Origin of the sequence: Ruegeria sp. HKCCA5763 (genome assembly GCF_013034545.1) — a bacterium.
Taxonomy (GTDB): Bacteria; Pseudomonadota; Alphaproteobacteria; order Rhodobacterales; family Rhodobacteraceae; genus Ruegeria.
This window is the reverse complement of the sequence record NZ_WQGF01000002.1, coordinates 280,399-338,069: the sequence shown is the minus strand read 5'-3', so window position 1 is coordinate 338,069 and position 57,671 is coordinate 280,399. Positions and strand designations below refer to the sequence as shown.

General features: G+C 57.1%; 53 protein-coding genes (2 of these 53 only partly in view). 25 read left to right on the top strand and 28 right to left on the bottom strand.

What is annotated here, in order from left to right:
- Positions 1-224: the 5' portion of a TraR/DksA C4-type zinc finger protein gene (locus GOV89_RS06060; protein WP_171237773.1), read on the bottom strand. It extends 115 nt beyond the left edge of the window; the window shows 224 of its 339 coding nt (coding positions 1-224); the start codon lies at positions 222-224; its stop codon lies off the left edge, out of view.
- An 84-nt stretch (positions 225-308) separates the two neighbouring features.
- On the opposite strand from GOV89_RS06060, the gene cysE reads away from it, so the two are divergent.
- The gene (gene cysE / locus GOV89_RS06055) at positions 309-1,118 is read left to right on the top strand and encodes a serine O-acetyltransferase (protein ID WP_171179647.1); all 810 of its coding nucleotides are present in this window, start codon (positions 309-311) and stop codon (positions 1,116-1,118) included.
- A 7-nt stretch (positions 1,119-1,125) separates the two neighbouring features.
- On the opposite strand, the gene GOV89_RS06050 is transcribed toward cysE, so the two are convergent.
- The 7 genes from GOV89_RS06050 to pgk form a co-directional block, all read right to left on the bottom strand.
- Positions 1,126-1,368, bottom strand: coding sequence for a hypothetical protein (locus GOV89_RS06050; RefSeq protein WP_171237772.1), 243 nt, complete (start codon positions 1,366-1,368; stop codon positions 1,126-1,128).
- 154 nt (positions 1,369-1,522) lie between these two features.
- Positions 1,523-2,833, bottom strand: a complete 1,311-nt coding sequence (locus GOV89_RS06045; RefSeq protein ID WP_171237771.1) for a pyruvate dehydrogenase complex dihydrolipoamide acetyltransferase — start codon at positions 2,831-2,833, stop codon at positions 1,523-1,525.
- Positions 2,834-2,847: 14 nt separating this feature from the next.
- Entirely contained in the window at positions 2,848-3,333 is a 486-nt protein-coding gene (locus GOV89_RS06040; protein WP_171234497.1) for a hypothetical protein, read from the bottom strand.
- Between the two features lie 3 nt (positions 3,334-3,336).
- The gene (locus GOV89_RS06035) at positions 3,337-4,701 is read right to left on the bottom strand and encodes a pyruvate dehydrogenase complex E1 component subunit beta (RefSeq protein ID WP_171237770.1); all 1,365 of its coding nucleotides are present in this window, start codon (positions 4,699-4,701) and stop codon (positions 3,337-3,339) included.
- 15 nt (positions 4,702-4,716) lie between these two features.
- The gene (gene pdhA, locus GOV89_RS06030) at positions 4,717-5,706 is read right to left on the bottom strand and encodes a pyruvate dehydrogenase (acetyl-transferring) E1 component subunit alpha (protein WP_171179657.1); all 990 of its coding nucleotides are present in this window, start codon (positions 5,704-5,706) and stop codon (positions 4,717-4,719) included.
- A 176-nt stretch (positions 5,707-5,882) separates the two neighbouring features.
- A complete protein-coding gene (locus GOV89_RS06025; protein ID WP_171237769.1) occupies positions 5,883-6,182 on the bottom strand; it encodes a septum formation initiator family protein in 300 nt (99 codons plus the stop codon).
- A 150-nt stretch (positions 6,183-6,332) separates the two neighbouring features.
- Entirely contained in the window at positions 6,333-7,523 is a 1,191-nt protein-coding gene (gene pgk, locus GOV89_RS06020) for a phosphoglycerate kinase (protein ID WP_171237768.1), read from the bottom strand.
- Positions 7,524-7,656: 133 nt separating this feature from the next.
- Here pgk and GOV89_RS06015 point away from each other — a divergent pair, with 133 nt between their 5' ends.
- Together GOV89_RS06015 and GOV89_RS06010 are read left to right on the top strand one after the other, a co-directional pair.
- On the top strand, positions 7,657-8,163 hold the full coding sequence (locus tag GOV89_RS06015; RefSeq protein ID WP_171179664.1) for a peptidylprolyl isomerase: 507 nt from the start codon (positions 7,657-7,659) through the stop codon (positions 8,161-8,163).
- Complete coding sequence (locus GOV89_RS06010) at positions 8,156-8,713, top strand: peptidylprolyl isomerase (RefSeq protein ID WP_171179666.1); 558 nt, start codon at positions 8,156-8,158, stop codon at positions 8,711-8,713. The genes GOV89_RS06015 and GOV89_RS06010 overlap by 8 nt, the downstream gene beginning before the upstream one ends.
- Before the next feature lie 65 nt (positions 8,714-8,778).
- Here the strand turns inward: GOV89_RS06010 and aqpZ are convergent, their stop codons facing one another.
- The 6 genes from aqpZ to GOV89_RS05980 form a co-directional block, all read right to left on the bottom strand.
- Positions 8,779-9,468: an aquaporin Z gene (gene aqpZ, locus GOV89_RS06005; protein ID WP_171237767.1), complete on the bottom strand. Its 690-nt coding sequence runs from the start codon at positions 9,466-9,468 to the stop codon at positions 8,779-8,781.
- A 111-nt stretch (positions 9,469-9,579) separates the two neighbouring features.
- On the bottom strand, positions 9,580-10,389 hold the full coding sequence (locus tag GOV89_RS06000) for a zinc-dependent peptidase (RefSeq protein ID WP_171237766.1): 810 nt from the start codon (positions 10,387-10,389) through the stop codon (positions 9,580-9,582).
- Positions 10,390-10,510: 121 nt separating this feature from the next.
- Entirely contained in the window at positions 10,511-11,011 is a 501-nt protein-coding gene (locus tag GOV89_RS05995) for a polymer-forming cytoskeletal protein (protein ID WP_171179672.1), read from the bottom strand.
- Positions 11,001-12,332 carry a DUF5930 domain-containing protein gene (locus GOV89_RS05990; protein WP_171237765.1) on the bottom strand — a complete coding sequence of 444 codons (1,332 nt, stop codon included), beginning with the start codon at positions 12,330-12,332 and terminating at the stop codon, positions 11,001-11,003. Before GOV89_RS05990 ends, GOV89_RS05995 begins: the two co-directional genes overlap by 11 nt.
- A gap of 174 nt (positions 12,333-12,506) precedes the next feature.
- The gene (locus GOV89_RS05985; RefSeq protein WP_171180055.1) at positions 12,507-13,325 is read right to left on the bottom strand and encodes a ferritin-like domain-containing protein; all 819 of its coding nucleotides are present in this window, start codon (positions 13,323-13,325) and stop codon (positions 12,507-12,509) included.
- 90 nt (positions 13,326-13,415) lie between these two features.
- On the bottom strand, positions 13,416-13,877 hold the full coding sequence (locus GOV89_RS05980; RefSeq protein WP_171237764.1) for a peroxiredoxin: 462 nt from the start codon (positions 13,875-13,877) through the stop codon (positions 13,416-13,418).
- 68 nt (positions 13,878-13,945) lie between these two features.
- Here GOV89_RS05980 and GOV89_RS05975 point away from each other — a divergent pair, with 68 nt between their 5' ends.
- The 4 genes from GOV89_RS05975 (at position 13,946) to GOV89_RS05960 (ending at position 20,474) form a co-directional block, all read left to right on the top strand.
- Positions 13,946-17,317, top strand: a complete 3,372-nt coding sequence (locus GOV89_RS05975; RefSeq protein WP_371809965.1) for a DUF3971 domain-containing protein — start codon at positions 13,946-13,948, stop codon at positions 17,315-17,317.
- Positions 17,318-17,359: 42 nt separating this feature from the next.
- Positions 17,360-18,406 (top strand): tRNA preQ1(34) S-adenosylmethionine ribosyltransferase-isomerase QueA, encoded by a 1,047-nt coding sequence (gene queA, locus GOV89_RS05970; RefSeq protein ID WP_171234486.1) that lies wholly within the window; start codon positions 17,360-17,362, stop codon positions 18,404-18,406.
- A gap of 111 nt (positions 18,407-18,517) precedes the next feature.
- Positions 18,518-19,789 (top strand): MFS transporter, encoded by a 1,272-nt coding sequence (locus GOV89_RS05965; RefSeq protein WP_171179682.1) that lies wholly within the window; start codon positions 18,518-18,520, stop codon positions 19,787-19,789.
- Positions 19,790-19,898: 109 nt separating this feature from the next.
- On the top strand, positions 19,899-20,474 hold the full coding sequence (locus GOV89_RS05960; protein ID WP_171237762.1) for a DUF924 family protein: 576 nt from the start codon (positions 19,899-19,901) through the stop codon (positions 20,472-20,474).
- 47 nt (positions 20,475-20,521) lie between these two features.
- On the opposite strand, the gene GOV89_RS05955 is transcribed toward GOV89_RS05960, so the two are convergent.
- Complete coding sequence (locus GOV89_RS05955; RefSeq protein ID WP_171179686.1) at positions 20,522-20,956, bottom strand: hypothetical protein; 435 nt, start codon at positions 20,954-20,956, stop codon at positions 20,522-20,524.
- A gap of 214 nt (positions 20,957-21,170) precedes the next feature.
- On the opposite strand from GOV89_RS05955, the gene lpdA reads away from it, so the two are divergent.
- Positions 21,171-22,565 carry a dihydrolipoyl dehydrogenase gene (gene lpdA / locus GOV89_RS05950; RefSeq protein WP_171179688.1) on the top strand — a complete coding sequence of 465 codons (1,395 nt, stop codon included), beginning with the start codon at positions 21,171-21,173 and terminating at the stop codon, positions 22,563-22,565.
- Between the two features lie 134 nt (positions 22,566-22,699).
- On the opposite strand, the gene GOV89_RS05945 is transcribed toward lpdA, so the two are convergent.
- Complete coding sequence (locus GOV89_RS05945; protein WP_171237761.1) at positions 22,700-24,085, bottom strand: dipeptidase; 1,386 nt, start codon at positions 24,083-24,085, stop codon at positions 22,700-22,702.
- A gap of 321 nt (positions 24,086-24,406) precedes the next feature.
- Here GOV89_RS05945 and hemA point away from each other — a divergent pair, with 321 nt between their 5' ends.
- From hemA to GOV89_RS05925, 4 genes are all read left to right on the top strand, one after another.
- Positions 24,407-25,630: a 5-aminolevulinate synthase gene (gene hemA, locus GOV89_RS05940; protein ID WP_171179692.1), complete on the top strand. Its 1,224-nt coding sequence runs from the start codon at positions 24,407-24,409 to the stop codon at positions 25,628-25,630.
- A gap of 129 nt (positions 25,631-25,759) precedes the next feature.
- On the top strand, positions 25,760-26,965 hold the full coding sequence (locus GOV89_RS05935) for a helix-turn-helix domain-containing protein (protein WP_171179694.1): 1,206 nt from the start codon (positions 25,760-25,762) through the stop codon (positions 26,963-26,965).
- Positions 26,966-27,036: 71 nt separating this feature from the next.
- On the top strand, positions 27,037-28,158 hold the full coding sequence (gene ispG, locus GOV89_RS05930) for a flavodoxin-dependent (E)-4-hydroxy-3-methylbut-2-enyl-diphosphate synthase (protein ID WP_171234480.1): 1,122 nt from the start codon (positions 27,037-27,039) through the stop codon (positions 28,156-28,158).
- Between the two features lie 62 nt (positions 28,159-28,220).
- The gene (locus GOV89_RS05925; RefSeq protein WP_171234479.1) at positions 28,221-28,637 is read left to right on the top strand and encodes a VOC family protein; all 417 of its coding nucleotides are present in this window, start codon (positions 28,221-28,223) and stop codon (positions 28,635-28,637) included.
- Between the two features lie 115 nt (positions 28,638-28,752).
- Here GOV89_RS05925 and GOV89_RS05920 read toward each other — a convergent pair whose 3' ends face one another.
- Together GOV89_RS05920 and GOV89_RS05915 are read right to left on the bottom strand one after the other, a co-directional pair.
- Positions 28,753-29,511 carry a DsbA family protein gene (locus GOV89_RS05920; protein WP_171179700.1) on the bottom strand — a complete coding sequence of 253 codons (759 nt, stop codon included), beginning with the start codon at positions 29,509-29,511 and terminating at the stop codon, positions 28,753-28,755.
- Positions 29,508-30,890 (bottom strand): M48 family metalloprotease, encoded by a 1,383-nt coding sequence (locus GOV89_RS05915; RefSeq protein ID WP_171237760.1) that lies wholly within the window; start codon positions 30,888-30,890, stop codon positions 29,508-29,510. The genes GOV89_RS05920 and GOV89_RS05915 overlap by 4 nt, the downstream gene beginning before the upstream one ends.
- On the opposite strand from GOV89_RS05915, the gene GOV89_RS05910 reads away from it, so the two are divergent.
- From GOV89_RS05910 to GOV89_RS05900, 3 genes are all read left to right on the top strand, one after another.
- Positions 30,889-32,052 (top strand): pyridoxal phosphate-dependent aminotransferase, encoded by a 1,164-nt coding sequence (locus GOV89_RS05910; RefSeq protein ID WP_171237759.1) that lies wholly within the window; start codon positions 30,889-30,891, stop codon positions 32,050-32,052. The two genes, GOV89_RS05915 and GOV89_RS05910, sit on opposite strands and share 2 nt — an antisense overlap.
- A 66-nt stretch (positions 32,053-32,118) precedes the next feature.
- Complete coding sequence (locus GOV89_RS05905; RefSeq protein ID WP_171237758.1) at positions 32,119-33,339, top strand: N-acetylmuramoyl-L-alanine amidase; 1,221 nt, start codon at positions 32,119-32,121, stop codon at positions 33,337-33,339.
- 94 nt (positions 33,340-33,433) lie between these two features.
- A complete protein-coding gene (locus tag GOV89_RS05900) occupies positions 33,434-35,923 on the top strand; it encodes a PBP1A family penicillin-binding protein (protein WP_171234475.1) in 2,490 nt (829 codons plus the stop codon).
- Here GOV89_RS05900 and GOV89_RS05895 read toward each other — a convergent pair.
- Positions 35,917-36,747 carry an aminoglycoside phosphotransferase family protein gene (locus GOV89_RS05895; protein WP_171237757.1) on the bottom strand — a complete coding sequence of 277 codons (831 nt, stop codon included), beginning with the start codon at positions 36,745-36,747 and terminating at the stop codon, positions 35,917-35,919. The genes GOV89_RS05900 and GOV89_RS05895 overlap by 7 nt on opposite strands.
- Positions 36,748-36,824: 77 nt before the next feature.
- Here GOV89_RS05895 and prfB point away from each other — a divergent pair, with 77 nt between their 5' ends.
- The 3 genes from prfB (at position 36,825) to GOV89_RS05880 (ending at position 40,438) form a co-directional block, all read left to right on the top strand.
- Complete coding sequence (gene prfB / locus GOV89_RS05890) at positions 36,825-37,952, top strand: peptide chain release factor 2 (protein WP_171090621.1); 1,128 nt, start codon at positions 36,825-36,827, stop codon at positions 37,950-37,952.
- Between the two features lie 262 nt (positions 37,953-38,214).
- Positions 38,215-39,615: an amidase gene (locus GOV89_RS05885; RefSeq protein ID WP_171237756.1), complete on the top strand. Its 1,401-nt coding sequence runs from the start codon at positions 38,215-38,217 to the stop codon at positions 39,613-39,615.
- 25 nt (positions 39,616-39,640) lie between these two features.
- A complete protein-coding gene (locus GOV89_RS05880; protein WP_171237755.1) occupies positions 39,641-40,438 on the top strand; it encodes a DUF2189 domain-containing protein in 798 nt (265 codons plus the stop codon).
- Here GOV89_RS05880 and GOV89_RS05875 read toward each other — a convergent pair.
- The 3 genes from GOV89_RS05875 to GOV89_RS05865 all read right to left on the bottom strand — a co-directional run bounded on the left by GOV89_RS05875 (position 40,435) and on the right by GOV89_RS05865 (position 43,852).
- Positions 40,435-41,154 carry a helix-turn-helix domain-containing protein gene (locus GOV89_RS05875; protein ID WP_171237754.1) on the bottom strand — a complete coding sequence of 240 codons (720 nt, stop codon included), beginning with the start codon at positions 41,152-41,154 and terminating at the stop codon, positions 40,435-40,437. The two genes, GOV89_RS05880 and GOV89_RS05875, sit on opposite strands and share 4 nt — an antisense overlap.
- 316 nt (positions 41,155-41,470) lie before the next feature.
- Complete coding sequence (ilvN, locus tag GOV89_RS05870; protein ID WP_171179724.1) at positions 41,471-42,031, bottom strand: acetolactate synthase small subunit; 561 nt, start codon at positions 42,029-42,031, stop codon at positions 41,471-41,473.
- 69 nt (positions 42,032-42,100) lie between these two features.
- Positions 42,101-43,852, bottom strand: coding sequence for an acetolactate synthase 3 large subunit (locus GOV89_RS05865; protein WP_171237753.1), 1,752 nt, complete (start codon positions 43,850-43,852; stop codon positions 42,101-42,103).
- Positions 43,853-44,274: 422 nt separating this feature from the next.
- Here GOV89_RS05865 and GOV89_RS05860 point away from each other — a divergent pair, with 422 nt between their 5' ends.
- Entirely contained in the window at positions 44,275-45,120 is an 846-nt protein-coding gene (locus GOV89_RS05860) for a hypothetical protein (protein WP_171234469.1), read from the top strand.
- 47 nt (positions 45,121-45,167) lie between these two features.
- Complete coding sequence (locus GOV89_RS05855; protein WP_171237752.1) at positions 45,168-45,551, top strand: VOC family protein; 384 nt, start codon at positions 45,168-45,170, stop codon at positions 45,549-45,551.
- A gap of 86 nt (positions 45,552-45,637) precedes the next feature.
- On the opposite strand, the gene GOV89_RS05850 is transcribed toward GOV89_RS05855, so the two are convergent.
- The gene (locus GOV89_RS05850; RefSeq protein ID WP_171179732.1) at positions 45,638-46,285 is read right to left on the bottom strand and encodes a response regulator transcription factor; all 648 of its coding nucleotides are present in this window, start codon (positions 46,283-46,285) and stop codon (positions 45,638-45,640) included.
- Positions 46,282-47,715 carry a cache domain-containing protein gene (locus GOV89_RS05845; protein ID WP_171237751.1) on the bottom strand — a complete coding sequence of 478 codons (1,434 nt, stop codon included), beginning with the start codon at positions 47,713-47,715 and terminating at the stop codon, positions 46,282-46,284. Before GOV89_RS05845 ends, GOV89_RS05850 begins: the two co-directional genes overlap by 4 nt.
- Before the next feature lie 246 nt (positions 47,716-47,961).
- Between GOV89_RS05845 and GOV89_RS05840 the strand changes: the two genes are divergently transcribed.
- The 3 genes from GOV89_RS05840 (at position 47,962) to GOV89_RS05830 (ending at position 52,463) form a co-directional block, all read left to right on the top strand.
- Positions 47,962-49,044 (top strand): TRAP transporter substrate-binding protein, encoded by a 1,083-nt coding sequence (locus GOV89_RS05840; protein ID WP_171179737.1) that lies wholly within the window; start codon positions 47,962-47,964, stop codon positions 49,042-49,044.
- A 120-nt stretch (positions 49,045-49,164) separates the two neighbouring features.
- Entirely contained in the window at positions 49,165-50,091 is a 927-nt protein-coding gene (locus GOV89_RS05835) for a TRAP transporter small permease subunit (protein ID WP_171179739.1), read from the top strand.
- A 17-nt stretch (positions 50,092-50,108) separates the two neighbouring features.
- Positions 50,109-52,463, top strand: a complete 2,355-nt coding sequence (locus tag GOV89_RS05830; protein WP_171237750.1) for a TRAP transporter large permease subunit — start codon at positions 50,109-50,111, stop codon at positions 52,461-52,463.
- Between the two features lie 130 nt (positions 52,464-52,593).
- On the opposite strand, the gene GOV89_RS05825 is transcribed toward GOV89_RS05830, so the two are convergent.
- From GOV89_RS05825 to GOV89_RS05810, 4 genes are all read right to left on the bottom strand, one after another.
- Positions 52,594-52,983: a VOC family protein gene (locus GOV89_RS05825; RefSeq protein WP_171237749.1), complete on the bottom strand. Its 390-nt coding sequence runs from the start codon at positions 52,981-52,983 to the stop codon at positions 52,594-52,596.
- A 7-nt stretch (positions 52,984-52,990) separates the two neighbouring features.
- Positions 52,991-53,815, bottom strand: a complete 825-nt coding sequence (locus tag GOV89_RS05820) for an arginyltransferase (RefSeq protein ID WP_171237748.1) — start codon at positions 53,813-53,815, stop codon at positions 52,991-52,993.
- 75 nt (positions 53,816-53,890) lie between these two features.
- A complete protein-coding gene (locus tag GOV89_RS05815; protein WP_171234463.1) occupies positions 53,891-54,322 on the bottom strand; it encodes an RDD family protein in 432 nt (143 codons plus the stop codon).
- A gap of 65 nt (positions 54,323-54,387) precedes the next feature.
- A complete protein-coding gene (locus GOV89_RS05810; RefSeq protein ID WP_171179748.1) occupies positions 54,388-54,810 on the bottom strand; it encodes a DUF2852 domain-containing protein in 423 nt (140 codons plus the stop codon).
- Positions 54,811-54,951: 141 nt separating this feature from the next.
- Between GOV89_RS05810 and GOV89_RS05805 the strand changes: the two genes are divergently transcribed.
- Together GOV89_RS05805 and GOV89_RS05800 are read left to right on the top strand one after the other, a co-directional pair.
- On the top strand, positions 54,952-55,341 hold the full coding sequence (locus GOV89_RS05805; protein WP_171237747.1) for a nuclear transport factor 2 family protein: 390 nt from the start codon (positions 54,952-54,954) through the stop codon (positions 55,339-55,341).
- Positions 55,342-55,390: 49 nt separating this feature from the next.
- A protein-coding gene (locus GOV89_RS05800) for a glutamine-synthetase adenylyltransferase (protein ID WP_171237746.1) crosses the window boundary here: on the top strand, positions 55,391-57,671 show its 5' portion. The gene runs 515 nt beyond the window's last position; the window shows 2,281 of its 2,796 coding nt (coding positions 1-2,281); the start codon lies at positions 55,391-55,393; the stop codon falls past the right edge of the window.

The following is a 57,671-nucleotide window of genomic DNA, read 5'->3' as shown; positions in this document are numbered from 1 at the left end:
ACCAAAGCGGCTTGAAGCCGGCTCTTTTCAATGTCGCGGTTGGCCTGCTGTGCTTTTGCCATCGCCTGGTTTTGCAAGGCGTCCATTCGGCTCAGCCGCCCAATAGCCTGCTGATCCAATTCGACCACCGTCTGCGCCTTTAGGGCTGACGCAGAAAGCTGCTCAAGCTCGGCCAGCCGCTCGCGAATTTTTGTTTCGAAATATGTGCTTTCGAACTCATTCATTTTTGTTGCGCAGCAGATCATGGGTTTGCGTTTGGTCTTTTTGCCACTAAATGGCATTCTAGGCGCAGCAAAGGATCAAAAGCCATGTTTGAAAAGCGCAGCCATGTGACGCCGGTCGATCCGGTGTGGAACCGCATCACATCCGAGGCCCATGCGGCCGTTGAACAAGAGCCACTTATGGGCGGCCTTGTGCACGCTTGTATCCTGCATCACCGCAGTCTTGAGCGCGCGCTTTCCTATAGGATTTCGGCCAAGCTGTGTTCTAACGAAATGTCGATGATGGTCCTGCGCGAGATTGTCGATGAGGCTTACGGTGATGATCCCAATGTGATCGAAGCGGCGCGGGCCGATTTAATGGCTGTTTACGAACGTGATCCAGCATGCCACCGCCTTTTGCAGCCAATCCTGTATTTCAAAGGCTACCAGGCCATGCAGGCTTATCGCGTCGCGCATTGGCTGTGGAACAAAGGTCGCTATGATCTGGCCTACTTCTTCCAGATGCGCTCGTCCGAGATTTTCGGAATCGACATTCACCCAGCCGCAAAAATCGGAAAGGGTATCATGATCGACCACGCGCATTCGATTGTGATTGGTGAGACTGCTGTTGTGGGTGACAATGTTTCAATGCTGCACTCTGTAACGCTGGGTGGGACCGGCAAGGAAGAGGAACAGCGTCACCCCAAGATCGGTAACGGTGTTCTTATTGGAGCCGGGGCAAAAGTGCTGGGCAACATCGAAGTGGGCCATTGCAGCCGCATCGCCGCCGGTTCGGTGGTATTGCAACCCGTGCCAGCGTGCAAAACTGTTGCAGGTATCCCGGCGAAGATCGTGGGCGAGGCGGGATGTGACCAACCCGCAATTTCGATGGATCATATGCTGGGCAAAGACCAGTAGGTAAAAATCACTTCAAGCGGTTGGTGCGTTTTTCCAACCGCTTGCGCTTGCGTTCCTCTCGTTTTTGCTGACGCAATTCTTTGCGCCGCTTTTGTTCAGCTTTCTGCTCGGCAATCGCCGCAGGATCGTTGGAATTGAATTTCGAGTGCTCACCCGGATAACTGTTCGGTTTCGCAATCGCCTCGTCTGATGCCGTTCCGGTCAGAAAGGTCAAAATTATCAGGCTTTGAACAAGGTTCTTGCGGGTCACAGCGCACTCTCCTTCTGTTTCTACCTTAGAGAAGAAGGTGGGATGGCAGGCTGCTTTAGGCAATTGATGCGCCGATCACGTGGGCTCAATTCGGCGCCAATAGATAGGATGCCCCCGCCCAGCAAGAGCTTGGGCGGGGGCATGTTTCTGCACCTCAGGCCAGCATGACCATCGGGTTTTCCAGATTGTCGACGATGGCCTTGAGAAGTTCCGCCCCCAACGCCCCGTCGATGACGCGATGATCCACAGACATTGTGACAGACATCACGGTTGCCACGGTCAATTCGCCATCATCTCCGACAACAGGCTTTTTCACACCGGTCCCTACAGCAAGAATTCCGGCATGCGGCGGGTTCACAATGGCGTCGAAGTTATCGATGCCGAACATGCCTAGGTTCGAGATGGCAAAGGTGCCGCCCTGGTATTCATGCGGGGCCAATTTGCGCTCACGGGCGCGGCCTGCAAGGTCTTTCATCTCGGTAGACAGGGCGGACAGCGACTTCATGTCAGCATCTTGCAGAACCGGGGTGAACAAGCCGCCTTCGATCGCAACAGCAACAGCCACGTCCGAAGGTTTCAATTGCAGCACCCGGTCGCCCGCCCAAACTGCGTTGCAGGCTGGAACCTGTTGCAGCGCGTTTGCGACGGCCTTGATGATGAAATCATTGACGCTCAGCTTCACGCCACGGCCTTCCAACTGCTTGTTCAGTTGGCTGCGGAACTTGAGCAGCGCATCCAGTTTGATGTCGCGACGCAGGTAGAAATGCGGGATGGTCTGCTTGGCTTCGCCCAAACGCGCGGCAATGGTCTTGCGCATACCGTCTAGCTGAATTTCTTCGTACTCGCGACCTTCGTACATGCGTGCGACCATATCTGCCGAGGGGCCGGCAGGTGCCGCAGCAGGAGCCGAAGCAGCCGCAGTTGGGGCCGGTGCCGCAGCAGTCGTAGCAGCGGTCGCCGTGGTGCTTTCAACATCTGCCTTGACGATGCGGCCATGCGGCCCCGAGCCGCTGATCTGCGAAAGATCCAGACCTTTTTGTGCCGCGATCCGACGGGCCAGAGGTGACGCAAAGATGCGACCGCCATCTGCCGTGACCGAAGCCGCTGGGGCAGGTGCAGGCGCCTCAGTTGTCGCTGCCGTAGAAGCCTCTGTGCCCGCAGCGACCGCTGGTGCAGCCACAGGCGCTGCGGCAGGCGTTGCAGCGATGTCATCCGCGCTTTCGCCGTCTTCCAGCAGAACCGCGATGGCGGTGTTTACCTTGACCCCTTCAGACCCCTCGGGGATCAGGATCTTGCCGATGGTGCCTTCGTCAACGGCTTCGAACTCCATCGTGGCCTTGTCGGTTTCGATCTCGGCCAGCAGGTCGCCGGACGAAACTGCGTCGCCCTCTTTGACGAGCCATTTTGCAAGCGTGCCTTCCTCCATAGTTGGGGATAGGGCGGGCATCAGAATTTCGGTGGGCATGTCTTCATGTCCTCTTACTTCGAAAATGAGTATATCAGCGTTGCGATGTCGATCAGGAGAATGGCCGCGCAGAAGGTGACGAACACCCCCACGACCACAGAGCGCGCCTTCGAGACGCGTGGATGGTTCTTTTCGAGCCACTCGGTGAACAGACCAAGCGCTGCGGCGTCGCTGTGTTCAATGGTTGCCAGATAGTCCATACCCAGTTGCAGGCGCTGTTGCTCGAGTACGATGTAAATGACCGAGGCATAAGACACGACACAGGCAACAGACAGCATGGCTCGGATCGGCCAAGCGCTGGTCAGGTTGCCCTCGACCGATAGCAGATCGAAAGAGATCTGGTCGAGGGCCTCAAGATTGAACGCAATACTGACAAAGGAAACCACCAGGAACGCCGCACATACATAAAGCAGGTTGCGGTTGTTATCCTTGCGCGCGGAGACGAGGCTTTCAAACAGCCAGTCCACGCCCGCAGGATTATGTACGTTCCCGGGGGTCATCGCCTATCGGTAGGTCACTTGTTTGACGGCGGCGATCACCTCATCGGTGGTGATCAGCGCTAGCTTTTCCAAGTTCGCGGCATAGGGCATTGGCACATCCTTGCCGGTGCAGTTGATGACCGGGGCGTCGAGATAGTCGAACGCTTCCTGCATCACCACCGAGCTGATGTAGCTGCCAACGGAACCCTGCGGCCAGCCTTCTTCCACGGTTACCAGACGGTTGGTTTTCATAACCGAGTTGATGATCGCGCCGGTATCCATCGGGCGGATGGTGCGCAGGTCGATCACTTCGGCGCTGATGCCTTCTTCGGCCAGCTTGTCGGCGGCTTCAAGCGCGTATTGCATGCCGATACCGAAGCTGACGATGGTCACGTCGGACCCTTCGCGCCAAATGCGCGCCTTGCCCAGCTGGATGGCCAGGTCATCCACTTGCGGTACTTCAAAAGAGCGCCCGTAGAGGATTTCGTTTTCCAGGAAAACTACGGGGTTGGGATCACGGATTGCCGACTTTAGAAGACCTTTGGCATCCGCGGCCGAATAGGGCATTACAACTTTCAGTCCAGGTACCTGCATGTACCAGGCAGCGTAATCCTGAGAATGCTGGGCAGCCACGCGCGCAGCAGCACCGTTGGGGCCACGGAATACGATTGGGCACCCCATCTGGCCGCCTGACATGTAAAGCGTCTTGGCGGCAGAGTTGATGATCTGGTCAATCGCCTGCATGGCGAAGTTGAAGGTCATGAACTCGACAATCGGTTTCAGACCACCGAACGCCGAACCAACAGCGATACCTGCAAACCCATGTTCGGTGATCGGGGTGTCGATCACGCGTTTGCTGCCGAACTCGTCCAGCAGACCTTGGCTGATCTTATACGCTCCCTGATATTCGGCGACTTCTTCACCCATCAGGTAGACGTCTTCGTCGCTGCGCATTTCCTCGGCCATCGCGTCGCGCAGTGCCTCGCGGACGGTTTCGGATTTCATTTGGGCATCCGCAGGCCAGTCAGGCGACAGATCGACCACCGGTGCGGCAGGTGCAGCAGCGGGGGCAGGGGCCGCTGCGGGGCTAGCCTCGGCTGCCGCTTCTGCTGCAGGAGCCGCTGCGGGCAGGGCAGAGGCGTCTTCGCCGTCTTCCACCAAAACTGCGATAGGGGTGTTCACCTTGACCCCTTCGGTCCCTTCAGCGATCAGGATTTTTCCAACGATCCCTTCATCGACCGCTTCGAATTCCATCGTCGCCTTGTCGGTTTCGATCTCGGCCATAATATCGCCCGAAGATACAGTGTCGCCTTCCTTAACCAGCCACTTGGCCAGCGTGCCCTCTTCCATTGTGGGCGAAAGGGCGGGCATGAGAATTTCGGTTGCCATGTCTTATTCGTCCTCTCAGGCGTAAATGTCGGTCCAGAGCTCTTCGACGGAAGGCTCGGGGCTTTCTTTCGAGAATTCGGCGGCTTGATTGACGATCTCTTTGATCTCTTTATCGATCGCCTTCAGATCATCCTCGGTTGCGTGTTTGCCGGTCAGCAGCAGCTCGCGCACATGTTCGATCGGATCGCTCTGCTCGCGGACCTTCTGAACCTCTTCGCGGGTGCGGTACTTGGCCGGATCAGACATCGAGTGGCCGCGATACCGGTAGGTTTTGACCTCAAGGATGTAAGGGCCTTTGCCCGCACGGCAGTGGGCAACAGCTTTTTCACCTGCGGCCTTAACCGCCAACACATCCATACCGTTGACGATCTCGCCGGGGATGCCAAACGCTTCGCCGCGCACGTAGATGTCCGGCGACGATGTCGAGCGCGCCTGCGCTGTACCCATGGCGTATTGGTTGTTTTCGATCACAAAGACCACAGGAAGATCCCAGAGAGCGGCCATGTTGAACGTCTCATAGACTTGCCCCTGGTTGGCCGCGCCATCACCGAAATAGGTGAATGTCACGCCACCGTTCTCTTTGTATTTGTCAGCAAAGGCCAGACCTGCACCCAGCGGAACTTGTGCGCCAACGATGCCGTGGCCGCCATAGAAATGCTTCTCTTTCGAGAACATGTGCATCGAGCCGCCCTTGCCTTTGGAAAGGCCGCCTTCGCGCCCGGTCAGTTCGGCCATAACGCCGCCCGGATCCATACCGCAGGCCAACATGTGGCCGTGATCGCGATACGAGGTGATGCGTTTGTCCCCTTCCTGAGCTGCCGCTTCGAGGCCGACAACAACGGCTTCCTGTCCGATATAAAGGTGGCAGAAGCCGCCAATCAGACCCATACCATAAAGCTGGCCTGCTTTTTCCTCGAATCGGCGGATCAAAAGCATCTCGCGGTAGTAGGTCTTGAGTTCTTCCGCAGAAACGTTTGGTTTCTTTGTGGTTTTTCGCGCAGCCATTGTGGCGATCTCCCCCTTTCGGACAGATAGTTTAGCGTTAAACTATCTCATAAAGCATTTGATGCTATCTGGCGAGGGTAAATGTGACGCAGCGTCGGATTGCGCTGAGCCACGCTTGTCGAAGCAGGGTAAAATTTTGGATGTGCCAGATTTTTCGACGAAAAATCCAAATCAGGTCAGCGAATGACAATCTCGTCTGCGCGGATCATACCCAGAACCGAACGTGCCTGTTGGTCCAGAAGATCTAGATCAAGGTAGGTATCGGACAGCCTTAGGGTCAGGTTTTCCATCTCGGTGATCTCGGCGTTCAGGTTCGCCAAGTCGCGCGACAGAGCGTCCCGTTCCGCTGCAATCTCGACCCGCCGAAACAGGCCATAGTCTCCTTGCACGGCAGCGAAGGTGAAGTAGACACCCAGCATGAAAGCCACCGAGAAGAAAGCAACTGCGCCCAAACCGGGCCGATGGGAACGGGACACTCTGTTTACCGCCGTATGAAAACTTGCCTCAATAACGGGTCCTTTTTGGACCTCTTTCAGCACTATGTCACAGGTGATTCGGCTTGTGAATCCCCTGACGCGGAAAAATCAGGGGATGAGTCAGAATGTCTCGGCACGCGCAGTAAAACCTTACTGCTCCAACGCTGCAACGCCAGGAAGGGTCTTACCTTCCATCCACTCCAAAAACGCGCCACCCGCGGTGGAAATGTATGAGAAATCATGCGCTGCACCCGATGCGTTCAGGGCTGCAACAGTGTCGCCGCCGCCTGCGACCGAAACCAATTGTCCCGAACGCGTCAAGGCGGCTGCCTTCAGAGCCGCTGCATTGGTGGCTGCATCGAAAGGTTCCAGCTCGAACGCGCCCAGCGGGCCGTTCCAGATCAGGGTTTGGCTTTTTGAAAAGATGTCTGTGATGACAGCAACACTTTCGGGGCCTGCGTCCAGGATCATGCCGTCTTCGGGGCATTGATCTGTGGGCAGCGTTTGATGTGGTGCATGGGCTTCAAACTTCTGTGCGACCACGATGTCCTTTGGCAGAACGATAGTGCAACCGGAGTTTTCGGCTTTGGCCAGAATCTCAGCTGCGGTCCTCTGCATGTCGCGCTCCGCCAATGATTTTCCGACGTTGATCCCTTGGGCAACCAGAAACGTGTTGGCCATTCCGCCACCGATAACCAGATAGTCCACCTTGTTGATAAGGTTGCCAAGCAGCTCCAGCTTGGTCGAAACTTTGGCGCCCCCGACAACTGCCGTTACAGGCCGTTTCGGAGCGCCCAAAGAGCCTTCCAGTGCCTCAAGTTCGGCCTGCATTAGACGGCCTGCACATGCAGGCAGAAGCCGCGCCAGTGCTTCGGTTGAACTGTGGGCCCGGTGTGCGGCCGAGAACGCGTCATTGCAATAGACATCACCAAGCTTGGCCATGCCTGCGGCCAGATCGGCGTCGTTCTTGGTCTCGGCAGCGTGAAAACGGGTGTTTTCCAGCAGCAATACCTGACCTGGTTGAAGCGCTTCGGTCGCCAACTCCGCCTCGGTTCCGACGCAATCAGCGGCAAACAAGACCGGCGCGCCGAACGCGCTTTCCAGTGTTGGCACCAACTGCTTGAGCGAAAGATTCTCGCGTCGCTCGCCGCCCGGACGTCCAAAATGCGCCAGCAAGATCGGCTTTCCGCCCGCAGCAAGGATGTGGCGCACTGTGGGCACGATCCGTTCAATACGCGTTGCGTCGGTGACAGTGCCGTCCACGACCGGTACGTTAATGTCCACACGCACCAAGACGCGTTTGCCACCCAAGTCCATATCGTCCAGTGTTTTCCAGCTCATCTTGCGATCCTCGTCATTGGCAACCGATTTAGGCGGTTCTTTTCCTGCATTTTACCCTCAGGTCAATGCGTCACTTGGCATTCACGCGCGTGCGGCATAGGTATTTGCGCAAGACAAACGACAGGAGGGCCACATGGCCGAGATCAAAGATCCCGAAAACACAATCATCATCGAGCTGAAGGGCGGCAATGTCGTCATCGAGCTGCTGCCGGATGTAGCACCGTTGCACAGCGCGCGGATGAAGGAACTGGCCCGTGGCGGAGAATATGACAACGTGGCCTTTCACCGTGTAATCGACGGCTTCATGGCGCAAACCGGTGACGTTCAGCACGGCGATATGGAAGACGGCTTCAACCTGCGCATGGCGGGCACCGGCGGGTCCTCGTTGCCGAACGTTCCGGCAGAATTTTCCAAACTGCCGCATGATCGGGGCACGCTGGGCGCGGCCCGGTCGCAAAATCCGGATTCGGCCAACTCGCAGTTCTTCATCAACTTCAAGGACAACCACTTCCTGAACGGTCAGTATACCGTCTATGGTCGCGTGATCGATGGCATGGAGCATGTGGATGCGATCGTTCGGGGCGAGCCGCCTGCGAACCCGGATCGCATGATCAGCGTCAAGGTGGCCGCCGATGCATAAGCTGGCTGCAGCCTTTGCACTTCTGGCCAGTCCCGCGTTGGCCAGCGGTTTGCAGATCGACGTCGAAGGGGAGGGAGCCAACGGCACCATCTCGATCGACCTGTTCGAGGATGTCGCACCCAAGCATGTGGAACAGATCACCGCCTTGGCCGCCGACGGTCAGTATGATGGCGTCGTGTTTCACCGCGTGATTGACGGCTTTATGGCGCAAACTGGCGATGTGGAATATGGTAACTCCGGCGCGGCCGGTTTCGACATGCGCAATGCAGGACGTGGCGGATCTGACCGTCCTGACCTGCCGGCTGAGTTTTCCGATGTCACCTTTGACCGGGGCGTGGTCGGCATGGCCCGTTCGAATGACCCGGATTCAGCCAATTCGCAGTTTTTCATCATGTTCGAACCCGGCCCGTTCCTAGACGGGCAGTACACTGTAGTCGGTCAGGTGACTGACGGCATGGATGTGGTGGACGCAATCAAGCGCGGTGCCGGTCAAAACGGTGCGATCATTGGCGCACCGGACGTGATGAAGAAAGTCACAGTCATCGAATGAACGAAAAAGCCCGACGCGCGTTACCGCATCGGGCTTTTCCATATTGTGGGTTGCACGAACCGGAATCAATCGTCGGGTGACATCATCTTCCAGATCACCGCGCCGATCGCTCCACCGATCAATGGGGCCACCCAGAACAGCCAGAGCTGCGCCAAGGCCGGGCCATCCGCGAACAGCGCCACTCCGGTAGACCGCGCCGGATTCACCGATGTGTTGCTGACCGGGATCGACACCAGATGAATCAGCGTCAGCGCCAGACCAATTGCAATCGGCGCGAACCCGGCGGGTGCCTTATCTGACGTTGCACCCAGGATGATGATGATGAAGAAGGCGGTCATCACAATTTCGATCACCAATACGGACATCATCGAATAGCCCTCGGGCGAGGCGTCTCCGTATCCGTTTGATGCAAACCCTCCGACGCCTTCGAAGCCGGGTGCGCCGCTTACGATCAGATACAACACGATGGCAGCTGCAATCGCGCCGATGACCTGAGCGCCCCAATAGGGCAACAGATCTTTGGCCGGAAACCGCCCGCCGATCATCAACCCCAAACTGACGGCCGGGTTGAAATGCCCACCCGAGATGTGACCAACCGTGTAAGCCATAGTCAGAACTGTCAGGCCAAAGGCGAAAGACACGCCAAGCCATCCGATGCCGACATCCGCGACACCGGCTGCTAATACGGCACTGCCGCATCCCCCAAGGACCAGCCAGAATGTGCCGAAGAACTCGGCAAGTAATTTCGATGACATGAAAAATCCTCCGCAATGTTATGAGGTTAAGTGTAATTCAAAAATTAGCTTTTGTTAAATTATGACGAACGGGGAATTTGTCGAATGACCTGTCACCTTGGGTAAAAGCGATCAGCGCCACTGTACGGGGTCCAGATGAAACAGTTTTGACAGCTGTTCATAGACCTCCGGATCAGAGTTTCGCAGCGCCCTGGGCCGTTCAAAAAACACTTCAACCGAAACGGCGAAAAACTCTTCGTGCCCTTCCGCACCGTAGGGATCAATCACAGTTGCGCGCCCCATTTCAACGGCCTGTACATGGGCGTCGTAAGCCGTCAGAAACGCGGCCTCCCACTCGGAAAAGCTCTGGTTGGCGCTGAGAACGGGCACACCATTGGCCGAGCCTGTCAGATCGTCGATCTGATGTGCGAACTCGTGGAAGACAACATTTTGCCCGTCGTGGTCGTTCATCGCGCCGCGCCGGCTGTGCGCCCATGACAGGATCACCGGGCCGCGATTCCAGCTTTCTCCGGTGCGTACAATTTCCTTTTCGGTGACAACATAACCGCTGTGGCGGCTCTGTCTGGATTTGAAGGCGCTGGGATAGATCAGGATGGTGGTGAGGTTGTCGTACCAAAGCTCGGTGTTCACAACCAACAGACAGGCTTGCGCGGCGATAGACATTTGCATGTCTTTGGTAACGTCCAGACCGTCGCAGCCGATGAACTCAACCTGATCGAGAAACAGGTTGATCTTACCTTCCAGCTTAGCGCGCAAGCCTTGCGGCAATTTCCGCAGGATCGGGACCTGAGCGTCGATAAGGTGCCGTTCCTGATCCGTCAACGGCGCGGCCAACAGGGCCCGGCGCGCCTGTTGTTTTGACCAAAAGTAATAGGCCGCACCACAAGCAATCAGCGCAACAAGTGTCAGGAATATCAACATGACCCGACCCTAACGCGATCCCCGCACGATCAAAACCCGTTTCCCGAACTGAACAATGCCCCAAAAGAAAAGACGCCGCGGGTTTCCCAGCGGCGTCTCGGGTTTGACCAGAAAGGTCGCGTTATTGTTTGACGTCAGCCGCTGGGTTCGATCCCGATTTGCTACTGCGGCCAGGGTTCAGCGGGTCGTCCTGACGCTGCACTGAACCTTCAAAATGCGCGCCGCTTTCGATGGCGATGGTTTTGTGGATGATGTCGCCTTCAACACGCGCAGTCGAAGTCAGGCGCACCTTCAGGCCACGCACACGGCCCACGATACGACCGTTGATCACCACGTCATCTGCGGTGACTTCACCCTTGATTGTTGCCGATTCACCAATGGTCAGCAGGTGAGCACGAATATCGCCCTCCACGGTGCCTTCCACCTGAATGTCACCGGAGGTCTTGATGTTGCCGGTGATGTGCAGATCCGAGGACAGAACCGACGCCGGCGGCTTTGGCTTGGGCGCAGTGGCAGGTTTCGTCTCGGTCGGTGCAGGGGCCGCTGGGGTCGCCGGAGCGGCAGGTTTGGCCGCCTCAGGTGCCTTGGATGCGGGCTCGTTGATTTTGCTTTTAGAAAACATTTCTCGCAGCCTTGATGTAAGTCATTGGGTTCACGGGCTTTCCGTTCACGCGCACCTCATAGTGCAAATGCGTGCCGGTGGACCGTCCGGTGCTACCCATATCAGCAATATGATCCCCGCGCGAGACCCTTTGGCCAACCTTCACGTTGATCTTGGTGTTATGAGCGTAAAGTGTCTCAATTCCGAACGCGTGCTTGATTTTAACAAGCCGTCCGAAACCCGACTGCCAGCCTGCATGAGTGACCACACCATCCGCAGTTGCAAAGATGTCAGTGCTGTGCGCACCAGCAAAGTCCGCGCCATTATGCATACGGCGACCACCGGTTTTGGGGTCGCGACGTGTGCCAAATCCGCTGGTATAGCGCACAGCACTGTTGACCGGGCTGGCGAAGGGGGCCTTTTCCGCAGCAATCCGGTACAGGTTTAGTTGGTCCATCTGCTCAAGTAGAATGTTTGCACGGGCTTCTTCAGCGGACAGCTCGTCCTCCTCACCACGCGTGCTAAGGGATAAAGGGGTCAGCGGACCGCCCATACCGCTATATCCGCGCCGGACCTCTTCGATAATGCGATCGGTCGGCATGCCGGCCTTACGGAACATCTTGTCCAAAGGTTCGACCGAGATCACCATGGCTTCTTCCAACTGGCGGAAAATCTCGTCGCTGCGTTCCTGCATCAGACGGATTTCCAGTTCCAGCTCATCCCGTTGGTCCAAAGCCTGACGCGCGTCCGAGGCGATTTGATCGCGTTCTTCCGCGGTGCGGGAAAGGGCATTTGTCATGAAGGCCATCTGCACCGGGGTGCTCGAGGCCGTCACGTACATGTCGGCATAATTGGTTTCCTGCTTCAGAACAGCCAGCTCCGTGCGGGCTTCTTCCCGTTGCTTCATCGTGCTGCGCAGCGTCGTCTGGATGACCTCGATACCGGTCTCAAGCTCGCGGCGGCGGTTTTCCGACGCCAGCAACTCGGACTGCATTGCGGAAATCTGTTCCAATGCGGCATTAAAGCGATCTTGTGCGGCCAGTGCTTCTTGCGCGCGTGCGTCCCGTTCGGCTGACAGGATATTCAGGCGCTCTTGATATGTCGCCTGATCGCGCTTGGCTTGTTCTCTGAAGTTGCCCGACCCGATGCTGTCCATCAGCAGTATGGCCGTTGCAACCGCTGTCCACCCAACCATCACCGCGACACCGGTGACTGCGATCACCTGCGTTTCCGAACTCAGCCGAATGAACCGCGTGTCCTTGTCAGATTTCAGAAAGACCCGGCGTTCCGGGAAATACCGCTCAAGCAGTGAGTGTAGCTTTATTGCCAGACGTGTTCGCACGCGCCTTACCTCTCGTCCCCAAATTCGGGACCGGTCGTGGTGCAGTAGCCGTCCCTTGGGCCGAGTGCATAAACGGCTCGCTACGATCGGGCAAGTTTGTTGACCTCTTTGCGGCAAACAGCGCAAAAATCCCCCGAAGATCGGCGGGAATTCGCCGAAATTCACATATAAGTGTCAGTTCGTGACTTCACCCGGCGCGGGCAGGTCTTCTGTCAGAGGCCAATAGAAATCGGGGGGCAGGCCAGCTTCGGCCCGCTTCTCCTCGTTAAAGGGCGGTTTCAGGACGCCGTGGAAATACCGCCGGACCAGGGCGTGGAACACGTCCTTCGGGTCGGCGTTTTCCCGACCGCACAGGAAATGAAACCACTTAGAGCCATAGGCGACATGGCCGACTTCTTCCGCATAGATCACCTCCAACGCGGCAATGGCTTGGTCCGCTTTGGCCTTTCGGAAGATTTCGATCATGCCGGGGGTGACATCCAGACCGCGTGCCTCAAGCACCATGGGAACAACAGCCAGCCGTCCCATCAAGTCTTCGGCAGTATCTTCGGCGGCGCGCCACATTCCGGCGTGGGCGGGCAGGGCGCCATAGTGGCTGCCCATCTGCTCTAGGCAGTCGCACACCAGCTCGAAATGCCGCGATTCCTCTTCGGCGCATTTCACCCAGTCATCGTAAAAGCCGATCGGCATCGGCACATGACCAAACCGCGCGATGATGTCCCAGTGCAGATCGACGGCATTCAACTCAATATGCGCCACAGCGTGCAACAGGGCGATACGCCCGGCCTCGGTCCCGGGTTTCCGCTTTGGCACTTCACGAGGCGAAAGAAGCTCGGGCTTGTCCGGGCGGGCGGGGTTCAAGGGGGGCGTTGCCGCGCCAATTTCGATTGGGTCAGCTTCGCCCTTGCGAGCAGCGAACCATGCGGCGGCGTGCGCTTTGGACAGGGCGGTCTTGGCCCGCCCGTCCGCAGTTGTCAGAACCTCTGTCGCCATCTGTGTCAGTGTCTTGGGCACGGGATCACTCCGACTCTGTCGTGTCGAGGCGGGTCATAAACCGGATGGCATGGCAGGTCGAGAGTGCGCTTACAGCGCCTTCACCGCCTCAAGCACCTCGTCCACATGACCGGGCACTTTGACTTTGCGCCAGACCTTAGCAATGCGACCTTCGGCATCTATGACAAAGGTCGAACGTTCGATGCCCATCGACTTGCGCCCATACATGTTCTTTTCCACCCACACGCCATAGTCCTCGCAAACGGTCGAGTTTTCGTCCGATAAAAGCGGTGTGGTCAGACCATGCTTGGCAACAAATTTGTCATGCTTGGCGACACTGTCGCGCGAGATACCGAAAACTTGAGCACCTGCATCCGCAAAGGCCTGAAGCTGTTCTGAAAAACCAATGGATTCCTTTGTACAGCCCGGCGTATCATCACGGGGATAGAAGAACAAAACCACGGTGCCACCGCGCAATGCCGAAAGCGTCACCTCGCCGCCGCCGTCGCGTGGCAGGGTGAAGTCGGGGGCCATGTCTGAAATACCGGGCATTGGAAACTCCGCTAAAGGTTTTTAAAGGCTGCCTGATATCATAGGGCAACACGTGCGGGTTGGAAGGCGTGGACAGTAAATTGAAGCAGCATGACGACGAACAAGACGAACCGGTACAACCGGTGCGTCGACGGTCGCGTCGGAGGGCCGCTGGTCTTTGGGCCATGCGCGGTGCTTTCATGCTGGCGCTTCTTGCGCTGTTCGCCGGTTTCATGGTGGTGGGGCAAAGGATGCACGCGCCTGCCTGGTTGCGGGACAGGGTCGAAACGCGGCTTGAACAGGCGCTGGGTGGTCTGCAAATCCGCTTTGGCGATGTCAGCTTCATCATTCACGAAGGCTGGCGGCCCCGTCTGCGTCTGACCGACGTTGCCATCAGCGACGCGGCGGGCCAGCAGATTGCGCAGGTCTCGGACATGCGTGCCAGCCTTGCCATGCGCCCTTTGTTGCGCGGGCATGTTCGCCCAAAACGCATCATCCTGAGCGGAGCTCAAATCGCCCTGACCCGAGGCATGGATGGGGCGTTGACCCTGACTGTGGGGTCTGGCAGCGCTCCGGTACAAGAGGCACCGAACCTGGCAGAGCTGATCGAGGCGTCCGATCAGGTATTCCTGTCTCCGGCTCTGTCTGCTCTCACCTCGGTCGAGCTTGATGCAATCACGCTGGATTACAGCGATTTGCGGCAGGGTCGGTCCTGGGTGCTGGATGGTGGTCATATTCAGGCCAACCGCAGTGACAACGAAGTACGACTCGCTACCGGGTTTTCGGTTCTTTCGGGGCGGGATTACGTCAGTGCCATCGAGGCCAACTATACCAGCATCCTTGGCACCCCTGCCGCTCAGTTCGGCATCTCGGTCTCGGACCTGCCTGCCGAGGATATCGCCGGTCAAAGCCCTGTTTTGGCGTGGCTGCAGGTCTTGCGGGCCCCCATATCGGGTGCCTTGCGCGGTAGTATCGACGATAGCGGTGCCATCGGAACGGGCTTTGCAACGCTCAACCTTGGGGCAGGGGTCGTGCAGCCCAACCGTGAAACGCGCCCGGTGCCTTTTGAATCTGCCCGCACCTATTTCACCTATGATCCTAAAACGCATGCGCTGGATTTCAACGAAGTGTCAGTGGTATCGGCTTGGGGCGAAGTGCAAGCAGACGGTACGGCGTTCCTGCAGGGGGTGGAAGATGGTGTCCTGGACAGCCTGACCGCGCAATTGCGTTTGTCGGGCCTCAATGTGAACCCCGCCAACCTGTTTCCAGAGCCAATCCAATTGTCCCGCGCCAGCGTGGATTTCAAAATGGTGTTGGACCCTTTCGAGTTGCGTTTGGGACAGGTCACTGTTGAAGACCCAGGTCACATCATACGCGCCTTTGGAGTTCTGAGCGGCCGGCCCGACGGCTGGGCAGTGGAATTGGATGCACATCTGGATCAGATGACCTCGGACAAGGTTCTCAGTTACTGGCCCGAACTTTTGGCACCGAAACCGCGCGAGTGGGTTACCAAGAACCTTTACGAAGGCGTTCTGTCGGACATGGATTTTGCCCTGCGGCTTGAGCCCGGATCCAAGCCCGATATCTATTTGGATTTCGGATTCGAAAAGGCCAAGATTCAGTTCGTCAAAACCCTTCCACCGATCGAGGACGCCCAAGGGCAGGCCAGCCTGATCAATCAACGATTTACTGTCACCGCGCAAAAGGGGGTGGTGATCGCGGACGAAGGTGGTGCAGTGGATGCCGCGGGCACGTCCTTTATCATACCCGATACGGACATAAAGAAATCCGCGCCTGGAATTGCGCGTATACGGGCCAAGGGCAGTGTGACCGCTGCACTGTCGCTGCTGGACCGCCCCCCACTTTCATTGCTGAGCAAAGCAGGATTGCCTGTCGAGCTTGCCAACGGCACCGCTTCGCTGACTGGCACGCTGTCATTGCCGCTGAAAAAGGAGCTGAAGTTTCAGGAAACCGAATTCCATTTCGACGGCAATCTGGCAAACCTTTCCAGCGATCGTCTGGTGCCGGGGTTCACGGTCAGCGCCGCTTTGCTGGATCTGTCCGGCAATCAGTCGGGCGTTCAAATACAAGGGCAAGGGCAATTCGGAGATGTTCCTCTTGAGGCGCTGTGGCGGCAGCCGATTGATGGAAAAACGGCGCAGCGCAGTACGCTAACAGGCCAGATCGAACTGTCCCCGCGCTTGATGGATGAGATCGGGGCCGGGCTACCCCCTGGGATGCTGACCGAGTCGGGTGTTGCGGACATTACCCTGGGTCTTGGAGCAGATACCCCGCCGAAACTGTCCGTTGCGTCGGACCTACAGGGTGTGGCGCTGGCGATCCCGGAACTTGGGTGGCGTAAGGCGGCAACCGCACCGGGCTCACTGACAGCCGAAGCGACATTGGGCAAAGGGTTGAAGGTGGACAGTTTGAACATCGAGGGCGCTGGTCTGCGAACAAGCGCATCGATTACCTTTCGCGAAAACGGAGATTTTGACCGCATACGATTCAGCTCATTCGATCTGGGGAATTGGCTTGCGGTCCCGGCTGAGATGATCGGGCGCGGGGATGCCGTACCAGATATCCGAGTTCTTGGCGGTGTACTGGACATGGGGAAAGCGACGTTCGGCGAAAGCGGCGGCGGCGGGGCAGGTCCGAAGCTGGACGTTGCCTTGGATCGCTTACAAGTGACCGAAGCGGTTGCGCTTACGGGATTTCAGGGAACGTTTCAGACGACTGGTGGCGTAAACGGAGGGTTTACGGCACGGGTGAATGGGGGGGCGGCGGTCTCCGGGCAGGTGACCCCGCGCGGAAACCGCAGTGCCGTGACCCTGACATCGCAGGACGCCGGGGCGGCGTTGCGTTCTGCTGGCGTGCTGACCCAAGCGCGCGAGGGCACATTGAACTTAAGCCTCGAACCGGTGGCAGCACCGGGAAACTATGACGTGGTCCTGAAAATCATCAACACGCGTATCACCGATGCCCCGGCCATGGCGGCCCTCTTGAACGCAATCAGTCTTGTTGGATTGTTGGACGAGATGGCCGGGCAAGGCATTTTCTTCTCGGCGATCGACAGTCGCATGCGGATTACGCCGACGGATATCAAAGTGCTCAGCGGCAGCGCAGTTGGACCATCCATGGGACTTTCGTTTGACGGCACCATCGACACGGTCAACGAGATGCTGAACCTGCGCGGTGCGATTTCGCCAATCTATCTGCTCAACGCCGTGGGCAGCGTTTTCACGCGCAAGGGCGAGGGTGTGTTCGGATTCAACTACACCCTCACCGGGCCGCTGGCTTCTCCGAAAGTTTCGGTGAATCCGCTTTCTGGACTGGCCCCTTTGTTTTTGCGCGATTTGATGCGTCAACCTGCACCAAAGGTATCGGATGGCCCAAACGCGACACCGCAAAAACCAGATGAGCCCAAGCAGACATTCGGGTCACAGCCCAGCGATCGCTGACGACATATGGCCGAATCTTTTGCGGGGATGTAAGGCGCGCGCATGAAACTCAGCGATTTTGACTTCCACCTGCCTGACGACCTGATTGCCACGCGGCCTGCTAGCCCGCGATCCTCGGCGCGTCTGCTGGTGGCGCAGGGGGATCAGACAACGGACAGCCACGTCCTTCATCTGCCCGATTTTTTGCAACCCGGTGACAGGCTAGTGCTGAATGACACGCGCGTCATCCCGGCACGGCTTAATGGTCGCCGCCATCGGGACAGTGCCCAAGGTCCAGTGTCAGCCGGGATCGAGGCGACATTGCTGGATCCTCAGGCCGATGCAACTTGGTCAGCTCTGATCAAGCCCTTGAAAAAAGTGAAGGTTGGGGAAGAGATTGTCTTCTCGGATGACCTGAGCGCCACGCTGGACCGGGTTGAGGATGGGCAGGCCTATCTGCGGTTTAACCTGAGTGGCGAAGATTTTGATAAAGCACTGGAGCAAGCCGGGGCGATGCCGTTGCCGCCGTATATTGCGGCCAAACGTCCGGCGGATGAACAGGACAAAACCGACTATCAAACCATCTGGGCGCGTAATTCGGGTGCCGTAGCCGCGCCGACCGCTTCGCTGCATTTCGATGATGCCCTTTTGTTGGCTTTGGCCGAGCGCGGCGTGAATTTCACTCATGTAACCCTGCACGTGGGGGCAGGCACGTTCCTGCCGGTCAAAGTTGAAGACGTGACAACCCACAAGATGCACGCGGAATGGGGGCAGGTCAGCCCCGAGGCGGCAGCCGAGATTCAGGCCACCAAAGACGCAGGTGGACGGGTGATTCCAGTGGGCACCACAGCCCTGCGTCTGATCGAAAGTGCGGCCCGGTCCGGCCGCATCCAACCCTGGGAAGGGGATACGGATATTTTCATCTATCCGGGCTTCCAGTTCCATGTCACGGACGCGTTGATGACCAATTTCCACCTGCCGAAATCAACGCTGTTGATGCTGGTGTCCGCGTTGATGGGGCAAGATCGAATGTTTGATTTGTATCATCATGCAATAACACAGAAATATCGTTTCTTTTCCTACGGCGACGCGTCGCTTTTGATCCCATGAGGGGCGCGCATGAAGTATCAAAACAGTTCAATGTCGTAGACAAGCGCGACAGAAGCGGTCTTTGATCGCAGTACACAGCGCAACTTAGTTTGGCATCACTCGGAGACCCCAATGATTCAGGTTCTTTCCAGCGCGTGGGCGTTGCTGCTCGGCATGGGGTTGCTGATGGTCGGAAATGGCCTTCAGGGCACTCTTTTGGGTGTTCGCGGCGAGATCGAAGGGTTTTCGACTCTGCATATGTCTATTGTGATGTCCGCCTATTTCGTCGGCTTTCTGGGCGGCTCACGACTTGCCCCTGAAATGATCCGGCGCGTCGGCCATGTGCGGGTCTTTGCAGCGCTTGCGTCTTTCATCTCGGCCGTCATGATCATGTACCCCATGCTCACGAACCCAATCGCCTGGGCACTTGGGCGGGTGGTGATCGGCTTTTGTTTCTCGGGTGTGTATGTCACCGCAGAAAGCTGGTTGAACAACGCGGCCAGCAACGAAAACCGTGGCCAGGCCTTGTCTTTGTACATGATCGTTCAGATGACCGGAATCGTCACGGCGCAGGCCCTGTTGCTGGTGGGCGATCCGGCAGGGTACGAGACATTTGTGATCGCCTCGATCCTTGTTTCGGTTTCCTTCGCGCCGATCCTGTTGTCGATTTCACCAACACCAGCCTTTGATACAACAAAGCCTATGACACTGCGCAAACTGATGGAGACATCACCATTGGGCTGCGTCGGCATGTTCCTGCTGGGTGGAATATTTTCGGCTCAGTTCGGGATGAGCTCGGTCTACGGCGCGCAAGCCGGATTGTCGCTGGTCGAGATTTCAACCTTTGTGGCCGCGTTTTATGTTGGCTCGGTTCTGTTGCAATACCCGATTGGTTGGTTCTCGGACCGTATGGATCGCCGGATTCTGATTCTGACGGTTTCCGTCGTCGGCGGCTGCGGCGCACTGGTGGGAATGTTTTTCGGGGCGACCTTCTCAATCCTGCTGACCGGTGCATTTGTTATTGGAGGCATGACCAGCCCGCTTTATTCCCTGCTGATCGCCTACACCAACGACTATTTGGAATATGACGACATGTCTGCTGCTTCGGGCGGGCTGATCTTCATCAACGGCCTGGGCGCAATTGCCGGTCCGCTGATAACCGGTTGGCTGATGGGCAACGGCATCATGGGCCCTGCAGGTTTCTTCCTGTTTATTGCGACGCTGATGTTTGCGATGGCGTTCTACGCGCTCTACCGAATGACCCAGCGTGCTTATGTACCTGTTGACGAAACCGGAACAATTGCACCGATTATGCCGACATCGTCGCCAGTAGCTTTGGAAGTTGCGCAGGAAGTTGTGATCGAAGCAGCACAAGATGAGCAAGATACGCAAGAAGTCGCTTAAGAAACGAAAATATGTCGCAAATGTTGCAATATGTTACTGTCACAATTCTGTAAAACATTCTTAAATGACCTTACGTCCCTGGGGAGGGCAAATTACGGAGTTTAGGGCAATGGTAGGTCCTGAAGAAGTATTGAGTTTTTGGTTAGATGAAGTTGGTCCCAAGGGGTGGTATCTGCAGGATGACGCATTGGATGCGGAAATCCGAGACCGTTTCTTGTCAACTTGGGAAGCAGCGACAGAAGGCGGATTTTCGCTCTGGCTGACATATCCCAGCGGATCGCTGGCGTATATTATTCTGACAGATCAGTTTCCACGCAACATGTTCCGGGGTCAGGCCCGTGCATTTGCGACTGACCGAGCGGCTTTGGCAGCTGCCAAATGCGCGGTCGACAAGGGGTGGGACAAAAAGATCGACGAACCCGCGCGGCAGTTCTTTTATCTGCCGATGATGCACTCGGAAAATCTGTGTGATCAGGAACGTTGTGTGCGTTTGATCTGCGAAAACCTGAGCGGTGACACAAGCAATCTATTGCACGCACGGGCGCATCGCGAAGTGATCCGCAAGTTCGGTCGGTTCCCCTATCGGAACGAAGCACTGTCGCGCCATTCCACACCACATGAAGTTGCCTATGTCGACATGGGTGGTTATGGGACCACCGTACGCGAGCTTCAGGCAACCGTTTGACCGTTTGAAAATGCTGGCATGCCGCGCCTTGTTCGCGCGGCATAACCTTATGAGCCTGGTTCACACCCTTTGAAATCCAAAATGCGCTTGGACACGACGTCCGCGCCGCTATTGATGGTCTGGGCTATCAAAACCTGAGGCTCGTCTGCCAGACTGATCAACCTATCCTGTGCTGTCTGCAACTTTTGTTCCAAGGAATTTAGTCGGGCTAAGGTCGATTGGATATCCTTGGTTGTTTGACTGTCTAAACCAATTGCCTTTTTCGGCAACGCGGCTAAGTCGTCTCGTAATGCCGCAAGCTCTGTTCGAATGTTCGTTGTCTCCTCTCGGAGCGGAGCAACGACTTGCACTGTTTCAGAAAACTCCGCCGTGATGCTCTCCACCTTTGACGCCAACTGCCAGCCCAGAAACAGGCACAAGGCCACAAGGATCAACGTGGCGTTGAGCAAAGCAAGCAGCAGGTCTTTGAGTGTTTTCGCCATAGTCAGCCTCTTGAATGTCCTTTGTTAAGAAATGCCCGAACGGTGTCGACAGTTCAGTTCTAGCCATGGATCGGGCTTGGGTATAGGCTGAAATCCACGTCTTCAGGTGTGGCTTACCTCGCGTCGCTTTTGTCGCGGGGCGCGCCTGTTGATGTGTTTTGAAAAGTAGTTTAATGGTAAACTAATTTTTCAACACCTGCGCCGAGAGGGACACATGGCTGCACAATCTTATGATCTGATCGTAATCGGGGCTGGCCCCGGCGGCTATGTCGCTGCAATCCGTGCCGCCCAGTTGGGTCTGAAAACCGTCGTTGTCGAACGCGAACATCTTGGAGGCATTTGCCTGAACTGGGGTTGTATCCCCACCAAGGCATTGCTTCGCTCATCCGAAGTGTTCCATCTGATGGAACGCGCCAAGGATTTCGGCTTGAAAGCTGACAAGATTGGTTACGACCTGGATGCGGTAGTCAAAAGGTCACGGGGTGTGGCCGGACAACTTTCAGGCGGGATTGGTCATCTTCTGAAGAAGAACAAGGTCGCTGTTGTGATGGGCGAGGCCACGATCGCTGCCAAGGGCAAGGTCAGCGTCAAGACCGACAAGGGCACCGAAGAACTCACCGCCAAGAACATCATTTTGGCCACCGGCGCGCGGGCGCGGGAATTGCCGGGGCTTGAGGCGGATGGTGATCTGGTCTGGACCTACAAACATGCGCTGCAACCGCCACGTATGCCGAAGAAACTGCTGGTCATTGGGTCCGGCGCGATTGGCATCGAATTCGCCAGCTTCTACAACACGCTTGGCGCGGACACGACCGTGGTCGAAGTGATGGATCGCGTTCTGCCGGTTGAGGATGCCGAGATCAGCGCATTGGCGAAAAAGGCCTTCACCAAGCAAGGCATGACCATCATGGAAAAGGCGATGGTCAAGCAATTGGACCGGGGTAAAGGTAAAGTGACCGCTCATATCGAGGTTGAGGGCAAGGTCGAAAAGTATGATTTCGACACCGTGATTTCGGCGGTAGGCATCGTCGGTAATGTCGAAAACCTTGGCCTCGAAGCGCTGGGGGTCAAGATCGACCGCACGCATGTGGTGACGGATGAATTCTGCCGCACCGGTGTCGAAGGGCTGTACGCAATCGGTGATATCGCAGGTGCACCATGGCTGGCGCATAAGGCCAGTCACGAGGGCGTCATGGTCGCGGATCTTATCGCGGGTAAACACGCACACCCGGTCAAACCCGAGAGCATTGCAGGATGTACCTACTGCCAGCCTCAGGTCGCGTCCGTTGGCTACACCGAAGCCAAAGCCAAAGAACTGGGTTACGACATCAAGGTCGGGCGCTTCCCGTTCATCGGCAACGGCAAGGCTATTGCCCTGGGGGAACCAGAGGGGCTGATCAAAACCGTCTTTGACGCCAAGACAGGAGAGCTTCTGGGCGCACATATGATCGGCGCGGAAGTGACGGAACTGATCCAGGGCTATGTGGTTGGACGCCAGCTGGAGACCACCGAAGAAGATCTGATGAACACGGTCTTCCCGCACCCAACCTTGTCAGAGATGATGCACGAAAGCGTTCTGGACGCTTACGATCGCGTGATCCACATGTAAGGGAAGGGGGCTCTGCCCCCGCCGCGGCAAGCCGCGACTCCCCCGAGGTATTTATAGCCAGATGAAGCAGGGGATCCGCACTTCATCTGGCCGAAAATACCTCGGAGCGCGAGGCAGAGCCTCGCAAAAACACTTTACTTGTTCAAAGCATCCAGAATGCGGGCCCAGGATCGGATGCCCTTGTGAAAGCTTTTGACATCATATTTCTCGTTCGGTGAGTGAATTGCGTCATCATCGTTTGCATAACCGACCAGCATGGAATCGAGCCCGAGAACGGTGTTGAAGTACCCGACCACCGGAATAGAGCCACCCATGCCAGTAAAGACCGCCTCGCGATCCCATTCGTCAGACAAGGCGTCGCGCGCGGCTTCGAACTCTGGGCGGTCCAAATTCATGACAGAGGCTGGTGAGCCTTCAAGGTCATTGTCCCAGATCACTTTGGCGTCCGGAGACAGACGCTCCTCGACATGTTTGCGAATTTTGTCGCGCAGAGCGTCGGGATTCATGTCACCGACGAGACGGCAGGTGATTTTGCAATGTGCCTCGGATGGGATCACGGTTTTCGAACCAGCCCCGTTGTAACCGCCCCAAAGCCCGTTCACCTCAAGCGTTGGACGCGCCCATTGCTGTTCAAGTGTCGAATACCCCTTTTCGCCGTGCGGCTGGGTGTAGCCGACCGAATTTAGGTAGTCTGCTTCGTCGAAACCGCAGTTTTGCCACTGGCGGAGTTGATCCTCAGGTACTTCGTGGACGCCTTCGTAAAATCCGTCAACGGTTACGCGGCCGGTTTCGTCATCGTAGAAAGAGGCCACGATTTTCGACAGTTCCCGCAAGGGGTTTAGACCTGGGCCACCGTAGTGGCCGGAATGCAGATCGATACGGGGTCCGATGATGGTGAACTCATCCTTCAGCATACCGCGCAGTTGGGCAGCTATGGAGGGAACCCCGCGTGAGACCATCGAGGTGTCGCAGACCAGTGCTAGGTCGGCTTTGAGCTCGGCCGCGTTTTCCTTAAGGAACGGGACGAGTGATGGAGACCCCGATTCTTCCTCGCCTTCAAAGAAGAAGGTGATGCGACAGGGCAGGGATCCATGCACAGCCTTCCAAGCGCGGCAGGCTTCGACAAAAGTCATCAGTTGCCCCTTGTCGTCCGATGCGCCACGTCCACGGATAACGGGGCCGTGCTCGGTATCTTCGATTGCAGGATCAAATGGGTCGCGTGTCCACAGGTTCAGCGGATCAACCGGTTGCACATCATAGTGGCCGTAGAACAGGATATGCGGAGCGTCTGCGTCTTCTCCCACATGGCCAACAACCATGGGGTGGCCCGGCGTTTCTCGCTTTTCCGCGTCTATTCCGATACTGCGAAGGTCGTTGACCAACCAATCTGCGGCGCGGTTGACCTCGTCCTTGAACGCGGGATCGGTTGAAATGGATTGGATGCGCAATAATTCCATCAGGCGGTCGATCGAGGTTTGCAGATCATCGTCAATCCGGTTCAGCACGGTGTCTAGCGACATAGGGGGCTCCTGCTTTTCTAGGTTGGGCGAACCCTAACAGCGTGATCAGCGCCGTCCAGAGCGGTTTTGACGAAAACCAAAGTATCGTACGACGCATTGTGATGCGACTGTACCTGCGTCGTTTCCACGCGTTCGATAGCCGGAACTTTACTTGTCGTAGGGGGCACAACCTTTTATTTGATGCAAATCAAAGTTGGGTTCACCTGTTCGGCTGTAACCAGCTAAACTAAGGAACGCAAAGCCGCTGAAACACGTTACACTGTGTAGGGTGGCAAACTATTTGCCCAAGGGAAACCAATTTGGGCGCTCAAGGAGGGTCCGTTGGACTATACTGCTCAGCTCGATTCAGCGATTGCCAGGCTGCATGATGAAGGACGCTACCGGACCTTCATTGACATCGAACGTCGCAACGGACATTTCCCTCATGCAGTGCGCACGCGTCCGGATGGGTCGCAGCAGAACATCACCGTGTGGTGTGGCAACGATTACTTGGGCATGGGGCAGCACCCTGTTGTTCTGAATGCCATGCATGAGGCTGTGGACGCAGCAGGTGCAGGGTCTGGCGGGACGCGCAACATCTCAGGCACCACGGTTTACCACAAAAGGCTTGAGGCCGAGTTGGCTGATCTGCACGGCAAAGAAGCCGCGCTGTTGTTCACCAGCGCCTATATCGCCAATGATGCAACGCTCAGCACTCTGCCCAAGCTGTTCCCCGGCCTGATCATTTATTCCGACGCGCTGAACCATGCCTCGATGATCGAAGGTGTGCGCCGCAACGGCGGTTCTAAGCGGATTTTCCGGCACAATGACGTGGCGCATCTGCGTGAGTTGCTTGAAGCTGACGATCCGCAAGCGCCTAAACTGATCGCCTTCGAGTCAGTCTATTCTATGGACGGCGATTTTGGCCCGATCGAAGAGATCTGTGATTTGGCCGATGAGTTTGGCGCGCTGACCTATATCGACGAAGTGCACGCGGTTGGCATGTACGGCCCGCGTGGCGGCGGCGTGACTGAACGTGACCGTTTGGCCCATCGGATCGACATCATCAACGGAACCCTCGCCAAAGCATATGGCGTTATGGGTGGCTACATCGCCGCCAGTGCCAAGATGTGCGACGCTGTGCGCTCTTATGCGCCGGGTTTCATTTTCACAACTTCGTTGCCGCCAGCTGTTGCCGCAGGGGCTGCCGCTTCGGTTGCGCATCTGAAAACCGCGCAGGAGCTGCGTGACCAGCATCAGACTCAGGCCAAGATCCTCAAGCTGCGACTTAAAGGGATGGGTCTTCCCTTGATTGATCATGGCAGTCACATTGTGCCCGTGATCGTCGGCAACCCTGTGCATACCAAAAAGCTCAGTGATATGTTGCTGGATGATTATGGCATTTACGTGCAGCCGATCAATTTCCCGACTGTCCCGCGGGGAACCGAAAGGCTTCGGTTTACCCCGTCTCCGGTGCATGGACCCGACGAAATGAACCGTTTGGTGCAGGCGATGGACGAACTTTGGTCACATTGTGCGCTAAATCGCGCCGAACTTGCCGGTTAACCTCACGCCAAAGTGTGCAACGTGATTGCCGCGTGTTAAGCTTAGGCTAACAAAATTGGCAGACGAATCATTGTGGGGATGATTCGCCGCTAACGCGAAATACGCGACAGGCAGAATGGGGCAGCAGGGATGATTGGGCGCAGATCACAGCGCGAGTCCGAAGAAGACGTGGACGTCAGACCAAAAGGGTTTGATGACTACGAGATTCGTCTTGGTGACAAGATGCGCGGTGAGCGCGCGACAATGGGCAAATCTCTTTTGGATGTTCAGCGCGAACTGAGGATCAAAGCCAACTACATTGCTGCAATCGAAAACGCCGACCCTGATGCGTTTGATACACCCGGCTTCATAGCCGGGTATGTGCGCTCATATGCGCGCTACTTGGGAATGAACCCGGATGAGACCTTTGCAACCTTCTGCCAGGAAAGCGGTTTTGAAGTGGCCCATGGCATGTCGGCCGAGGCATCTGTGGTCCGCAAATCCACTGGCGGTCTTCCGTCGCGCGGTCCTATGGGGCGCGACCCGTTCATCTCGCCCAATACGCCCTATATTCCGGGCAAAGAGCCGCTGGTCAGTCAGATCGAACCGCGCGCCATCGGCTCTTCGCTGGTGTTGCTGGCGGTCATTGGTGGCATCGGCTATGGCGGCTGGGCTGTTTTGAACAAAATCCAGCAGGTGCAGGTCAGCCCTGTTGAGCAAGCCCCTGTGGTCCTGTCCGACCTTGATCCACTGGATGCGGTGCGTGGTGCCGCGTCAGACGATACGGTTGAAGTGGCCAGTACCGAGGCGTTGGATCGTCTTTATCGTCCACAGGCGCTGGACGTGCCGGTTCTGGTTGCTCGTGATGCCCCGATCTCGACCCTTGACCCACGTGAGGTCGGAACTTTCCGTCCGCCCGAGTTGCCGCAGCTTGAACTGGCCAAGGTTCACACGGTCGAACGACCCGCGCTGCCGCAGGTCGTGGAACAGATTGATACGACGCTTAAAATTGTGGCTGTTGACCCGGCATGGATGCGTGTGACGGCTGCAGACGGCAGTATCATTTTCGAAGGCACCCTTGGCACGGTTGAACAAGGCAGCGTTTTTGAAGTGCCTCTGACCGAGGAGCCGCCGCAGTTGCGGGCCGGGGCCTCGGGGTCGGTCTACTTCTCTATGAACGGCGAGCATTACGGTCCGGCGGGTGCGCCGGGTACGGTTGCCAAAGGTGTCGTTTTGTCGAAAGACGCCGTGTCCGAGACGTATGCCGTAGCCGATCTTGAGGCCGAGCAGAACAGCGCTCTCAAGCAACTGGTGGCGGAACTGCAGACCGAGGCGACTGAAACGCCCGCGGAGTGATCTAGCCATTGCGACGCCCCGGTTGTCGGACTATCTAAAGGTCCAACTCTGGCAGACGCGGATCCGTCCTTATGTCCCTCAATCACGTACGCCCCTGGCGCGACATCTATCGTCGTAAATCCCGTCAAATCATGGTCGGCAACGTCCCTGTTGGGGGTGATGCACCCATTGCGGTACAGACCATGACCAATACGCTGACCACCGATGTGGCGGCCACCGTGGCGCAGGTTCAGGCCGCAGCCGAGGCTGGCGCGGATATAGTGCGCGTTTCGGTTCCGGATGAGGCGTCGTCGAAGGCGCTGAAAGAGATCGTCCGCGAAAGCCCTGTGCCGATCGTGGCAGATATTCACTTTCACTACCGCCGTGGCATCGAAGCCGCCGAGGCGGGCGCGGCCTGCCTGCGCATCAATCCGGGCAATATCGGCGATGAAACCCGCGTGAAAGAGGTCATTCAGGCCGCACGCGATCACAACTGTTCGATCCGTATCGGAGTCAACGCGGGGTCATTGGAAAAACATCTGCTTGAGAAATACGGCGAGCCATGCCCCGAGGCGATGGTTGAAAGCGGGCTGGAACATATTCGCATCCTGCAGGACAACGACTTTCACGAGTTTAAGATCAGCGTGAAGGCCAGCGACGTTTTCCTGTCTGCTGCTGCTTATCAGGGCATTGCCGAAGCCACCGACGCGCCCATTCATCTGGGCATTACGGAAGCTGGAGGTTTGGTCAGCGGCACCATCAAGTCCGCCATCGGTTTGGGTAACCTGTTGTGGATGGGGATAGGCGACACGATCCGTGTCAGCCTGTCCGCTGATCCGGTGGAAGAGGTCAAGGTCGGTTTCGAAATCCTCAAGTCACTGGGCCTGCGACATCGCGGCGTGAACATTATCTCGTGTCCATCCTGCGCCCGTCAGGGCTTCGACGTCATCAAGACCGTTGAGGCTTTGGAGCATAGGCTGGAACACATCAAGACACCCATGAGCCTGTCAATTATCGGCTGTGTCGTGAACGGCCCGGGTGAGGCGTTGATGACCGATGTGGGCTTTACCGGCGGCGGCGCAGGCTCTGGCATGGTTTACCTGGCCGGCAAGGCCAGCCACAAGATGTCAAACGATCAGATGATTGATCACATTGTCGAACAGGTCGAGAAAAAGGCAGCTGAACTGGACGCGCAGGCCGAAGCGGCCGAGTAGGCGCTTATTCGGTCAACGCTTGCCGCGCGTCTTAAATGTCATGTCCACGAAAGGGCAAAGGAATGATCGCCTATATCACCGTTGGTGTGGACGACATTGCAGCTGCAGAACAGTTTTATTCTGCTTTCCTGCCAGCCCTTGGATATAAATTGGAATGGTATCACGGCGACTTAAGCTACGCTCTTCCATCTCAGCAAGGTCAGTCTCAAGCTTTGCCGGAATTCTATGTGAAATCCCCGTTCGACGGGCATCCGGCCTCGGCAGGGAATGGCACGATGGTTGCATTCGAGGCGCAAAGTCAAAAGCAGGTTCGTGATCTTCACGCGGCGGCACTTGCCGCAGGTGGTTCCAACGAAGGCCAGCCGGGCTTTCGCGACTCCTATGGGGCTGATTTCTATGTTGGCTACCTGCGCGATCCGCAAGGAAACAAGATCGCGCTGTTTTCCAGTAATCCAAGCGAACCCGGTCGGGACGGTTAGATCAGAGGTTCCACACGCAATTTGAGGGGGCGAATGCTGTGCAGAGCCTTCGTGATCTGAAAGAATGAAGAGCTCTGCAATAATAGGCGGCGGGCTACGCCGCCCCACCATGTGTTTAGCCGCGCTCGGCGCGCACACCATCCGCGATTTGTTGCATCTGATCGGCAGGCAGGAAGCCACGCAGCATTTCGGTGCCCAATACAAAGGACGGCGTGCCCGAAATCTGCATCCGCTGCGCCAGAGCACGGGTACGGGTGATTTCGTCCGTCACGCGGTCACTGTCCATTGCGGCGATGATCGCATCGCTGTCCAGCCCCAGACCATCCGAGATGCGGCGCAAAGACACTTCTGATGGCTCGCCGGTGAACTCCAGCAGGGCGTCATGGACCTGTTTGTAGGCTTCATTGCCCGCCACGTGCTTGGTGGCGACGGCAAAGCGCGAGGACAGGACAGACGCATCGCCCAGAATTGGGAACTCCTTGATCACCAAGCGGATATTGCCGTCTTCGGCCAACAGGCTGGCCACCTCGGGTACGGCACGGCGGCAATAACCACAGCGGTAATCCATGAATTCGACCAGCGTGATATCCCCGTCCGGGTTGCCGCCCACAAAGCTGTAGCCATCGTTGAACAGTTCTTCTTCATTGGCGGCGATCAGTTCCTTGTCGGCCAGCGCTTCGGCTGCGGCATTTCGCTGTTCAAGGATGTTGATCGCTTCGATGATCACTTCGGGGTTTTCAAGCAGATACTCTCGCACCTGCGCGCCGAATTCGGCCTTTTCGGCATCGCTCATTGCGTTCAAATCCAGCGCCTGCGCTGAAGTCGCAGCCATGGAAAGCCCCAGAAGGGCAGGTGCAGCATGTCTGAGGATCATTTCCGTTTCCTTTTGCTTTTCTTGAATCGTTCTGACGCAATCAGCACGTCTTGTGCCCTTTGCCAACCCGGCGAGCCTTCGGGCAAGCGGGCCACAGCCCGTTTTGCGTGAATTCCGGCATCATCCAGCCGTCCTTGCAGCGCATATCGCTCTGCCGTCACGGTGGATGCCATTCCGTTGTTGCCAACCTTGGCATAGGCAATGCCCAAATCCTGCATCAGGCGCGCATTGCGAAAATCGCGGGATCGGGCCTTTTCCAACGCGGTCAAGGCTTGATCGGTGTTACCCTGCGCCAGCAGCGCACGACCATATCCTGCAAGGATCAGCGCATTGTTCGGGGCCATTTCCACCGCGCTCTGATACGCTTGAACTGCTTTGCTTATTTGCCTGTTTTCCAACAGAATTTGCCCCTTGAGTTCGTAATAGTAAGGGTCATTCGGGCGAATGGCCAGCGCCTCATCTATGGCGGCGCGAGCGCGGGACAAATCGCGGTTTTGATGATGTGCCGACGCCTCTCGCATCATGCGAATGTCACGGTCGGTCTCTTCTTTGGCGCGCCGCAAAGTCCAGCTTGGAGACCGCAGAAAGGCGGAAAGCTTACCTTTGACGCGGGCGAACCAGTAATCGGCGCTGGGGTTTCGGACCGCCTTGTCACCAAACTCGTCCAGAAAGGCCTCGGCGGCACGCAGACGGTCGCGGCTTGTCGGGTGCGAGCGCATATAGGGGTCCTGATTGGCAACGCTCAGCAGCTCCTGACCGGCGAATTTCCGATGCAGTTCGACCATGCCGCTGGGCGAAATCTGGGCCCATCGCAGATAACTTGTAGCGCTTCGGTCAGCCGAGGCTTCTTCTGCGCGGGTGTGGCCCAGAAAGCTGCGAAGGGCGGCGCCCTGGGTGCCGGCGGCAATACCAAGGGCTGCTTCACCACCACCCGCAGCAGCAGCCAGCAGGGCCAGAGCGGTGCCAAAGCCGGCATTGCGCTGCGCTGCTTTCAGGTTTTCGGCCCGCCGTGCCAGATGGCCATTCGCGATATGGGCGGCTTCGTGCGCGATTACAGCCTGCAGCATTTCCGGGCTTTCGACGCTCAGGATCAGTCCGTAGTTCACGTAGATCGCGTTGTAGTCGATGACAAAGGCGTTGAACGTGTTGTCGTTGATGACCAGGATTTGAACGCGGTTGGTATTCAAACCGGCCGCGCGCAGGATGGGAAATGCCAGTTCACGCAGCCCATGCTCGATGTCGGGATCTCGGATCAGGCTTTGCGCATGGGCTTGAACCACTGCCGCAAGCCAGACGACAGCTGCAAGCATCAGAGCCGGGATTGACGCCAGCCTGGATACGCGTTCAAAAGCCATGGCTGCAACATGGGAGATGGGCATGAGAAACTCAACCCGGTCCGGGGTCGATCCGTTTATTGTGATGGACGTAATGGAGGCCGCGCGCAAAGCGGAAGAGGCCGGACGCCATATCATCCACATGGAAGTCGGCCAGCCTGGGACAGGGGCCCCCAAGGGCGCGACCGAAGCGCTGGCAAAGGCAATGGAGCAAGGCCCTTTGGGTTATACGGTGGCTTTGGGGTTGCCCGCGCTCAGGCAGCGGATCGCGCGGCTTTACGGCGATTGGTATGATGTTGACTTGAACCCGGATCGAGTGGTCATCACCCCTGGATCCTCAGGCGGGTTTCTGCTGACCTTCACGGCGTTGTTCGACAGCGGGGACCGGGTTGGTATCGGCGCGCCCGGTTATCCGTCCTACCGACAGATCCTTAAAGCGTTGGGGCTGGTGCCCGTCGATCTGCCCACTGCCCCTGAAAACAGGTTGCAGCCTGTTGCCGAGGATATTCAGGGAATGGACCTGAAGGGGCTGATGGTGGCCTCGCCCGCGAACCCAACCGGTACTATGTTGGATCATGCGTCCATGGGCGCGCTGATAGACGCGGCGCAGGGGCAGGGGGCTTCGTTCATAAGTGACGAAATCTATCACGGGCTGGAATACGAAGCCAAAGCTGTCACCGCGCTGGAGCTGACGGATGAGTGTTATGTGATCAACTCATTCTCCAAATATTTCTCGATGACAGGCTGGCGCGTCGGATGGATGGTGGTGCCAGAAGATCAGGTGCGTGTGGTTGAGCGGATTGCCCAGAACATGTTCATCTGCGCCCCCCATGCCAGCCAGGTTGCAGCGCTGGCCGCGATGGATTGCGAAGACGAGTTGCAGGCCAATCTGGACGTCTATCGCCGAAACCGGGCGCTGATGCTGGACGGGCTGCCCAAGGCCGGGTTCGCGAACATCGCTCCGCCTGATGGCGCGTTTTACGTGTATGCCGACGTGTCTGACCTGACCAATGACAGCCGTGCCTTCGCGGCCGAGGTTCTTGAAAAGGCGGGCGTTGCGGTAACTCCGGGTCTCGACTTCGATCCACAGCGCGGTCACACGACCCTGCGTTTCTCTTACGCAAGGGCCACGGCTGATATCGAAGATGGTCTTGAGCGTTTACGCCTGTTCATGGCCGCGCGTGGCGCGATCAGGGAACAGGCCTGAACCGTTCACAAAACGCAGCCAGTGGTATAGGCTGCAGTTCAAACGATCTCGGGAAAACTTGAGGCTATGAGCAGGATCTTCTTTTGCATCGCCCTGATTTGGGCGCTGGCGAGTGGTGCAGTTGCGCAGGAGTTCAGCGCGCTGGCGCGTATTCAGCCGGACCAGAGCCGCATAACAGATGTCGGGCGCACTGGCGTGCGAGTGGATATCGGCCTCAGCCAAGGTGTGCCGTACCGGATCTTCACCTTGCAGGATCCTTATCGGATGGTTTTGGATTTTAACGAGGTGGACTGGTCAGGGTTGAATTCCTCGGACTTCCTGCAATCTGATCGCATCAGCGGTGTTCAGTTCGGGGCTTATGTTCCGGGCTGGTCGCGTCTGGTGCTGGAACTGGGTGCACCGATGGCGGTCGAGACAGCGCAGTTGTCGATCGCAGAAGACTCGGGCGCGGCTTTGTTGTCCCTGAACCTTAAAGGCACGGATTTCGACACATTCAACGCTACATCAGGTGCGCCACGCAATCCGGGTTGGGATCTGCCAGAACCTGCCAACTTGCCGCAAACAGCACCCCGCAATTCTGATCGACCCCTGCGCGTCATGCTGGACCCAGGCCATGGCGGCATAGATCCGGGGGCCGAGGTTGGTGGGGTTGATGAGAAGACCCTGATGCTGACCTTCGCACGCGAGCTGCGTGAAGTACTTTTGCGTTCAGGCGGATATGAAGTGGTCCTGACGCGGGTTGAGGATCAGTTCGTGTCGCTTGAGCGTCGGATTGCTTTGGCCCACCGGGCGGGTGCAGACCTGTTCATCTCACTGCATGCCGATTCCCTGTCCGAGGGGCAGGCCCATGGTGCGGCGGTCTATACTTTGTCTGATGATGCCTCGGACGTGGCGAGTTCGAAACTGGCGGAACGGCATGATCGCGGCGACCTGCTGTCTGGCGTCGACCTCAGTGGCTCGGATGATCAAGTGGCTGACGTTTTGCTGGACCTGGCACGGCAGGAGACCAAGCCGCGCACGCTGTCCCTCGCCACATCGATTGCCAACGGTATGACGCAGCAGGGCGGTCCCATGAACCGTAAACCCCTGCGCACGGCGTCTTTTTCGGTGCTTAAAGCCGCAGATATTCCTTCGGTTCTGGTCGAGCTTGGGTTTCTTTCCAGTCCTAGAGATCTGAAAAACCTCAAGGATCCGGAATGGCGGTCGAAAATGGCTTTGGGGATTTATCAGGGGCTTGAGGATTGGCGACAGCAGGATGTGATCCGCAAATCCCTGATTGGCCAGTGACCTTGCGGCGCAAACCGGCTAGAATGCGCTTGGTGTTTTGACCCTCAGGCGGTGCATCACTATATAGACGGCACCGCGAGAAAAAGGCAGTAACGTGATCCGGTTCATTCTTTCGTTTTTCGGGGCGATTTTCAGCCTCGTCACTTTGGGTATCTTTATGGTCGCACTGGTAATCGGTGCGGTGTTCTGGATGTATGGCCGCGACCTGCCCAGCCATGAATCTCTGGCCCAGTATAAGCCGCCCACCATCAGTCGGATTTATTCGGGCAAAGGGCAGCTGATTGATGAATTCGCGCAGGAACGACGCCTGTTCACCCCGTCCGAGGACATCCCCGATCTGGTGAAACAGGCTTTCATCTCGGCCGAAGACAAAAACTTTTACACCCATCAGGGGTACGATCCGCGCGGTATTGTTGCAGCCGGTGTTGAGGCAGTGCGCACCAAGGGCGAAACCGTGCGCGGGGCATCGACGATCACGCAGCAGGTAATGAAGAACTTTCTGCTGTCAGGCGACCGCCGAGCTGAACGCAAGATCAAGGAAATCATCCTCGCCACAAGGCTTGAGGATACCTTGGACAAGGAACAGATCCTCGAACTTTACATGAACGAGATCTTTCTTGGCCAGAACTCCTATGGCGTGACTGCCGCTGCCCAGACCTATTTCAACAAGACCTTGCAGGAGTTGGCCCCGCATGAGGCCGCGATGCTGGCCGCGATGCCCAAGGCACCTTCGGATTACCACCCGGTTCGTCAAAAAGAACGGCTGCTGGCCCGCCGTAACTATGTGCTGCGTGAGATGAACCAGAACGGTTACATCGATCAGGCGACCTATGAGACCGAAGTCGAGATGCCGCTGCGTTCGGTGCAGAACGGTGACTTTGAAAGCTTCCGCACCGCTTTGCCGCCGCGGGACTATTTCACCGACGAAATCCGCCGCCAGTTGAGCGAGGATTTTGGCGAAGGCGAGTTCTTTACCGGCGGCTTTACGGTCCGTGCGTCTGTGGACGAAGAAATGCAGATCGAAGCTGCCAAAGCTCTGCGCACGGCGCTGCAGAAATACGACCGATCGCGCGGCAGGTGGCGCGGTACGGGCGAAGTGATCCCGGAAGAAGCGCTGGCGGGTGAGGCGCAGTGGCGCGAAGCTCTTTCTATCATGGAAATTCCACGCGATGTGGTGCTGCCGACCCGGTGGTATCCTGCCGTGGTTTTGGGCGTCTCTGACCAGCAACTCACGGTCGGGATCGAAAATGGACCCGCCGATGGCATTATCCCACGCTCGGACATCAAATGGATGCAGGGCGATTTTGCAGCAAACTTCAAACGCGGCGACGTGATCCTTGTGATGGCCGGGGAAGAGGGACAATGGTCTGCCCGCCAGGTGCCCGAAGTGCAGGGCGGCTTTGTTGCGATGGATGTGAACTCGGGCCGTGTTTTGGCGATGCAGGGAGGGTTCTCGTATCAGGACACCGTGTTCAACCGCGCCACGCAGGCGCAGCGTCAGCCCGGATCGTCTTTCAAACCTTTCGTCTATGCCGCCGCACTGGACAGTGGCTATAGCCCCGCAACCATAGTTGTGGACGCCCCGATTGAGGTGAACACGCCACAGGGTCTGTGGCGTCCCAAGAACTCGTCGAACAAGTTCTACGGACCGACGCCGCTGCGCACCGGGATCGAGCAGTCGCGGAACCTGATGACAATCCGTCTGGCGCAAGAGGTCACGATGCCGGTGGTTGCAGGCTATGCGGAACGCTTTGGCGTCTACGACCGGATGGGGGCATTCCTTGCCAACTCGCTGGGGTCCGAAGAGACGACGCTTTACAAGATGGTGGCTGCCTATGCGATGTTTGCCAATGGCGGTCAGCGGGTCGAACCCACTCTGGTCGACCGTATTCAGGACCGGTTCGGCAAAACCATCTATCGCCACGACGACCGCCAGTGTCTGGATTGCGATTCCACATGGATGGCCCCTGACGAATCTCCGACCCTTGTGACGGACCGCGCACAGGTGATGGATGCGATCACGGCCTATCAGTTGACCTCAATGATGACAGGCGTGGTGGATCGCGGTACCGCCGCGCGCCATGTAAACTTGCCGGTGCCGACAGCGGGCAAAACCGGCACCACCAACGAATCCAAGGATGCGTGGTTTATTGGGTTTACCTCGAACATCGTTGCTGGCTGTTACATCGGCTACGACCGACCGCGTCCGATGGGGCGGGGGGCTTACGGCGGCACGATGTGTGGCCCTGTGTTCCAAAGCTTCATGGAAAAAGCTGTCGAGAAATACGGCGGCGGCCCGTTCGAGGTGCCGGAAGGTGGTCATTTCATCAAGATCGACCGTTTCAGCGGCGCACGGCTGCCTGACGATGCCAGCGGTGACTATGTTGTTGCTGAATTCTTCCGTGATGGCGTCGATGGCTTCATCGACCGCGTCTATGACGGCGGCTTTGCGATCGGTTCGGATCTGCCCTTGTTCGAGGAAGTGCAGCGCGCAGGCGTGCAGGTTCAGACCTCGACAGGTCAGACGGTCACTGTCGGGCCCAAAGCCACGCAGGGCGACCTGAGTACTGGCGGGCTTTACTGACCAGAAAAACGCAGAAGCAGAGTCAAAAGGTCTGATTCAGGATCGTTATCGATTGCACCGTCCGATCGCCAGTAAATGGACAAGGCGCATTTGGCGGCGGCCCATTGGGCCAGCCGTTCCTTTGGTACTCTCAGCGCCTTGGAGTAGAGCGACAGGCAGGTTTCGATTTGCTGAGGATCACGCACCAAATCTGGCATTCCTTTTGGGTGGCGTAATGCATTTGCCAGCTCAAACGCCGGGTCTCCGACATACCCTTTGGCATCGAAAACCCGTGGGCCTGCATCGGTCATGATGATGTTGTCAGGGTGAAGATCCCCGTGAAGGGGAACGGACGCTGGCTGGCTATTCAACAGATGCCGGCCCATGTCCATGGCAGACAGCATGTCATTGCGCAGAAGGGCTGGGCATGTTGGCGCAAAAGCGCAATTAAATAACGGGGTGAAAACCTGGCCCAGGGGTCTCAAACCCTGAACCCGGATGGTGGGCTTTCCATGCAGATGCGCAGCAGTTTCGGCAAGGATTCTAGTGGCGTCATCGGGGCGTCCCGAACGCGCAATGTCACCCAATGACGGACCATCCAGCCATTCCATCAGAACAGCGTTCCGCTCTTCGTTGAAAATACGAACCGCACCCCGGTCTCGCCACGCATTCAACAGCGCGCTGCCGGGTGCTTCGTTGCCGCGATCCTGTGTGCGGTAGAGTTTCAATGCGGCGGGTCCGTGTTTCGATAACACTTTCCAAACCCGCACCTGACCGGTCTCGGCAACCAGCTCTGGCTGCTGCAGGTTCCATTCGTCCAGAAACTCGTCGCATGTGCTTGGCATTCGCGGCCGGCCCGTCTTGTGGTGTCTCGCACCTCTTGCTATCACGCAAGCCTGATTGAGCAAGTTGGGACAAGACCATGCGCGCCGAAACCCAGAACATCGTGGCGGAAATCGAAAAGTCGCTTGAGCTGCTGGCGCAGCGTATGGACTATGAAACCGCACCGCATCGCCTTGAGGAATTCAATGCGCGTGTCGAAGATCCGAACCTGTGGGACAACCCCGAGAACGCGCAGAAGCTGATGCGCGAACGGCAGATGCTGGTCGACGCCATCGAGACCTATGAAACCATCAAGACCGATCTCAGCGACAATATCGAGCTGATCGAATTGGGTGAGATGGAAGAGGATGAAGAGGTCGTGCAGGACGCCGAAGCTGCGATCAAAGCACTACAGGGCAAAGCCGCCAAGAAAGAGCTTGAAGCGCTGCTGGACGGTGAGGCCGACAGCAACGACACGTTCCTTGAAATCAACTCGGGCGCGGGTGGAACCGAAAGTTGTGACTGGGCTTCGATGCTGGCGCGGATGTACGTTCGCTGGGCCGAGAAAAAGGGCTATACGGTCGAGCTTCAATCCGAGACCGCAGGCGAAGAGGCGGGCATTAAATCTGCCGCTTACAAGATTTCGGGCCACAACGCCTATGGCTGGCTGAAATCGGAAAGCGGTGTACACCGGCTTGTGCGGATTTCGCCTTTTGACTCGGCGGCGAAGCGCCATACCTCATTCAGCTCGGTCTGGGTCTATCCAGTGGTGGACGACAATATCGAGATCGAGGTGAACCCGGCCGACATCCGCATCGACACCTACCGGTCCTCCGGCGCAGGTGGTCAGCACGTCAACACCACGGACTCGGCGGTACGGATCACGCATATTCCAACCGGGATTGTGGTGACTTCATCCGAGAAGTCGCAGCACCAGAACCGTGACATTGCCATGAAGGCCCTGAAATCGCGCTTGTATCAACAGGAACTGGACCGTCGGAACGCGGATATCAACGCCGCGCATGAGGCCAAAGGCGATGCAGGCTGGGGTAACCAGATCCGGTCCTACGTCTTGCAGCCGTACCAGATGGTGAAGGATCTGCGCACCAACCACGAAACTTCGGATACCAAGGGCGTGTTGGATGGTGATCTGGACGGGTTCATGGCGGCGACTCTGGCTCTGAACGTTGCAGGCAAAAGCCGGTCCGAGGCGCAGGGCGACAGCTAAGGTGCATAGCCAGATCGCTTTTCTGAACGTGCTGAAAAGGTACTGGCGGCGTATCCTGATTACATGATTGGTCTTTCTTCTTTGCAGCACAACTGTTGTGCGGCAGCTGAAGATTTTGATTCTTTTTCTGAATGAGTTGGCCCATGCCGTTTCAATCCTGTTGACCGGTAGCGAGGTCGAGAAAAGATACATTTAGACAGTGGGTTTAAATGAGCTGAACCGCTCGCTAGGCTGTTGAAGACCAACAACAGAATGGCATGCAATGGACCTGACTCGGATATCGGCCGCAGAGCTTGTGAAACAACTGGCAACCCGACAGGTTTCAGCCACCGATGTAATGCGTGCCACCCTGGATCGCATCGCTAAGGTGAATGGCGATGTGAACGCTATAGTAGCGTTACGGGAAGAGAGTGCGTTGATGGCCGAGGCACAGAGATGCGATAGCGGTCCAATCACTGGCCCGCTGCACGGTCTGCCAATTGCGGTCAAGGATTTGGTCAATGTGGCAGGCGTGGTCTCGTCTCATGGATCGCCTTTGTTCAAGGACGTCGTGCCGGACAGCGACGATTTGATTGCCGCCCGGATGCGGGATGCGGGGGCTATACTTATCGGAAAAACCAACACGCCGGAATTCGGATTGGGATCGCACACATTCAACCCGGTCTATGGTGCGACGCGCAATCCGTATAACGCCGACCATACCTGCGGAGGATCGTCCGGTGGGGCGGCGGTGGCCCTGGCCACGGGAATGGTGGCGCTTGCAGACGGGTCCGACATGATGGGCAGTCTGCGTAACCCAGCGGCCTGGAACAATGTCTACGGCTTTCGCCCAAGCTGGGGCAGGGTGCCGTCTGATCCTGTCGGCGACAGCTTTCTGCATCAACTGTCCACACTTGGCCCCATGGCCCGCAGCCCCGAGGATTTGGGCATCTTGCTTGACGTTATCTCGGGGCCAGACCCGCGCCTGCCCTTGGCCTCTGATAGCGTTCCGGTGTCACCGGTGGAAATTGCAGATTTGCAGGGTCTGCGGATTGGTTGGCTTGGGGATTGGGGCGGGGCGTTCCCGACCGAGCCTGGAATTCTCGACCTGTGCAAAGATGCTTTGACCGTGTTTGAAAGCCTTGGCGCTGATGTGCAAGAAGTTGATCCGCCCTTCGATGCAGAACAACTTTGGACCAGTTGGATCACGCTGCGGTCGTTCAGCGTGGCGGCGGGGCTGGAGCCCTTGGCCTCGCAAAGGGATCATCTGAAAGATACGGCTCAATGGGAACTGGATCGTGGTCTGGCGATGTGTGCAATGGAGGTGCAGCACGTCAGCGTCATCCGCTCGGATTGGTTCCGGCGCGCTGCAGACCTGTTCAAACAGTTTGACGCATTGGTTCTGCCATCCGCGCAGGTCTGGCCCTTTGGGGTCGAGATACCGTACCCGACCAGTATCGCGGGCCGGACAATGGACACCTATCACCGATGGATGCACGTCACGGTGCCTGTCAGTCTGATCGGTTTGCCTTGTCTGGCCGCACCTGCGGGTTTCGGTTCAAACGGACTGCCGATGGGGTTTCAGCTGTTCGGTCCACGGGGCGCGGATCACAAACTATTGTCGGTTGGGGCGGCCTATCACGCCGAAACCAACTGGCCAAGCAAGAGACCGGCGAGGCCATAACGCCGGATCGGGAGGAGGAGACAACATGGATAAGCCTTTTGGTGTGCCGGAAATGAGACCGGTGGATACCGCCATGCTGCGCACGGCATTGCAGCGCGCTTGGACTGATTTTCGCCGCGCACCGCTATTCGGGCTGATCTTTGCTGGCTTTTACGTGCTGGCGGGCTGGGCCATGGCGTGGGTGACTGTGCAGACCGGAACAACCTTTTGGCTGGTTCTTGCGGCCATCGGGTTTCCGTTGATCGGACCTTTCGCAGCGGTCGGGCTTTATGAGGTCTCGCACCGGCTTGAGCAGGGTGAGTCCTTGGATTTTGGTGCGATCTTTGGCGTGGTACTGCAGCAAAGCCGCAGGCAGTTGCCTTCGATCTGTGCAATCATCGTTGTCGTCTTCCTGTTTTGGTTCTTTCTCGGGCACATGATCTTTGCTCTGTTTCTGGGCCTGGCCACGATGACAAACATATCGACGTCGACCGAGGTGTTCCTGACGTTGAACGGCCTGACCATGCTGGCCGTGGGTACGGTCGTCGGGGCGGTCTTTGCCACCATTTTGTACATGATCACCGTTCTTTCGATCCCATTGCTGCTGGATCGCGAGCTGGATTTCGTGACCGCCATGATCACAAGTTTTTCTTACGTGAAAGAAAATCTGTTTGTGATGCTTGGCTGGGGGGCCTTGGTCGCGATTTTGACATTCATCGCGATGGTGCCCTGGTTTTTGGGGTTGTTGATCGTTTTGCCAGTGCTTGGCCACGCCAGCTGGCATCTTTATCGGCAGATTACACAGGTCGATCCCGCGCAGACACCCACAACTGCGGCAGGTTAGAACTGCTGTGTAAGATTGTTCGTGGACAGGCGCGCAGCGGCAAAAATAGCTGCAGAGTCGTACCCCAGGTACTTGAGAACGACCGGTTCCGGGTTGGATGTATCCGCGGAATTAACCACCGATCCGCGCCAATGAACCGCAGTTCCGTTTTGATCGGGTGAGATCAGGTAGACCCGGCTGTTGTGGCCGCCCCGTTGGGATGTCAGCATATAAACGGTATCGCCGCTACAGGCGGCGATACCTTGGATTTCACGGTCTTGCGGTGTGGCATCTGGCATGGCAGTGCGTGATACATAGCCCCGTATCAAAGTGCACTGGGCCAGCGGTCGTGCGTGCAACAAGGTCATGCGGTGTGTATCCGAAAGGCTTTCGATGACGGCATAAAACCCAAGTGGAAAGGCGGACTTCCCGATCGCCTCTGCACCCGAACCCAGAAACTCAGTCAGAGTTTTGGTGGCCGGGTGGTTTTCTGATTTCTCGATCTCGTCCAAGGGCTGGAGAAGAATTCGGGCATCTACGTCGAAAAAGCGACAAATCCGATCCAGAACATCCGGGCGAGGAACGCTTTCGCCAGAAAGATATCTGTTAAACTGCGTGCGGTTCACCCCGAGCTTGCGGCACAGGGCTGAGACCGAGCGATGCTGCTGCGCCAAACGCCGAAGGTTCTCGCTGAACATCGCACGTAACACTTCAGGGCTGCGGGTATCGTCAGTCATGGCCTTCCACGTATTGCTGTGTCTTCGAATGAAACCCATTGAACACCGAGGCAAAAACCGGGTGCACAAAAAGTAATCGTACAGAATAACCCCAAGCAACGTATCCCCACGCCGCGTTGCAGCTTCGACGCTAGCGCCGCAAAGCTCAATGGCAATAGGCTTTATACGAAAAAGACTGATCTTTATCTGGAAAAACAAACCCTATGGCAATTATGGCGCAAAAGGCTCGTGTAGGTTGAGAGCGTGCTGCCTGACCAACCAAAGGTGTGCCCCCGCCCGGAAAGACGCTAAAACGTCAGCGGGCGGGGAACAGATTTTAGTCGCCGCGCAGCAAGGCTGCGACACCTGTACGGGCGATCTCGACCAGACCCAATGGACGCATAAGGTCCGCAAATGCATCGATCTTGTCCGGTGCACCGGTGATTTCGAAGATGAACGAGTTCAGAGTACTGTCGACCACATTGGCGCGGAAAATATCGGCCAGCCGCAGGGCCTCGACCCGCTTGTCGCCCTCACCCACGACCTTGATGATGGCCAGTTCGCGCTCGACCGAAGGGCCTTCGACAGTAAGGTCATGCACGTCGTGCACGGTTACAATTCGGCCCAGCTGCGCCTTGATCTGCTCAATAACCTGGGGGGTCCCGGTGGTGACGATGGTGATGCGGCTGAGGTGGCCTGTGTGATCAACTTCGGCCACGGTCAGGCTCTCGATGTTATAACCGCGCCCCGAGAACAATCCGATCACACGTGCCAGAACGCCAGGTTCGTTCTCGACCAACACCGCTATCGTGTGACGTTCCTGCACGTCCGAAAAGGTGGGTCGTAGGTTATAGGCCGAATGGCGGGTGGCACCTTTTTTGATATGTAGGGCAGACATTTATGTCCCTTTCATCATCCTTGATATATCGGGCGCGGCAAGGCGCCCGACCAAATCCGTCGAATTTTGTTAAACCAGAACCGAACCTTTGGAATCGATCACGCCCTGCGTTTCTGCTTCGCCCAGAAGCATCTCGTTATGGGCCTTGCCCGATGGGATCATTGGGAAGCAGTTTTCGTGCTTTTCAACCAGACAGTCGAAGATCACCGGACCGTCATAGTTGATCATCTCCATGATCGCGTCGTCCAGATCGGCAGGATCGGAACACAGGATGCCCTTTGCTCCGAACGCTTCGGCGAGTTTAACGAAATCAGGCAGGGCTTCGGACCAGCTGTGTGAATAGCGTTCGCCATGCAGCAGTTCCTGCCACTGACGGACCATGCCAAGGCGTTCATTGTTCAGGATGAACTGCTTCACGGGCAGACGGTATTGCGCGGCGGTGCCCATTTCCTGCATGTTCATCAGCCAAGACGCCTCACCAGCCACGTTGATGACCAATGCGTCTGGGTGTGCCATCTGCACGCCGATAGAGGCGGGGAAGCCATAACCCATTGTGCCCAGACCACCCGAGGTCATCCAGCGGTTGGGGTCTTCGAACCCAAGGTACTGGGCGGCCCACATCTGGTGCTGACCCACTTCGGTGGTGATGTAGCGATCGTGCTTTTTGGTCAGCTCTTCAAGGCGTTGCAGCGCGTATTGCGGTTTGATCGTCTTTTCGCTGTTGGAATATGCAAGGCAGTTGATCTTGCGCCATTCCGCGATCTGGTTTTGCCACTGCTTCACATTCGCAGCATCCGTCTTGCGACCGCGAGACTTCCAGATCTTCAGAATGTCTTCCAGTACATGCGCCACGTCACCGACAATGGGTATGTCCACACGGATTACCTTGTTGATCGAGGACGGATCGATGTCGATATGCGCCTTTTTCGAGTTCGGCGAAAACGCATCGATGCGGCCGGTGATGCGGTCGTCGAACCGTGCGCCGATATTGATCATCAGATCGCAGTCATGCATCGCCAAATTGGCCTCGTAGAGACCATGCATGCCCAACATTCCAAGCCAGTTCTCGCCCGACGCTGGGTAAGCGCCCAGACCCATCAGGGTCGAGGTGATCGGGAAACCAGTCGCGTCCACCAGTTCACGCAGCAACTGGCTGGCTGCAGGGCCAGAGTTGATGACACCGCCACCGGTATAAAAGACCGGTTTCTTAGCGGTTTCCATGGCGGCAACCAGTTCCGTGATCTCTTCCAGGTCGCCTTTCAAAACCGGTTGGTAATGCGACGTCGAAGGTTTGGGGCTGGTGTAGTCGCCCGAGGCAAATTGCACGTCTTTGGGGATATCGATCAACACAGGACCGGGACGGCCCGAGGTGGCGACATGGAACGCCTCGTGCATCGTTTCCGCCAGCGAATCCGTGTCTTTAACCAACCAGTTATGCTTGGTGCAGGGGCGGGTGATGCCAACAGTGTCAGCCTCTTGAAACGCGTCTGAACCGATCATGAAGGTCGGAACCTGACCCGTCAGAACAACCAACGGGATCGAATCCAACAATGCGTCGGTCAGGCCGGTGACAGCGTTGGTTGCGCCGGGGCCGGACGTGACAAGCGCAACGCCGGGTTTGCCGGTCGAACGGGCATAGCCTTCGGCGGCATGGATTGCACCTTGTTCGTGACGCACCAGAATGTGGCGAATGTCGTTTTGCAGAAAGATCTCATCATAGATCGGTAGGACGGCGCCACCGGGGTATCCGAATACCGTGTCCACGCCCTGATCCTTGAGGGCCTGAACCACCATCTTTGCGCCGGTCATCTCACGTGTCATCTGCTTTGCTCCGTTCGCGACATGTGTCTTGCGTTTTGCCAAAAAAAAGCCCCCGATTTTTCGGAGGCGCATGGGTTCGATTATGGTTTTCCGTTACCGGCCCATGCGCGTTTTTCCTACGATTACGACTAGCGCTTTCATCGCCAGAGGCTCCTTCTTTGCGTGCAGGGACATTATGGTCGGGGGGAAGGGGCGTCAACAGGCAATTGCACCAATTTTCTATCTTGGCGGCGGTTATTTGCGACATTTTATTGCGCAGATTGCCGCATGTTGGGAATTTCCGGGAAAACGATGTTCATTTCACTGGTTTTTTAGACGCATGTGAGGGTCCAAAAGCGTCAGGTCGATGTCTGAAACTGGCATGATCTGCCTATTTGACTGCGTCACGCTGACCCTGTGGCCGCGCATGAAGGAGGCGGAGAATGCTGCAAGACCTTTTGGACCTTGGACGGTATCCGATCGATCGCCCGGATTCGCCCGCGTATGTTCGATTGATCGAAGATTTGAGGCGGGAACTAGATCAAGATGGATGCGCGGTTCTGCCGGGTTTTGTCCATGAAAAGGGCATCGCTCTTTTGACTGAAGAGGCCGAAGCCGTTGCGCCCAATGCGCATCGCTCTTTCAGCCGTACGAACCCGTATTTTACCAAGGACGACCCGCGGTTTGGCATCGGTCATCCTATCCGACAGTTCTATGATCGTTCGAATGCCTTTGTTCCAGCGGATAATTTTCCGCAATCGGGGCCTTTGCGGAGTATATATGAGTTTGAACCCTTTCTGCCGTTCGTTCGTGATGCCCTGAATGAGCCTGCAGAGCGTTTTTTCCGTTATGATGACCCGCTGGCCGATGTGATCATTAACGTGGTCGAGGAAGGGCAGGGCTTTCCATGGCATTTCGATACGAACAATTACACGGTGACAGTGGCCATTCAGAACGGTGAGGAAGGGGGCGTGTTCGAGTACGCGCCAAATCTTCGCACAACGGAAGACGAAAACTTTGCTGAGGTCGCCGCAGTTTTGAACGGGGATATGACGTGCGTCCATCAGTTAGAGCTTCAGCCCGGTGATTTACAGATTTTCAAGGGGCGGTATTCGCTTCATCGGGTGGCGCCGGTGACGGGGTCGCGCCGCCGGTATGTCGGTATCTTTTCATTTGTCGAAGCCGAAGGCATGTGCGGCGGTATCGAACGGACTGAGCAACTGTATGGACGGGTTCTGCCACACCATTACGAACGCGCTGGGTTGCGCAAAGATCAATTACTGGATTGAGACACCACCACCGGTAAACTGAAGGTGCTTCCTTTTCGGAGATTCAGATGCCTGAGATTTTGCAGCTTATCCCGTTTGTGCTGTGTTCGTCCTTGCAGAACCAGATCGATTTCTATTGCAAGCGATTGGGGTTCACATGTGGGTTCAGGCAAGACAACTATGCTTTTCTGTCGCTGGGACCGGTGGCCATACGCTTATTGGAATGCCCGCCGCGCCCGGATGGCAGGCCGTTGGGCGACGACCAGTCGTTTTACATTGATGTGGACGATGTGGATGGCCTGTATGAGAGCCGGCGCGCCGGGTTAGCCGATTTGCCCAAGGGGCGTGTACGACCGCCGTTTGACCAGCCTTATTTGCAGCGTGAGTTTCACGTTCTGGATGAAGACGGGACACTGGTGTTCTTTGGTCAGGACATTAGGCCCCGAGCGTGAACACTCCCGCCCATCGTCGACACGCCAGCGGCGCGTCTTGTCTGGTTGGGCAGGGCAGCGCGTGCCGCGCTGCGGGAGTATGCAGATCAAAAGCCGACGCCAGTGCCTTGCAGAACGCCGTGTTCCAATGCATAGCGGGTCAGACCGGCTGTCGAGGAAATGCCAAGCTTGCGCTTGATGTTCTTCCGGTGGGTCTCGACCGTTCGCACTGAAATCTCCAGCTTTTGGGCAACCTCTTTGTTGGACTTGCCCTGGGCAAGTTCCAATAGGATCGTCTGTTCGCGCCCGGTGAGCGCCTCGCGCGCACTATCCTCTTTGGGTTTCAGGGATCCGCTGGCACCGGTGCACAGATATTGCTTGCCCTGCATGACAGCGTCGATGGCCTGCCTGATCTCTTCCGTAGGTACATCCTTGAGCACATAGCCTTTGGCACCGTGGCTGAGCGCGGTTGTGATGTATTCAGGACTGTCATGCATCGACAGGATCAGGATGCGCGTTTCGGGCAGACGTTCGAGGATGATTTCCGTCGCGCTGAGACCGCCCAGGCCAGGCATGTTCAGATCCATCAGGATCACATCAGGGGCCAGATCAACGGCCAGATCCACGGCCGCCTGACCGCTGCCCAGCGTGCCGACGACCTGGATATCTTCATAGCTTTCCAGAATCGACTGGATGCCCTCGGCCACCATCGGGTGGTCGTCAACGATAAGAACCCGGGTTCTGTCAGAGCTCATGTACCAGCCTTTCGGTTCGGAGTTGCGTCTTCCTGCGGTGGCAGAAGGTGGCTCAGCGGCAAGCTGGCTTCGATCACCGTCCCGCCACGCGGTCCGCGTGATGACAGAATCCGCAAGGACCCGTCAAGCTGTTCGATACGTTCCTGCATGTTACGCAGCCCGATGCCTGTGGTTGCTGTTCCGGGCTCAGTGCGCAACCCACGGCCATTGTCGGTGATCCGCATAGTTGCACCTTTCTTATGTCCGCGCAGGTCTATGGTAACATGAGTGGCCCCCGAATGGCGTTCGATATTGGTCAACGCTTCTTGCGCAATTCTATAAAGGGCGATCTTGCTGTCCTGATCCAGCCGGTTTCGGAAGACCACGGTGGAGAATTCGGTCTCGATCCCGGTACGGTCTCGGAAATCGTCGGTCAGGGCCTTCAACGCGGGACCAAGGCCCAGATCGTCCAACACGCCCGGACGCAGGTCACGGCTGATGCGCCGCACCTCGGTAATGGCGGCCCCCAGGTTGTCGATCCCTTTTTCCAGCGGAGCGAGCGCACCTTCGTCATCACCCCGAGTCAGACGCCGCCGCGCGTTGTCCAAAGCATATCGAACGCCGACAAGAATTTGGCTGATCCCGTCATGTAATTCACGTGCGACCCGGCCCCGTTCTTCTTCCTGTGCGTCAAACACACGCTGGGTCAGTTCCTTCAGCTTAGCATCGGCCAACCTGCGCTCGCGAATGTTCAGCAACATGCCCGACGCAAAAACGATGAGGACAGCGGCCAGTACAATCGCGCCGATATACATGAATGTGCTCTGCACACGGGCTTCGACTTCGGCCCGTGCGTTGGCAACGGTGGCCACGATGTCATCGATGAACACCCCGGTCCCGACGACCCAGCGCCAGTCCTGAAGGCCAACAACATAGGCGATCATCTGCGCTTCTTGCCCGGTTGAGGGCTTCTGCCACATGAAACTGTGCCATCCTGCCCCTTGGCGAGCGAGGCGAATGAACTCGTCGACGATTGGCGTGCCTTCGCTATCCGTCAGGCCTTCCCAGTTCTGGTTGATGAATTGCGTCTGGCGGGGGCTGACAAGGTTGTTGCCGTCATAGTCATACACAAAGAAGAATCCGTCCTGACCATAGATCATCGCCGACAGGATCTGCGTGACGAGGTTTTTGGCCACTTCATCATTTGGTTCAGCCCGACCATAGATATAGGCAAAACCGTTGCGCGCCTGCGTTACGTAGTTGCGCAGCTCTTCCTTCTTGGCCTCGATCAGACGGCGTTCCAGGGCCTCGATCTCGCGCTCGGCGGTGGCGCGCGCTTGATAGGCGACCAACACGGCAATTGCCGCAACAGCGACGACCAATGGTATGGCCGCAACCAACGACAATTTCTGCGCATAAGTCAGCGAAACCAGGTTTCTAAGTCTGTGCATGGTCGAATCGATACGCAAGTGGCAGCAAAAATGCAAAAAGATTGAACATTTCCGTACCCAAAGGACGTCAAAAGCCCGGATGAACTTGAACTCATCCAAGGTTTTCCCGCCAAAAATGGTCAGAAACCCGGCTTTCTACGCAGTAGTAGGTATTCCCATTCAAAACTCTGTCATTAGTCTGACGCGCACTGAATGCGACAGGTCCGGCTGTGCCGGATGATGACTATGAAGGGGAGGAACACTCATATGGATCGTCGTTCATTTCTGAAAAAATCCGCGCTGGGCGGATCGGCAGCTGCAGCAACCGCACTGGCGGCACCGGCCTACGCTCAGGGCCAGCGTACCCTGACCATGGTGACCTCGTGGGGTCGCGGTCTGGCGGGCGTGTTTGACAGCGCGCAGCGCTGTGCCGACAGCATCAACGCGATGTCGGACGGAAGCCTGAATGTTGAGATCAAGGCCGCTGGTGAGCTGGTTGGCGCGTTTGAGGTTTTTGACGCGGTGTCGTCCGGTCAGGCCGATATGTACCACGCGGCGGACTATTACTTTGTGGGTCAGCACCCGGGCTATGCCTTCTTCACTGCTGTTCCGTTCGGCATGACCGCGCAGGAACTGGTGAACTGGTATTACCACGATGGCGGCATGGAGCTGCATGACGAGCTGGGTTCGATCTTTGGCCTCAAGTCTTTCCTGGCCGGGAACACCGGCGCGCAGGCGGGTGGCTGGTACTCGAAAGAGATCAACAGCCCCGAAGATTTCCAGGGCCTGAAGTTCCGTATGCCGGGCCTGGGTGGCCAGGCGCTGGGTAAGCTGGGCGCGTCGGTTCAGAACATTCCGGGTTCGGAAGTGTATCAGGCGCTGTCTTCGGGTGCGATTGACGGAACCGAGTGGATCGGTCCCTGGGCTGACGAAAAAGCAGGCTTCCAGGAAATCACCAAGACCTACTATACTGCGGGCTTCCATGAGCCAGGCGCGGGTCTGTCGCTGGCCACAAACCGTGACGTCTTTGACGAACTGACACCTGCACAGCAGAAGATCATCGAGATCGCAGCGGCCGAAGCGCACCAGTGGAATCTGGCGCAGTTCCTGGCCAATAACGGTGCAGCCCTGCAGCGTCTGCAGTCGGGCGGCGTGAAGGTCATGGAGTTCCCGGACAGCGTTTGGGATGCATTTGGCCAGGCGTCGCAAGAGGTTCTGGACGAGAACATGGGCGACGAGCTGTTTAAGAAAATCCACGACAGCGCAATGGCGTCTATGGCGGCTTCGTCTGCTTGGATCAACCTGTCGTCGGGTGCCTACACCGCTCAGCGCGACCGCGTTCGCGGCTAAATTCGAGCCAAATGAGCAAACGGTTTCCCCGCATCAGCGGGGAAGCCTTTCCTGTTGCATATGCGCGGACCCATCATGCCGCTATAATCAGCAATGCAACTGACGAGACCCGGGGACAACATGCAGGACGACAACGGTATTTCGTTTTTCGGCGCCCTGTGGAATGGACTGATCTGGTTCATTCAGAACATTGCCGAAGCCTTCTATAATTTCGGATACGCTATCACGCATCCGCAGCTCTGGCTGAACTGGTCCGACAAAGAGGCGATCATGCGCTTTGTCTACTACGGAGGCTCGGTCGAGTTCTTCTTCGTGGTTTTCACCTTCTTTCTGGTTCTGACCGCGATCGGGCTCTACTACCGGAACTTTATGTGGGCCATCGTGCGCGGGCTGGAGGGGTTTGCAAACACCACCGGCCGTTTCTTTGCGTGGGCAGGTCTGCTGATGGTGATCCAGCAGATCGTGATTGTCTTCATGCAGCGGGTGTTTACGCGCCCTGATATGTCGTTCGGCTTGGGGATCCCGTTCCAGATGGACATCAGCTGGTTTGCGGAAGAACTGAAACTTTACAACGCCATGGTGGTTTGTCTGTGCTGTACCTACACATTTGTGCAGGGCGGGCATGTGCGCGTTGACCTGATCTACGCCGGCATCAGCCACCGCGCCAAGCGCGTGGTTGATATGTTAGGCGCGGTGTTGTTCATGATGCCCATGGCTGTGCTGACCTGGATGTATGGTTGGTACTTCATGTGGCGGCACCTGATCGTGCCGAAACCTTCGGCCAGTGACACGCTGGATCGTCTGGTGGCCAAGTCCCGCGCGCTGCGCTGGAATGTGGAGACCATCGGGTTCAGCCCCAATGGCTTTAACGCATACTTCCTGTTCAAGATCCTTCTGGTTGCCTTTGCGGCCATGGTGTTCCTGCATGCCATCGCATTCCTGTACCGGTCGTATCTTGAGTATGTGGAAGGGCCGGAAAGCACCGGAAAATACCTCGACAAGGACAGCCTTGGTGAGGGTGAAGAAGCCTATGAAGGCGCGCATTAAGGACGGAGAACCAGACAATGCTATTCGGACTTGATGGCGTCGAGATAGGCCTCATTATCGTATTCTTCTGCCTCTTCGGAGGCATTCTTTCCGGGTTTCCGGTGGCTTTTGCCATCGGTGGGGCCGGGGTCATTTCTTTCGGGATCATCGCTGCGCTCGATAGTGCGGGTCTGTTGATCCACCAGGCGATAGACACGGGCTCGCAAGCCTATCGGGATATCGTGAACTCGGGGGTGAAACCCGACACGATATCCGTGTTCCGATACCCCGATTTGCCAAGGATCGCCGAACCGGTCTTTGTGCAAGGCTGGGAAACGGCGCTGGATCGCAACGTCTCCTTCATCGTGAACCGAATGAACGAACGCGTTCTGGCGGGTCAGTCCATCGAGACGCTGTTGGCCGTGCTGATGTTCGTTCTAATGGGTATTACGCTGGAACGCTCAAAGATTGCCAACGACCTGTTGACCACGATGGCGCGTGTCTTTGGCCCGCTGCCGGGCGGTCTGGCCGTATCGATCGTGGTTGTGGGTGCTTTCCTTGCCGCGTCGACCGGGATTGTGGGCGCGACGGTTGTGACCATGGGCCTGTTGGCACTGCCGACCATGCTGCGAAACAACTATGCTCCCGAACTGGCAACCGGTGTCATCGCTGCATCGGGTACCTTGGGGCAGATCATCCCGCCGTCGATTGTGATCGTTCTGCTGGGCACTCTGGCTGGGGATCTGTATTCGACAGCACAGGAAACGCGCGCCATTGAGGCAGGTTGTACCGATGCTTTGACCTTCCTGGGCGAGCCCGCTGTTGTTTCGGTTGGGACGCTCTTCCAAGCGGCCTTGTTGCCGGGGATCATGCTGGCCTTGCTCTATGCGCTTTATGCCTTTGGCTATGCGTTACTGAACCCGCACAAAGCACCGGCAGTGGAAATTTCAGGCGGGTCAGGCGAGACAATCACCCGGTCCGAGGGACTGACCTGGCTGCTGGGCGCTCCGGTTGCTCTGATTGTCGGGGCAGTTCTTCTGGGCAATGTCGGCGTGATTGGAAGTCAGAACATTGCGGTCTCAGCCTTCTCGGACGTTGGACAGAGTGCCTCGCTGCGCACGAACGTGTCAGAAGAATGCAAAGCCTCGATGATTGAGCTGCACGGTCAGTCAGCCTGGGATCAGGCTGTTGTCGAGCAGGAAGCAATCGATGCCGCAGGAGGTGTTGCGAATGCTCAACGCCTGAGTGAAGAGGAACTGGCGGTCGCACAGCAAGAGAAGATTGCCGCGGCAGCCCCGATTGGAACGGGCGTGGCAGTGACCATTGTTCTTTTGGGGCTGACACTGGTTCTGGGCCGCGGGATCGCGCCTTCGCGTTCACCGCAGCCGCTGATCCTGGGGGCAATTGGCCTGTTGCTTATGGCTTTGGTCGATATCCTTTTGATTTCGCCGACAACCTCTTCGGGGGCCACTTTCCTTCTGCTGGCTTTGCCATTTGCACTCGCCATCTACGGCTGCAAGGAAGCTGCCGCACGATGCGCCACCAACGATCTGATCCGCGTTGTGTTTCCTCCGTTGGTTCTGATCATCGCGGTGCTGGGGTCGATCTTGGGGGGCGTGACCAACCCGACACCGGCAGCTGCGCTGGGCGCGGGCGGTGCTATCATGCTGGCGGCGTATCGCAAACTTCAAGATCAGGGCCGGTCGGGCAAGGTGATCATCTGGGCAACCTTTGCCGTGATCATTGCCTTGTTGATGGGGGTTAACTTTGATCTGCGCATTTCGCAGGGTAGTGTTTCATTTGAAACTTGGGTTGCGTTTATCGTCGCTTACGGCGCTTACCTTTTTGCCCTGTTCGGCTTGATTTACGGCTGTTGGGTGCTGTTCTCGAGCGGTGTTCTGACGCCTGTTGTTCGCGAGACAGCCAAAGTGACCTCGATGGTCTTTACCATTCTGATCGGGTCACAGTTGCTGAACCTTGTGGTGATCTCGTTTGGAGGTGAGCACTATATTCAACAGTTCCTGAAGAGCTTTGACAACGAGTTCACGGTCTTCCTGATCGTGATGCTGGTGCTGTTCATTCTGGGCTTTGTGCTGGACTTCCTTGAAATCATATACATCGTGATCCCCATCGTGGGGCCGGTGATTTATGGTGGATCTTTCGATCCGAAATGGGTGACGATCATGGTGGCTGTGAACTTGCAGACCTCGTTCCTGACGCCGCCCTTCGGGTTCGCCTTGTTCTACCTGAGAGGGGTTGCCCCAAAAGAGGTCACGACGGGTCATATCTATCGCGGGATCATACCGTTTGTGTTGATCCAGGTGGTCGGCATTGCGATCTTGTGGTTCTTCCCCTCGATCGTCACGATCGTCCCGGACCTGATCCCGAATTGATCCCGGTTAGCAAAATGCAAAGGGGGCCTAATGGCCCCCTTTTCTTGTTTGTACCGGAGAAGGGGCCAGCCCCTTCTTGGCCTGCGGCCAATTCATCCCCGAGGTATTTTTGGCCAGATGAAGCTGCGAATCAGCTGAACTGGATCAGGTCCCACCGATTGCCGAAGGGATCGCGCCAGACGGCAACCTGGCCATAGGGTTCGGAACGTGGGGCCTCTTCGAATGTGACACCTTGTGCCAGCATGTCAGCATGATTGCGGTCGAAATCATCGGTTTGCAGGAAGAAACCCACACGACCGCCGGTTTGGTTGCCAATAGCGGCTTTTTGGTCGGGGCCGTCGGCTTTTGCCAGAAGAAGGGCGCTGCCTGTCGATCCGGGCGGGGCGACCAGTACCCAGCGTTTGCCGTCGCCGAGCGCGAGGTCTTGCAGGAGCTGGAACTTGAGCGTTTTGGTGTAGAATGAGATCGCGGTATCATAGTCGGGCACCACAAGGGCAACCGCATGCAGGGACTGTTTCATTATTTGGTCAGCTTTTGGTCGGGTGGCGGTCAGGCAGCTGAATATTCGCCACTTGTTCGGCTATGGGCGCAGATGACAACGGGTGATGCGATGCATCGGAATAGGCGCCTGGGTCTTTGATCTTTCGCCATTGCCCCTGAATATAGGCTTCAAGCCCTGTGAACTTGGCCTTGTAGCCCATTTTGGGACTGCCGGGGACCCAGTAGCCCAAATAGATAAAGGGAAGCCCGGCTTCTCGCGCGATTTCGATATGATCCAGGATCATGTAGGTGCCCAGAGAGTTCTGAGGTTGGTTGGGATCGTAGAAGGAATAGACCATACTCAGCCCGTCATCGAGCACATCGGTCAGGCTAACGGCGATGAGGTTGCCGGTTTCCGGGTCGGCATACTCCACAACGCGGCTGCGGATCGGGGTTTCTTCAATCATTGCGGCAAACTCGAACACATCCATGTCGGCCATGCCCCCGTCGGCGTGCCGTGTGTCAAGATAACGGCGGAACAACTCGTATTGTTCGTCCGTGGCCCAGGGTGATGTTGCGCGGCGTTCCAGATAGCCGTTGCGCTTGGCTGCGCGTTTCTGGCTTTTGGTGGCGCGAAAGGCCGACACATCGATCCGAGCGGACAGACAGGCCGCGCAATCGGTGCACGACGGGCGATAGAGCACATTCTGCGACCGACGAAACCCCTGTTGAGACAGGGAATTGTTCAACTGTTCCGCGCCTTCACCTTGAAGGGCTGTGAACAGTTTACGCTCCATCCTGCCGTCGAGATAAGGGCAGGGTTGTGGAGCGGTCACATAGAATTGTGGCGCAATTGGCAGCGTGTGTCGCATGAAGTTCCCATCTAGCCTCGGGACAGATGATAACAACCGTTCCCGAGACCGCCAAGTGATTCACGCAACTGGTTTTCACGCCCTTTGATTGATCATCACAGTCCCCAGGAAACTGTCGGTCAGGCCCTGACCGCGGGCGCTGGTCAGCATCATGATGACCGAAATGATTTGGATCACGAAAAACGCCATGCTGACGAAATAACCGGCAGTATGGGCGATGGCTTTGCCCATATCCATCCGCTCGCCGAATGCGTCACGCAGTTCGATGCCCATGAAGCGCATACCCAGCGTGGCTGAGCCGTTCGAGATGGTGATGACCCGATACGCAAAGCTGATCACAGCGTAAATCAGCGGAAGGAAAAACAGCCCCGCACCGAAGGTCAGGAAGACGGGCACGATGCACAGCAGCGAGATGAAGGCGATATCGAACAGCCACGCGACAAAGCGCTTGGTCGCAACCGAGCTGTAGAATTCTGGTTGAGTATCCGGGTTGGGCAGGTGGTTCATTCGTCACGTCCGAAAGATAGGGTTGGTGCACCCTGACCCGAATAACCGGGGCAGGGCAAGGGCTATCAGGCAGGTGCGCCTGTGCCGTTTTCTTCGTGGTTTTCGCGGGCGCGTTCGTCCATGAACTGGTCGAATTCAGCCTTGTCTTTGGCTTCGCGAAGACGGCGCAGGAAAGCTTCAAAATCCTGCTGTTCGCGCTCCAGGCGGGCCAGAGTGTCAGCCTTGTAGGCGTCAAAAGCGCTGTTACCCGAAGGCTTCATTGCGCTCATGTGGCTGTGCCAGGATTTGCGGCGGCTGCAGGACTTGCTGAACATGCGTTTGCTCCAGATCATGTAGGCCAGAAGGGCAAGGCCAACAGGCCAGAAGAAGATGAAACCAAGGACCATGGCGGCGATCCAGGCCCCTTTGCCTTTGTCATCCAGCCACGCCTCAATTCGGTAAAGCCATCCCGGATTGGCGGGGACGGCGGGGTCGGACAGTGCAGTCATGAAAGCTCTCCAGGGTTGATGTAAACTGTTTTCACATTGTCTAGATGGGGGCGCCTTCGGGTGATACAAGGGGTAATGTGAAAAAGATTTACATTCCACTATACAGTTGATGGTGAATGTCTCTGACGGCAGGGTGCGGCCATGAATATGACTGAAAACAAAACGGCTCCTTCGCTGAATGACATTCTTGACCTGGAAAAGCAGGTCTGGACCGCGCTGGTTGAAGGAAATGCAAGCGCAGACCGCGCTTTGCTGAGTGCGGATTTTCTGGGAGTTTACCCAACCGGGTTTGCCAACCGAGCCGATCACGTCGGTCAGTTTGCGGATGCGCCGACGATGGCAGAGTTTGATCTCAGTGATGCGCGGTTGCGTGTGCTGACACCTGACATTGTATTGTTGTCCTGTCGGGCCGATTACCAGAGACCGAGTGCAACCGGAGGCGACGCAATGCTGATTTCCTCGCTCTGGGAAAGGCGCAACGACGCTTGGGTCAACAGTTTCAGTCAGGATACACCCGTTCAGGATATCTGATCAGAATACCCCATTGACGATGGCGCATGACGATGCGCAGGGTGCGCGCATGACTGACGCTCTTTCCATTACCCGGCTTCCGCGTGCTTTTGATCCGTCTCTGGGGGATGAAGCGCGGGCCCTGATGCCAGATTTGCCGCAGGAAATGGGTGAGCTCGTGGCGGGCACTGCCGGGTCCAGCCCTTATCTGAAAGGTCTGATCGAGCGTGAGAAAGGCTGGTTGCCTGAGGCATTGGAGCAGCCGGATCAGGCCCTAGCGAACGTTATGACTGCAGCGCGTGATCTGCCGCCCGATCAGTTGAAACCCGGCTTGCGTCAGGCCAAGCGACGTTTGGCGCTGCTTACCGCCTTGGCTGATATTGCAGGTGCGTGGCCGCTGGAAAAGGTCACGGCGGCCCTGACGGATTTCGGAGCACTGGCCGCGGATGTTGCGGCCAAGGCCGAGATCGCTGCGTTGATCCGGCGCAAGAAACTGCCCGGAATGACTGAAGATGATGTCGAAAACGCAGCTGGGCTGGTCATTCTTGCGATGGGCAAGATGGGCGCGCATGAGCTGAATTACAGCTCGGACGTTGATCTGATTGTTCTGTTTGACGAGACGCGTTTTGACCCCGACGATTTCTACGAGGCCCGTCAGGGCATGGTCCGGGCAACGCGGAATTTCTGCGCGACGCTCAGTGACAAGACAGCAGACGGGTATGTGTTTCGGACCGATCTGAGGCTGCGCCCAGATCCCGCCGTGACCCCGGTTTGCATGGCGATGGAGGCGGCTGAACGATATTATGAAAGCCTTGGTCGTACCTGGGAACGGGCCGCCTATATCAAGGCGCGGCCCTGTTCCGGGGATTTGGGGGCGGGTCAAAGGTTCCTGGACAGCCTGCGCCCCTTTGTCTGGCGCCGCCATCTGGACTTTGCGGCCATTCAGGACGCCCATGATATGCGTCTGCGTATCCGCGAAAACAAAGGAACTGGTGGGTCTTTGTCCATCCCCGGCCACGACATGAAGCTGGGTCAGGGCGGCATCCGAGAGATTGAGTTTTTTACGCAAACCCGCCAACTGATCGCTGGTGGGCGTGATGCGGACCTGCGCGTGCGGGGGACTGTTCCGGGGCTGTCGGCGCTGGCGTCAAAAGGCTGGGTGCCAGAGGACGTGGCTGAGAAACTGACCGATCACTACCGGGCGCATCGCGAGGTCGAGCATCGTATTCAGATGATCCACGACGCGCAGACCCACAAGGTGCCAAATTCACCCGATGGGATCGAACGCGTTGCCTGTCTTATGGGGATCAGCAATGCAGAGTTGACACAAGACCTCATGCGCCGCCTGACCGAAGTGCATGAGCTGACCGAGGGGTTCTTTGCGCCGGGTCAATCACCGGCCTCTACGCCGGTGCAGAACGTCGAGTTTGACAAGAATATACTGGCGCGCTGGACGACATACCCGGCGCTGCGAAGCCAGCGGGGCGCGCGGATTTTCGAACGCCTGCGGCCCGAATTGCTTTCGCGCCTCGCCAAGACAGCCAAACCGGACGAGGCGCTTATGGCTTTAGACGGGTTTCTGGCCGGTCTTCCCGCCGGGGTGCAGTTGTTTTCCTTGTTCGAAGCAAACCCGCACCTGATCGATCTTTTGGTCGATATTGTTGGCACATCTCATGCGCTTGCTTCGCACCTGTCACGTAATGCGTCTGTGTTTGACGCGGTGATCGGCGGCAGTTTCTTTACCGATTGGCCGGGGCAAGAGGCGCTGCAGGGCGAACTGGCACAAGCCCTTTCGGAAGAAACGGATTATGAAACCCAACTCGATCTGGCGCGGCGCTGGTGCAAGGAATGGCATTTTCGCATTGGGGTGCATCATCTGCGCGGCCTTATTCACGGGGCGCAGGCCGGTCAGCAATATGCAGAGCTTGCTCAGTCGGTGATTGCAGCCGTACTTCCCTATGTCACCGAGAACTTTGCCCGCAAACATGGTCCCGCGCCCGGTCGTGGAGCCGCCATTTTGGGTATGGGTTCGCTTGGCGCGGGGCGTATTAATTCGCAGTCCGATCTGGACATGATCGTGATCTATGATCCGCAGGACGAAGAGATGTCAGACGGTCCGCGCCCATTGGCCACGCGCACCTATTACGCGCGCTTTACTCAGGCGCTGATCACTGCACTTTCGGCACCCATGTCACAAGGGCGCTTGTATGAGGTCGATATGCGGTTGCGCCCTTCAGGTAACCAGGGGCCGGTGGCAACAAGCTGGGCCAGCTTTACCAACTATCAGCAAAACGAAGCCTGGGTTTGGGAGCATTTGGCCCTGACCCGCGCGCATGTCGTCGCGGGTGACG

Coding starts and splice junctions, on each gene's coding strand:
- cysE (WP_171179647.1), top strand. CDS start 309: ATGTTTGAAAAGCGCAGCCATGTGACGCCGGTCGATCCGGTGTGGAAC.
- GOV89_RS06045 (WP_171237771.1), bottom strand. CDS start 2,833: ATGCCCACCGAAATTCTGATGCCCGCCCTATCCCCAACTATGGAGGAA.
- GOV89_RS06040 (WP_171234497.1), bottom strand. CDS start 3,333: ATGACCCCCGGGAACGTACATAATCCTGCGGGCGTGGACTGGCTGTTT.
- GOV89_RS06035 (WP_171237770.1), bottom strand. CDS start 4,701: ATGGCAACCGAAATTCTCATGCCCGCCCTTTCGCCCACAATGGAAGAG.
- pdhA (WP_171179657.1), bottom strand. CDS start 5,706: ATGGCTGCGCGAAAAACCACAAAGAAACCAAACGTTTCTGCGGAAGAA.
- pgk (WP_171237768.1), bottom strand. CDS start 7,523: ATGAGCTGGAAAACACTGGACGATATGGACTTGGGTGGCAAACGCGTC.
- GOV89_RS06015 (WP_171179664.1), top strand. CDS start 7,657: ATGGCCGAGATCAAAGATCCCGAAAACACAATCATCATCGAGCTGAAG.
- GOV89_RS06010 (WP_171179666.1), top strand. CDS start 8,156: ATGCATAAGCTGGCTGCAGCCTTTGCACTTCTGGCCAGTCCCGCGTTG.
- aqpZ (WP_171237767.1), bottom strand. CDS start 9,468: ATGTCATCGAAATTACTTGCCGAGTTCTTCGGCACATTCTGGCTGGTC.
- GOV89_RS06000 (WP_171237766.1), bottom strand. CDS start 10,389: ATGTTGATATTCCTGACACTTGTTGCGCTGATTGCTTGTGGTGCGGCC.
- GOV89_RS05995 (WP_171179672.1), bottom strand. CDS start 11,011: ATGTTTTCTAAAAGCAAAATCAACGAGCCCGCATCCAAGGCACCTGAG.
- GOV89_RS05985 (WP_171180055.1), bottom strand. CDS start 13,325: ATGGCGACAGAGGTTCTGACAACTGCGGACGGGCGGGCCAAGACCGCC.
- GOV89_RS05980 (WP_171237764.1), bottom strand. CDS start 13,877: ATGCCCGGTATTTCAGACATGGCCCCCGACTTCACCCTGCCACGCGAC.
- queA (WP_171234486.1), top strand. CDS start 17,360: ATGAAACTCAGCGATTTTGACTTCCACCTGCCTGACGACCTGATTGCC.
- GOV89_RS05965 (WP_171179682.1), top strand. CDS start 18,518: ATGATTCAGGTTCTTTCCAGCGCGTGGGCGTTGCTGCTCGGCATGGGG.
- GOV89_RS05960 (WP_171237762.1), top strand. CDS start 19,899: ATGGTAGGTCCTGAAGAAGTATTGAGTTTTTGGTTAGATGAAGTTGGT.
- GOV89_RS05955 (WP_171179686.1), bottom strand. CDS start 20,956: ATGGCGAAAACACTCAAAGACCTGCTGCTTGCTTTGCTCAACGCCACG.
- lpdA (WP_171179688.1), top strand. CDS start 21,171: ATGGCTGCACAATCTTATGATCTGATCGTAATCGGGGCTGGCCCCGGC.
- GOV89_RS05945 (WP_171237761.1), bottom strand. CDS start 24,085: ATGTCGCTAGACACCGTGCTGAACCGGATTGACGATGATCTGCAAACC.
- GOV89_RS05935 (WP_171179694.1), top strand. CDS start 25,760: ATGATTGGGCGCAGATCACAGCGCGAGTCCGAAGAAGACGTGGACGTC.
- ispG (WP_171234480.1), top strand. CDS start 27,037: ATGTCCCTCAATCACGTACGCCCCTGGCGCGACATCTATCGTCGTAAA.
- GOV89_RS05925 (WP_171234479.1), top strand. CDS start 28,221: ATGATCGCCTATATCACCGTTGGTGTGGACGACATTGCAGCTGCAGAA.
- GOV89_RS05920 (WP_171179700.1), bottom strand. CDS start 29,511: ATGATCCTCAGACATGCTGCACCTGCCCTTCTGGGGCTTTCCATGGCT.
- GOV89_RS05910 (WP_171237759.1), top strand. CDS start 30,889: ATGAGAAACTCAACCCGGTCCGGGGTCGATCCGTTTATTGTGATGGAC.
- GOV89_RS05915 (WP_171237760.1), bottom strand. CDS start 30,890: ATGCCCATCTCCCATGTTGCAGCCATGGCTTTTGAACGCGTATCCAGG.
- GOV89_RS05905 (WP_171237758.1), top strand. CDS start 32,119: ATGAGCAGGATCTTCTTTTGCATCGCCCTGATTTGGGCGCTGGCGAGT.
- GOV89_RS05895 (WP_171237757.1), bottom strand. CDS start 36,747: ATGCCAAGCACATGCGACGAGTTTCTGGACGAATGGAACCTGCAGCAG.
- prfB (WP_171090621.1), top strand. CDS start 36,825: ATGCGCGCCGAAACCCAGAACATCGTGGCGGAAATCGAAAAGTCGCTT.
- GOV89_RS05885 (WP_171237756.1), top strand. CDS start 38,215: ATGGACCTGACTCGGATATCGGCCGCAGAGCTTGTGAAACAACTGGCA.
- GOV89_RS05880 (WP_171237755.1), top strand. CDS start 39,641: ATGGATAAGCCTTTTGGTGTGCCGGAAATGAGACCGGTGGATACCGCC.
- GOV89_RS05875 (WP_171237754.1), bottom strand. CDS start 41,154: ATGACTGACGATACCCGCAGCCCTGAAGTGTTACGTGCGATGTTCAGC.
- ilvN (WP_171179724.1), bottom strand. CDS start 42,031: ATGTCTGCCCTACATATCAAAAAAGGTGCCACCCGCCATTCGGCCTAT.
- GOV89_RS05865 (WP_171237753.1), bottom strand. CDS start 43,852: ATGACACGTGAGATGACCGGCGCAAAGATGGTGGTTCAGGCCCTCAAG.
- GOV89_RS05860 (WP_171234469.1), top strand. CDS start 44,275: ATGCTGCAAGACCTTTTGGACCTTGGACGGTATCCGATCGATCGCCCG.
- GOV89_RS05855 (WP_171237752.1), top strand. CDS start 45,168: ATGCCTGAGATTTTGCAGCTTATCCCGTTTGTGCTGTGTTCGTCCTTG.
- GOV89_RS05850 (WP_171179732.1), bottom strand. CDS start 46,285: ATGAGCTCTGACAGAACCCGGGTTCTTATCGTTGACGACCACCCGATG.
- GOV89_RS05845 (WP_171237751.1), bottom strand. CDS start 47,715: ATGCACAGACTTAGAAACCTGGTTTCGCTGACTTATGCGCAGAAATTG.
- GOV89_RS05840 (WP_171179737.1), top strand. CDS start 47,962: ATGGATCGTCGTTCATTTCTGAAAAAATCCGCGCTGGGCGGATCGGCA.
- GOV89_RS05835 (WP_171179739.1), top strand. CDS start 49,165: ATGCAGGACGACAACGGTATTTCGTTTTTCGGCGCCCTGTGGAATGGA.
- GOV89_RS05830 (WP_171237750.1), top strand. CDS start 50,109: ATGCTATTCGGACTTGATGGCGTCGAGATAGGCCTCATTATCGTATTC.
- GOV89_RS05825 (WP_171237749.1), bottom strand. CDS start 52,983: ATGAAACAGTCCCTGCATGCGGTTGCCCTTGTGGTGCCCGACTATGAT.
- GOV89_RS05820 (WP_171237748.1), bottom strand. CDS start 53,815: ATGCGACACACGCTGCCAATTGCGCCACAATTCTATGTGACCGCTCCA.
- GOV89_RS05815 (WP_171234463.1), bottom strand. CDS start 54,322: ATGAACCACCTGCCCAACCCGGATACTCAACCAGAATTCTACAGCTCG.
- GOV89_RS05810 (WP_171179748.1), bottom strand. CDS start 54,810: ATGACTGCACTGTCCGACCCCGCCGTCCCCGCCAATCCGGGATGGCTT.
- GOV89_RS05805 (WP_171237747.1), top strand. CDS start 54,952: ATGAATATGACTGAAAACAAAACGGCTCCTTCGCTGAATGACATTCTT.